The 57,527-nt window shown below is 34.2% G+C and carries 49 protein-coding genes, 1 tRNA gene and 3 pseudogenes (1 of these 53 only partly in view); 23 read left to right on the forward strand and 30 right to left on the reverse strand.

Annotation, left to right across the window (positions count from 1 at the left end):
* A protein-coding gene (locus CQ058_RS21205) for an O-antigen ligase family protein (protein ID WP_002143929.1) crosses the window boundary here: on the reverse strand, positions 1-118 show its beginning. It extends 1,334 nt beyond the left edge of the window; 118 of the gene's 1,452 nt are visible here — the first part of the coding sequence; its start codon is at positions 116-118; the stop codon falls past the left edge of the window.
* A gap of 495 nt (positions 119-613) precedes the next feature.
* On the opposite strand from CQ058_RS21205, the gene CQ058_RS21210 reads away from it, so the two are divergent.
* The 3 genes and pseudogenes from CQ058_RS21210 (at position 614) to CQ058_RS32895 (ending at position 2,668) form a co-directional block, all read left to right on the forward strand.
* On the forward strand, positions 614-1,246 hold the full coding sequence (locus CQ058_RS21210) for a trimeric intracellular cation channel family protein (protein WP_002034964.1): 633 nt from the start codon (positions 614-616) through the stop codon (positions 1,244-1,246).
* Between the two features lie 240 nt (positions 1,247-1,486).
* Positions 1,487-1,867 (forward strand): annotated as a pseudogene (locus tag CQ058_RS32890) (protoglobin family protein); the annotation flags it as partial.
* The gene (locus CQ058_RS32895) at positions 1,862-2,668 is read left to right on the forward strand and encodes a methyl-accepting chemotaxis protein (protein WP_370458378.1); all 807 of its coding nucleotides are present in this window, start codon (positions 1,862-1,864) and stop codon (positions 2,666-2,668) included. The pseudogene CQ058_RS32890 and the gene CQ058_RS32895, both read left to right, overlap by 6 nt.
* 91 nt (positions 2,669-2,759) lie before the next feature.
* On the opposite strand, the gene CQ058_RS21220 is transcribed toward CQ058_RS32895, so the two are convergent.
* The gene (locus CQ058_RS21220; RefSeq protein ID WP_105589959.1) at positions 2,760-4,073 is read right to left on the reverse strand and encodes an ArnT family glycosyltransferase; all 1,314 of its coding nucleotides are present in this window, start codon (positions 4,071-4,073) and stop codon (positions 2,760-2,762) included.
* A gap of 366 nt (positions 4,074-4,439) precedes the next feature.
* Between CQ058_RS21220 and CQ058_RS21225 the strand changes: the two genes are divergently transcribed.
* From CQ058_RS21225 to CQ058_RS21260, 8 genes are all read left to right on the forward strand, one after another.
* Positions 4,440-4,952: an acyl-CoA thioesterase gene (locus CQ058_RS21225; RefSeq protein WP_000412118.1), complete on the forward strand. Its 513-nt coding sequence runs from the start codon at positions 4,440-4,442 to the stop codon at positions 4,950-4,952.
* A gap of 218 nt (positions 4,953-5,170) precedes the next feature.
* Positions 5,171-5,899 carry a glycosyltransferase family 2 protein gene (locus CQ058_RS21230; RefSeq protein ID WP_000021472.1) on the forward strand — a complete coding sequence of 243 codons (729 nt, stop codon included), beginning with the start codon at positions 5,171-5,173 and terminating at the stop codon, positions 5,897-5,899.
* A gap of 6 nt (positions 5,900-5,905) precedes the next feature.
* Entirely contained in the window at positions 5,906-6,250 is a 345-nt protein-coding gene (locus CQ058_RS21235; protein ID WP_002191336.1) for a DUF2304 domain-containing protein, read from the forward strand.
* A gap of 231 nt (positions 6,251-6,481) precedes the next feature.
* Positions 6,482-7,462: a glycosyltransferase family 2 protein gene (locus CQ058_RS21240; protein WP_002191337.1), complete on the forward strand. Its 981-nt coding sequence runs from the start codon at positions 6,482-6,484 to the stop codon at positions 7,460-7,462.
* A 93-nt stretch (positions 7,463-7,555) separates the two neighbouring features.
* On the forward strand, positions 7,556-8,977 hold the full coding sequence (locus CQ058_RS21245) for an oligosaccharide flippase family protein (protein ID WP_002191338.1): 1,422 nt from the start codon (positions 7,556-7,558) through the stop codon (positions 8,975-8,977).
* Between the two features lie 282 nt (positions 8,978-9,259).
* Positions 9,260-10,813: an ABC-F family ATP-binding cassette domain-containing protein gene (locus CQ058_RS21250; RefSeq protein WP_002191340.1), complete on the forward strand. Its 1,554-nt coding sequence runs from the start codon at positions 9,260-9,262 to the stop codon at positions 10,811-10,813.
* 117 nt (positions 10,814-10,930) lie between these two features.
* Positions 10,931-12,415 carry an MBOAT family O-acyltransferase gene (locus tag CQ058_RS21255; RefSeq protein ID WP_002191341.1) on the forward strand — a complete coding sequence of 495 codons (1,485 nt, stop codon included), beginning with the start codon at positions 10,931-10,933 and terminating at the stop codon, positions 12,413-12,415.
* 18 nt (positions 12,416-12,433) lie between these two features.
* Positions 12,434-13,504: a hypothetical protein gene (locus CQ058_RS21260; RefSeq protein WP_002191342.1), complete on the forward strand. Its 1,071-nt coding sequence runs from the start codon at positions 12,434-12,436 to the stop codon at positions 13,502-13,504.
* 55 nt (positions 13,505-13,559) lie between these two features.
* Here the strand turns inward: CQ058_RS21260 and CQ058_RS21265 are convergent, their stop codons facing one another.
* Positions 13,560-14,432 carry a TetR/AcrR family transcriptional regulator gene (locus CQ058_RS21265; protein ID WP_105589960.1) on the reverse strand — a complete coding sequence of 291 codons (873 nt, stop codon included), beginning with the start codon at positions 14,430-14,432 and terminating at the stop codon, positions 13,560-13,562.
* Between the two features lie 299 nt (positions 14,433-14,731).
* Here CQ058_RS21265 and CQ058_RS21270 point away from each other — a divergent pair, with 299 nt between their 5' ends.
* The gene (locus CQ058_RS21270) at positions 14,732-17,848 is read left to right on the forward strand and encodes an efflux RND transporter permease subunit (protein WP_105589961.1); all 3,117 of its coding nucleotides are present in this window, start codon (positions 14,732-14,734) and stop codon (positions 17,846-17,848) included.
* A gap of 25 nt (positions 17,849-17,873) precedes the next feature.
* On the opposite strand, the gene msrB is transcribed toward CQ058_RS21270, so the two are convergent.
* The 7 genes and pseudogenes from msrB to lytS form a co-directional block, all read right to left on the reverse strand.
* Positions 17,874-18,326, reverse strand: coding sequence for a peptide-methionine (R)-S-oxide reductase MsrB (gene msrB / locus CQ058_RS32900; RefSeq protein ID WP_372421061.1), 453 nt, complete (start codon positions 18,324-18,326; stop codon positions 17,874-17,876).
* Positions 18,327-18,371: 45 nt separating this feature from the next.
* Positions 18,372-18,839: pseudogene (msrA, locus tag CQ058_RS32905) on the reverse strand (peptide-methionine (S)-S-oxide reductase MsrA); the annotation flags it as partial.
* Between the two features lie 101 nt (positions 18,840-18,940).
* Positions 18,941-19,975, reverse strand: coding sequence for an AI-2E family transporter (locus CQ058_RS21280; protein WP_002016425.1), 1,035 nt, complete (start codon positions 19,973-19,975; stop codon positions 18,941-18,943).
* Positions 19,976-20,309: 334 nt separating this feature from the next.
* Positions 20,310-21,002, reverse strand: coding sequence for an antiholin-like protein LrgB (gene lrgB / locus CQ058_RS21285; protein WP_002191346.1), 693 nt, complete (start codon positions 21,000-21,002; stop codon positions 20,310-20,312).
* Positions 21,003-21,036: 34 nt separating this feature from the next.
* Entirely contained in the window at positions 21,037-21,468 is a 432-nt protein-coding gene (gene lrgA / locus CQ058_RS21290) for an antiholin-like murein hydrolase modulator LrgA (protein WP_000104908.1), read from the reverse strand.
* A 133-nt stretch (positions 21,469-21,601) separates the two neighbouring features.
* Complete coding sequence (locus CQ058_RS21295) at positions 21,602-22,342, reverse strand: LytR/AlgR family response regulator transcription factor (protein WP_002130151.1); 741 nt, start codon at positions 22,340-22,342, stop codon at positions 21,602-21,604.
* Positions 22,320-24,089, reverse strand: coding sequence for a two-component system sensor histidine kinase LytS (lytS, locus tag CQ058_RS21300; protein WP_002191347.1), 1,770 nt, complete (start codon positions 24,087-24,089; stop codon positions 22,320-22,322). Before lytS ends, CQ058_RS21295 begins: the two co-directional genes overlap by 23 nt.
* Positions 24,090-24,417: 328 nt before the next feature.
* Here lytS and CQ058_RS21305 point away from each other — a divergent pair, with 328 nt between their 5' ends.
* Positions 24,418-25,716 carry an MFS transporter gene (locus tag CQ058_RS21305; RefSeq protein WP_002191348.1) on the forward strand — a complete coding sequence of 433 codons (1,299 nt, stop codon included), beginning with the start codon at positions 24,418-24,420 and terminating at the stop codon, positions 25,714-25,716.
* 119 nt (positions 25,717-25,835) lie between these two features.
* Here CQ058_RS21305 and CQ058_RS21310 read toward each other — a convergent pair whose 3' ends face one another.
* Together CQ058_RS21310 and CQ058_RS21315 are read right to left on the reverse strand one after the other, a co-directional pair.
* Positions 25,836-27,404 (reverse strand): BCCT family transporter, encoded by a 1,569-nt coding sequence (locus CQ058_RS21310; RefSeq protein WP_002089904.1) that lies wholly within the window; start codon positions 27,402-27,404, stop codon positions 25,836-25,838.
* Between the two features lie 363 nt (positions 27,405-27,767).
* Positions 27,768-28,838, reverse strand: a complete 1,071-nt coding sequence (locus tag CQ058_RS21315; RefSeq protein ID WP_002089906.1) for a nitric oxide synthase oxygenase — start codon at positions 28,836-28,838, stop codon at positions 27,768-27,770.
* A gap of 219 nt (positions 28,839-29,057) precedes the next feature.
* Here CQ058_RS21315 and sodA point away from each other — a divergent pair, with 219 nt between their 5' ends.
* Positions 29,058-29,684, forward strand: a complete 627-nt coding sequence (gene sodA / locus CQ058_RS21325; RefSeq protein WP_002068665.1) for a superoxide dismutase [Mn] — start codon at positions 29,058-29,060, stop codon at positions 29,682-29,684.
* A gap of 88 nt (positions 29,685-29,772) precedes the next feature.
* Here the strand turns inward: sodA and CQ058_RS21330 are convergent, their stop codons facing one another.
* Both CQ058_RS21330 and CQ058_RS21335 read right to left on the reverse strand, forming a co-directional pair.
* Positions 29,773-30,717, reverse strand: a complete 945-nt coding sequence (locus CQ058_RS21330) for an NAD-dependent epimerase/dehydratase family protein (RefSeq protein ID WP_181150774.1) — start codon at positions 30,715-30,717, stop codon at positions 29,773-29,775.
* A gap of 43 nt (positions 30,718-30,760) precedes the next feature.
* Positions 30,761-31,351, reverse strand: coding sequence for an AmiS/UreI family transporter (locus CQ058_RS21335; protein WP_002068662.1), 591 nt, complete (start codon positions 31,349-31,351; stop codon positions 30,761-30,763).
* 523 nt (positions 31,352-31,874) lie between these two features.
* Here CQ058_RS21335 and CQ058_RS21340 point away from each other — a divergent pair.
* Entirely contained in the window at positions 31,875-32,276 is a 402-nt protein-coding gene (locus CQ058_RS21340; protein ID WP_002191350.1) for a hypothetical protein, read from the forward strand.
* Positions 32,277-32,394: 118 nt separating this feature from the next.
* Here the strand turns inward: CQ058_RS21340 and CQ058_RS21345 are convergent, their stop codons facing one another.
* Complete coding sequence (locus CQ058_RS21345) at positions 32,395-33,213, reverse strand: glycoside hydrolase family 191 protein (protein WP_002191351.1); 819 nt, start codon at positions 33,211-33,213, stop codon at positions 32,395-32,397.
* Positions 33,214-33,510: 297 nt separating this feature from the next.
* Between CQ058_RS21345 and CQ058_RS21350 the strand changes: the two genes are divergently transcribed.
* The 5 genes and pseudogenes from CQ058_RS21350 (at position 33,511) to pelG (ending at position 40,340) form a co-directional block, all read left to right on the forward strand.
* Positions 33,511-34,734, forward strand: a complete 1,224-nt coding sequence (locus tag CQ058_RS21350) for a hypothetical protein (RefSeq protein ID WP_002191352.1) — start codon at positions 33,511-33,513, stop codon at positions 34,732-34,734.
* A complete protein-coding gene (locus tag CQ058_RS21355) occupies positions 34,734-35,654 on the forward strand; it encodes a tetratricopeptide repeat protein (protein WP_002191353.1) in 921 nt (306 codons plus the stop codon). The genes CQ058_RS21350 and CQ058_RS21355 overlap by 1 nt, the downstream gene beginning before the upstream one ends.
* Complete coding sequence (locus CQ058_RS21360) at positions 35,638-37,470, forward strand: DUF2194 domain-containing protein (protein ID WP_002191354.1); 1,833 nt, start codon at positions 35,638-35,640, stop codon at positions 37,468-37,470. Before CQ058_RS21355 ends, CQ058_RS21360 begins: the two co-directional genes overlap by 17 nt.
* Before the next feature lie 3 nt (positions 37,471-37,473).
* Positions 37,474-38,895 (forward strand): annotated as a pseudogene (pelF, locus tag CQ058_RS21365) (GT4 family glycosyltransferase PelF).
* The gene (gene pelG / locus CQ058_RS21370) at positions 38,883-40,340 is read left to right on the forward strand and encodes an exopolysaccharide Pel transporter PelG (protein WP_002167287.1); all 1,458 of its coding nucleotides are present in this window, start codon (positions 38,883-38,885) and stop codon (positions 40,338-40,340) included. Before pelF ends, pelG begins: the two are co-directional and overlap by 13 nt.
* Before the next feature lie 47 nt (positions 40,341-40,387).
* Here the strand turns inward: pelG and galE are convergent, their stop codons facing one another.
* Both galE and trhA read right to left on the reverse strand, forming a co-directional pair.
* Positions 40,388-41,404 (reverse strand): UDP-glucose 4-epimerase GalE, encoded by a 1,017-nt coding sequence (gene galE, locus CQ058_RS21375; RefSeq protein WP_002191357.1) that lies wholly within the window; start codon positions 41,402-41,404, stop codon positions 40,388-40,390.
* A 183-nt stretch (positions 41,405-41,587) separates the two neighbouring features.
* Positions 41,588-42,235: a PAQR family membrane homeostasis protein TrhA gene (gene trhA, locus CQ058_RS21380; protein ID WP_002016441.1), complete on the reverse strand. Its 648-nt coding sequence runs from the start codon at positions 42,233-42,235 to the stop codon at positions 41,588-41,590.
* 164 nt (positions 42,236-42,399) lie between these two features.
* Between trhA and CQ058_RS21385 the strand changes: the two genes are divergently transcribed.
* Positions 42,400-42,960, forward strand: a complete 561-nt coding sequence (locus tag CQ058_RS21385; RefSeq protein WP_002035007.1) for a DUF1836 domain-containing protein — start codon at positions 42,400-42,402, stop codon at positions 42,958-42,960.
* 42 nt (positions 42,961-43,002) lie between these two features.
* Here CQ058_RS21385 and CQ058_RS21390 read toward each other — a convergent pair whose 3' ends face one another.
* The 3 genes from CQ058_RS21390 to CQ058_RS32910 all read right to left on the reverse strand — a co-directional run bounded on the left by CQ058_RS21390 (position 43,003) and on the right by CQ058_RS32910 (position 45,265).
* Positions 43,003-44,448: a DEAD/DEAH box helicase gene (locus CQ058_RS21390; protein WP_002191358.1), complete on the reverse strand. Its 1,446-nt coding sequence runs from the start codon at positions 44,446-44,448 to the stop codon at positions 43,003-43,005.
* A gap of 189 nt (positions 44,449-44,637) precedes the next feature.
* Positions 44,638-45,054, reverse strand: coding sequence for a hypothetical protein (locus CQ058_RS32350; RefSeq protein WP_002191359.1), 417 nt, complete (start codon positions 45,052-45,054; stop codon positions 44,638-44,640).
* A 1-nt stretch (position 45,055) separates the two neighbouring features.
* The gene (locus CQ058_RS32910) at positions 45,056-45,265 is read right to left on the reverse strand and encodes a hypothetical protein (RefSeq protein WP_232301875.1); all 210 of its coding nucleotides are present in this window, start codon (positions 45,263-45,265) and stop codon (positions 45,056-45,058) included.
* A gap of 271 nt (positions 45,266-45,536) precedes the next feature.
* Between CQ058_RS32910 and guaC the strand changes: the two genes are divergently transcribed.
* Positions 45,537-46,520 carry a GMP reductase gene (gene guaC, locus CQ058_RS21405; RefSeq protein WP_002068771.1) on the forward strand — a complete coding sequence of 328 codons (984 nt, stop codon included), beginning with the start codon at positions 45,537-45,539 and terminating at the stop codon, positions 46,518-46,520.
* 138 nt (positions 46,521-46,658) lie between these two features.
* Positions 46,659-48,476, forward strand: coding sequence for an oligoendopeptidase F (gene pepF, locus CQ058_RS21410; RefSeq protein WP_002191363.1), 1,818 nt, complete (start codon positions 46,659-46,661; stop codon positions 48,474-48,476).
* 36 nt (positions 48,477-48,512) lie between these two features.
* On the opposite strand, the gene CQ058_RS21415 is transcribed toward pepF, so the two are convergent.
* The 10 genes from CQ058_RS21415 to CQ058_RS21460 form a co-directional block, all read right to left on the reverse strand.
* Complete coding sequence (locus CQ058_RS21415) at positions 48,513-49,391, reverse strand: radical SAM/SPASM domain-containing protein (RefSeq protein WP_002016446.1); 879 nt, start codon at positions 49,389-49,391, stop codon at positions 48,513-48,515.
* 180 nt (positions 49,392-49,571) lie between these two features.
* Positions 49,572-50,051, reverse strand: a complete 480-nt coding sequence (gene rlmH, locus CQ058_RS21420; RefSeq protein WP_002130178.1) for a 23S rRNA (pseudouridine(1915)-N(3))-methyltransferase RlmH — start codon at positions 50,049-50,051, stop codon at positions 49,572-49,574.
* A gap of 59 nt (positions 50,052-50,110) precedes the next feature.
* Entirely contained in the window at positions 50,111-50,296 is a 186-nt protein-coding gene (locus CQ058_RS21425) for a CxxH/CxxC protein (protein WP_001052825.1), read from the reverse strand.
* A gap of 53 nt (positions 50,297-50,349) precedes the next feature.
* On the reverse strand, positions 50,350-51,537 hold the full coding sequence (locus tag CQ058_RS21430) for a S1C family serine protease (RefSeq protein WP_002035000.1): 1,188 nt from the start codon (positions 51,535-51,537) through the stop codon (positions 50,350-50,352).
* Between the two features lie 63 nt (positions 51,538-51,600).
* Entirely contained in the window at positions 51,601-52,395 is a 795-nt protein-coding gene (locus CQ058_RS21435; RefSeq protein WP_105589962.1) for an MBL fold metallo-hydrolase, read from the reverse strand.
* The gene (locus CQ058_RS21440; RefSeq protein WP_002130182.1) at positions 52,379-53,215 is read right to left on the reverse strand and encodes a two-component system regulatory protein YycI; all 837 of its coding nucleotides are present in this window, start codon (positions 53,213-53,215) and stop codon (positions 52,379-52,381) included. Before CQ058_RS21440 ends, CQ058_RS21435 begins: the two co-directional genes overlap by 17 nt.
* The gene (locus tag CQ058_RS21445; protein ID WP_105589963.1) at positions 53,196-54,533 is read right to left on the reverse strand and encodes a YycH family regulatory protein; all 1,338 of its coding nucleotides are present in this window, start codon (positions 54,531-54,533) and stop codon (positions 53,196-53,198) included. Before CQ058_RS21445 ends, CQ058_RS21440 begins: the two co-directional genes overlap by 20 nt.
* Positions 54,530-56,365, reverse strand: coding sequence for a cell wall metabolism sensor histidine kinase WalK (gene walK / locus CQ058_RS21450; protein ID WP_002166370.1), 1,836 nt, complete (start codon positions 56,363-56,365; stop codon positions 54,530-54,532). The genes CQ058_RS21445 and walK overlap by 4 nt, the downstream gene beginning before the upstream one ends.
* 3 nt (positions 56,366-56,368) lie before the next feature.
* The gene (gene walR, locus CQ058_RS21455; RefSeq protein WP_000971867.1) at positions 56,369-57,076 is read right to left on the reverse strand and encodes a cell wall metabolism DNA-binding response regulator WalR; all 708 of its coding nucleotides are present in this window, start codon (positions 57,074-57,076) and stop codon (positions 56,369-56,371) included.
* A 282-nt stretch (positions 57,077-57,358) separates the two neighbouring features.
* Positions 57,359-57,431: transfer RNA gene (locus tag CQ058_RS21460), tRNA-Phe, on the reverse strand.
* Positions 57,432-57,527: the final 96 nt, after the last annotated feature.

Raw genomic sequence — 57,527 nt, forward strand, 5'->3', positions numbered from 1 at the left:
TGGCATTTGACTTTAATAAAACGATGCTAAGAGACGTTAATAAATCTAAAACAGGCTGTAAAATAATAAAAAAGAGCAAAAAATGCTCAAATCTAACCCTAGCTTGATTTGCTAACATTCCAAGACCTCCATACAAAATCTTCACATTATCTTTTAATCATAGTTTTCTACTGTTTAAACACACCTAGCAATTATAACATAACTCATATTTAAATTGAGAACTATTTTTCATGCCGAAACTAGTCAAGTCCAGCATTATTAGTAACCGAAAACATTGTCCTTTAGCTATCCTTCCCTATCCCTATAAAAACTATCTAACACATATGCACTTATTTTCGACCGTACAGAAATATTTTTTTATCATTTTATACAAATGTACAAAACGGACTTATCTTATTGTACCATCCCTCCAACTAAGCTACATCCAAAAACTATACTATTAATCTTTCCACACTTTTTCGCTTTACTTTATTGCTACTTATCAAGCATTTTCAAACGCTTTCTTTAGCTATTTCATCCATTTTTCTACATGTAGCGAAAAGTAATTGTTATTTCCAAAACTTTAGTGTATATTTTTTCTCTGGAACATCTTTAAGAGGAAGGAATTAAAGCCGTGTTATTAATCGATATATTTACGTTTCTTGGCATTATCGCCGCTGCCATTTCTGGTACATTAGTTGGTTTAAAAAAAGATCTAGATTTATTTGGTGTCCTTTGTTTAGCTGTAGCTACTGCGCTCGGCGGCGGTATTATTCGTGATATTATGATTGGTAACCTGCCTCCTGTCGCATTTGTAAAACCCATTTACTTTTTCGTAAGTGTACTATCAGCATTATTCACATGTATGTTTTTTGAGCGCATTAATAAACTTCAAGTCGTTATTATGCTTTCTGATGCTGTTGGTTTAGGGGTATTTACAGCTATTGGTGCAAATGCAGCAATGTCACATCACGTTGACGCCTCGTTTTTAGTCGTTTCAATGGGAGTTATTACAGGTATTGGGGGCGGTATTTTACGTGACATTTGCGCTCAAGATATCCCGTATGTATTCCGAAAAGAGATATATGCAATTGCTTCTATTCTAGGAGCAGTTAGTTTCTTAATTACACATGCAATGGGGGCACACATATTAGCTTTCTATGTCTGTTTATTAGTAACATTCGTTATTCGTGTAGTCACCGTAATATATAATGTACATTTCCCAGTTTTCTTTAAAACACATGCAAAAATTAATAAAGGCCATTAAGAGAATTCTACATAGAATTCTCTTAATTTATATACAATTCCATATACTATAGAGTAATTGTATATAAAAATATATAATTACATTAGAACAAAAAATGAAAACGTTTTATAAACAGGGGGAAGAATGATGCTTGGGGTTTTTAAAAAAAATAAAACAAACACCAGTATAATTGAATTAAGCAAAGGCCAACAAATCATATTTAACGTGCCTGCTAATTCTGAACTAAAAACTCAAATGGATATGCTACATATTTCAAAGGAAGATTTACAAATTGTTAAAGTATTACAGCCATTTATTTATGAGGAAATAGATTGGATAACAGAAAAATTCTACACCAACATCACAAAACAACCTAATTTAATTGCTGTTATTGAACGCTACAGCTCTATTCCCAAATTAAAACAAACTTTAAAGACACATATTAAAGAATTGTTCAGCGGGAATATGAATGAAGATTTTATTGAACAACGTGTTAGAATTGCAAAAAGGCACGTACAAATTGGTTTACATAGAAAATGGTATACCGCTGCTTATCAAGAATTATTCCGCTCCGTCATAAAGATTTTGCAAACGAAAATTTCAACGATAGACGATTTTTCTTATTCTATAAACGTAATAAATAAATTATTCACATTAGAACAAGAACTTGTTATTGCAGCTTATGAATCCGAATATGAAAGAATCCAAAAAGAACATGAAAAAGAAAAAGAACTGACAACTATGACGATTACACATATTGCAACAGAACTAGCGGCAGTATCTGAAAAAACAAGCTCTTCTATTCAACAGTTAACATCTAAATCAGAAAGTATCGTAGGAATTGCAAAAACAGGTACATCATTAGCTACGACATCAGAAGAAAAGGCCAATAAAGGAAAAGAACAATTAAATCTGCAGAACAAACGAATGGAAAGCATCCAAACGAATATGGAAACTATCATTACTGATACTCATGAACTTCTTGATATTTCTAACAAAATTAACGAAATCATTGATATTGTAAAATCAATCGCCGAGCAAACAAATTTACTAGCATTAAATGCTGCTATTGAATCTGCACGTGCTGGCGAATTTGGTAAAGGTTTTTCAGTCGTAGCGGGAGAAATCCGAAAGTTATCAGAGCAAACGAAAGAATCAATTTCCAACGTTACAAAACTCGTTGAAAAAACTAATGAACAAATTATACACGTCTCTTCTTCCGTGGAACAAATAAGCTCTCTCGTATCTGAAGGGACAGATAGTATGCATGCGACAGATCAATATTTTCAAGAAATCGTAAAAGATATGTCTAACTCTAAAGAACAAAATAAAAAAATTGAAAATGAATTAGAGACTATATCACAAGTAATGAAGAGTATTCAAGACGATTCCTCAACAATGGCCTTAACAGCGGATAATTTACAACTAGAACTAAACCGATAAGACGAATCGATACAAAGTGGAGATTCTTCATCTCCGCTTTGCATTCATCCTTATCATCCATCTACAAAAAAAGAATCCAAAATGGATTCTTTTATTTTCTGAAAAATATTTTTTGGCAATAAAAATAACTCATATAAACACCAAAGCTTTGTAAAATAAACAAAGCTGGCATAATAATATTATAATATGTCATATCTACTCGGAAGAGCCTTAACGACACGTATCCGGTAATTAATAATACAAACAACATATATCCTTCATTTTGCTGTTTCTTAATTAGAAAATGTAATAAAGCTATGGCCATAAATAATGTCACCACTATATATATAAGCTTTTCACATTTAAAAATAATAGAATTTATTCCCTCGTCTGAAAGCTGGTTAATAACTGGCTTTAACAGTTTAAATCTTTCTACTTCCATTTCTTTTAACTCTTGATCAATGTGCTCTTTTACACTTTTATTTTTGGATGTTTTTTCTTCATTTTGACTTTTTCCAATTAAAACAGATTGAACATAAGTCTGATTAGAAATCGTATACTGTGACATTCCCATCATCTTGATACCATAGCTCACACCAAAATGAGTACTATAAAACAGAATAAGTATTCCCATCATTTTTAATAGTAATTTTTGTTTCGTTGCTGATTGAAATAATTCAATTAACAGCACATATACAACTATAAAAATAGGTAAAAATAACCCCATTGGGAAAATCATATTGCTAAGCGCAAATAAAATGGCTGAAATTACCCACATATAAGGATGGTCTAATCCCTTATATAAAAATATGTAACAAGCACAATAAAATAAAAATATTGCGAGTGATTCCGCCGTTAATACAGAACTCATAAATATATTTGGAATATATAAAGCGTAAAACATTGATGCAATACGACCACACTCTTCTCCAAAGACCATTGACGCAATGCGATAAATGAAAAATGCAGTTCCTGTACAAAATAAAATATTAAATAATTGTAAAGCGAATACCGTATCACCAAATATACGAATGATGATCGATTCATAAATAATAAAAGGTAACTGTGCTATATTTTCTATATTATTGCCAATTGCAATCTGCTTTGCAGACTCATACATAGCTTTCATATCACCTATCATTGGAACATCTACAAATAGAACTGTGATAAGTCTTACAACTGTAGATATGCTTATAAGAAAAACAAGAAATTGTTTATCTGTAAAACGATATTGCAAAATTGATGCTACTAACAAAATAAGAATAACAAAAATCACTAATACAATTGTTATACTTGTTGTACTTCCTCCAAAAAATTGCTTACTTGTTTCAAAAGCCGACCAACAACTATAGGCAAAAAATGCGAGCATCGCACCAATCATTATTTTACTGAAGAAAGACGAAAAATTTGTTCTTATATGATTCATATGTCCATTGCACCTCTATTTCCATTCATAACAAAACGATTCTATCATGAATAAGCACAAGGTTAATAGGGAATTTCTATGACAAATACATAGTCATTACTTTTTCACTTGCAATGTAAGCGAATCCTCTTTTACACTACATTTTATATATGATAAATTTTCTTTCAGTTACATGAATACAAATACAGAAATTTCAATAAAGTGAAACTTTAATCCACGGGGGTTTTGTTCATCCCCCACTGACTATTAGCCCGCAAATAGTGGGATAATCCTCTTTTGGAACACTTTACTTCATTAAATATCTAATATGGGTACTCCACTTACACATGTCACTCTGATTGAAAACAGAAAATAGGGGATGAATATATGGAAAAGAAATTCATGCGAGAATCAAAAGCAATTAAAACAACACGTGTTTTTCCTAACGATTTAAATAATCACCAAACACTTTTCGGAGGGAAATTATTAGCAGAAATTGATAGTATAGCTTCAATTGCAGCTGCGAGACACAGCCGCAAACATTGCGTAACAGCATCTATCGATTCCGTTGATTTTTTAACTCCAATTCACCAAGCAGATTCTGTTTGTTATGAAGCATTCGTATGTTATACAGGAAAATCTTCAATGGAAGTTTTCGTAAAAGTAATTGCAGAGGATCTACTAGCAGGCGAGCGTAGAATGGCCGCAACGTGTTTCATTACATTTGTCGCATTAAAAGACGGAAAACCTTCATCTGTACCACAAGTAATTCCTGAAACAGAGGAAGAACATTGGCTACATACAACTGGTTCAGAGCGTGCAGAAAATAGAAAAAAAGGACGTTTAAAAAGTAAAGAAATGGCTGAAGTGTTAACTTTAAGTAAGCCTTGGAATATGTAACATTAGGATTTTATCTTATACATGCGCAGGTTTTTTCTTCCTTGCATGTATTTTTTATTATAATAAAGTGTTACGCCTTAGCATTTTTATTCGATGCCTGTTTCCTAAAATCACCCATCAGCTTTTCCTTTATTTTGTTATACTATTAATGGTATATTAAATAATGTTCGTTTAAAAATAACCATAATATGATTAAGTATATAAGGGATGGTGCGGTAATGTCTATTGAGGTACCAATTTCAATACCAAAAACGTTAATTATTATTCCAGCGTATAACGAGGAAGAAGCAATTGCAGATACATTAACAAGATTATTAGAACTAAAACAGCATTTTACAGCATTAAGCATTTGCGTTATTAATGATGGATCAAAAGATAAAACAGCTCAAATCGTAAAAGATTTCCCTGTTCATCTTGTTAATTTGCCATATAATCTAGGTATCGGTTCAGCTGTACAAACTGGATATAAATACGCTTATGAGAACGGATATGATATTGCGATTCAGTTCGATGCTGATGGACAACATAATCCTGATGATTTATACAAAATCATACAGCCTATTGCCGAGGATCAATGTGATATGGTGCTTGGTTCACGCTTTACAGAAAAAACAGCATATAAAGGTAGTATTTCCCGAAGAATCGGTATTTTTTATTTTACCGCTCTACTGAAAGTACTAACAAAACAAACATTTATGGATCCAACTTCTGGGTATCGTGCTATCAATCGAGAAGTAATTAAGATTTTTGCACACAATTATCCAAAAGATTATCCAGAACCAGAAGTCCTTATTCATTTAAAAAAGAAAAAACTTCGCATTAATGAAATATCTGTAAATATGCAAGAGCGACAAGGTGGACAATCTTCCATCACTCCCCTTAAATCTGCATATTACATGGTTAAGGTGAGTCTTGCTATATTGATGCAAAAAATCGTGAAAGGTTGATAATGAATGCATATAATTACCTTTTCATTCATCTTTATTTTATTACTATTCTTCTCAATTATTAATTCCATTCGTCGTGGGACTTTAGAAACAAAATATGCTATTTTATGGATTTTCGTTTGTATTGCAATGGCTATTTTAAGTTCTACGGATAAAATTATAAATTGGATTGGAAAACTATTAAACGTAGAATATCCTCCGTCCATTTTATTCTTATTCGGACTATTATTCTGTTTTATCTTAATTTTTGACCTGACGAGAAAAATCTCCAAATTACACCATCAACTTGTAACATTAACGCAAGATTATGCATTATTAAAACAAAAATTAAAGATAACAGATAAGGAATAACTTCCTAACTAAATACTAATATACTAAAGCTCCTGAATTTTGCTTGAAAAATTCAGGAGCTTTTATCATTTCAAATTATTTCTTTCTAATTATACGGGGTACCACAATAGAAAGTTGATTTACAAAGTTTATATGCGTTAAACTTATACAGATGTTCTTGTAGTCTTCTTCCTTTCAAAAGACTTGTATATATGGTACAAAACATAAAAAATTTGAGGAGATAAAAACTCTATGATGGAACAAAAACAACTCGTTTCCGTTGTCATACCTCTGTATAATACGGAAAAATATATTGAAGAAACGATGCAATCAATACTAGATCAAACATATAAAAACATTGAAATTGTAATTGTAGATGATGGAAGCAAAGATCAATCACCTTCCATCGTAAAAAAACTTGTACAAAAGTACCCCGGACAAATAAAATACGTCCCACAAGAAAATCAAGGCGTTTCAGTTGCTCGTAATACAGGAATTGAAAACGCTAGCGGAGAATATGTTGCTTTTCTTGATAGTGATGATTTATGGCATCCAACAAAAATCGAAAAACAAGTTGAAAGCATGCATACAAACAACATGAACGCTTGTTATTGTGGCTATATGAACTTTTACGAAGAGACTGGTGAAAAAGTTGAGCACACGACAAACTTTATTAAAGGTGATATGACAAAGGCTTTCTTAACGCATCAAGTTGTTGCGCAAACAAGTACTTGGATTTTCAAAAGATCTATCGTGATGGATCATAACATTCGTTTCACACCAGGGTGTAGCTGGGGAGAAGATTTAGAATTTCTATTTAAATTAATGAACGTTACAAGTGTATGCTATGTAGATGAATATTTAACATATTATCGAATCTTATCCGAAGGAAATCTTTCTTCAAAGTATAAAGATTATGAATTAAAAACAGCAAAAGAATTAGAAGTATTTAATCGAATGAAAGATTGGGTTCATAATAAATCAAAAGACTTGATCGTGAATGATTCTACAGAACTTATTGAAATCCTTGAAACTTATCTATTCCCATATACAGTCATTAACAATGCTTGTATATACATTAAAGGAAGCTCTAAGTTAGATAAATCACAAGTTCAATTAATCAAGGGCGATATAAATAAATATTGTCGCAAAATTTATTCAAAAAATGGAAAACGAAGCAAAAAGCTATACGCAATGCTTTGGTTTGTACGAATAAAGTTTATGTTTTCTTAAATAAAGAATACGCTTTTAAACATACTTTCCGTAAACAAATCAAATTTACAAATAGGACGAAGTGCGTCCTGAAAAATAGAAAGGTCTTGTTCCATGAAAACAAATAAAATCCTTAAAAACGCCTCCTACCTATTTGTAGGAAATATTACTGTTCGATTTGTACTTGCTATTGCGACCATTTTCTTTGCAAGATATGTTTCACCAAAGGAGTATGGGATGTTTACAACTGCTTTAGCAGTTTCCGCTGTTATTTGTTATTTTACAGATGCAGGTTTGACACATACATTTATGCGTGAAGGAACGAGAAGCAACGCTAACATTAGCGTACTAATTAGTAGTTATTTACGTATTCGTTTAGTATTAGCTATCGTAATTTCTGTGCTCTTCGCTATTTTCGCTCAGTTCTTCTATCCTGATGCTTACTTACGTGCGATGGTATATTGGGTTGTACTGCCGACAATGTTTGGAGCCACTTTACAAGGTGTTGGGATGGCTTACTTCCAAGTAACAGAACGTATGCAATTTACAGCGATTATTTCTGTAATACAAGGTGTAACAGCCGCAGCTGCTCTTCTACTAGGAATGTCCTTTAAATGGTCACTTATGATGGTTGCTGCCATGTACGGGATATCCAGTCTCGTAACAGGACTCATCGCCTTTATAATGGTAATTCGCCATACAACAGTTCATAAGGGCTGGGATAAAGGTATTTTAGATCAATTGCTCATTTTCACAATCAATGGCATTATCATTATGCTCTTACCACAGTTAGGGCCCATTATATTAGAAAAAGTTTCAACATATGAGCAAGTTGGATTCTTTGGAGCTGCTTCTAAAATACCTGCTGTCCTTTATCAAATACCTGGTGTAATTGCAGCGGCCTTTTATCCAAAGTTATTTGCTTTTGGAAATGAAAAGAATATTGATGAACATAGAAAACTATCTCAGTTCGAATTAAAACTTATGTCTTTCTTAGGAATGGGAATCTCGATTCCATTTATCGCCGACCCAAGTTTTTGGATTGTTACTTTATTAGGTGAAAAATATGCACCAGCCGGTGATGCTCTTGCAATCTTAGCCTTTATGGTCATTTTACAATCTATCAACTATCCACTTGCTGATAATTTAACAACTATTGGTCAACAGTGGAAGCGTGCGACAACGATGGGAATTGGATTAGCTGTCGCTATCGTAAGTTACATCGTATTAGGTAGCCAATTTGGAATGATGGGAGCTGCGGGAGCTGCTATCATTACTGAGGTTACTTTATTAATCGGATTTACTTTATTCGTTCGTAAAGGATTTACCTTACTATTCAAAGGGATTGTATTTAATACACTAGCATTTATAATCAGTTACGCCCTATACCGCACAGTATTAATTAACTTACCACCACTGGTAGCTCTAACACTTACTGGTATATTGTACGGTATTATTGGCCTTGCAATTGATCCACAAATACGCGGGTTGATTTTAGGATTTGTAAATAAAAAGCTAGGTAAGAAAATAGCATAAAAGCCAAGTTCTTTTTCACCTTTATGAAAAAGAACTTGGCTTTTTATTTATTACCCTCTACATATAAAATCGTTTCTTTTGTTCCTTCATAACACCAGCTCTTCTCGACGACATTTTTCATATCCCACAATGTAATTAAACATCTTTCAATTACACTCTATATTTTCCCAGAAACAATGCAATGTTAATCTTGCAAAAATATACATTTTGAAAGGATAGCATTATACTCAAGAATTTAGTATCATGATTCAAGGTACTATTTCAAGTTGGACGGAGGATACTATGAGCTTATTAACAGTAGAAAAACTAGGCCATACATTTGGCGATCGCACATTATTTAAAGATGTATCCATGCGTTTACTAGCAGGAGAACATGTCGGATTAGTCGGTGCAAACGGTGTTGGTAAATCAACATTTATGAATATTATTACTGGTCAACTTATCCATGATGAAGGCCGTGTAGAATGGACACCTGGTACAAATTACAGTTACTTAGACCAGCATACAATTTTAACACCTGGTCGCACAATTCGTGATGTATTAGCTGACGCGTTTTTACCTTTATTTGAAAAAGAAAAAGCTTTAAATGAAGTTGCAGAAAAAATGGGAACGGCAACACCGGAAGAATTAGAGGACCTTCTTGAGCAGATGGCAGAAATCCAAGATGCTCTCGAAGCAGGTGGTTTCTATTTACTAGATATGAAAATCGAAGAGGCAGCAAGAGGTCTTGGAATTGATGCAATCGGTTTAGATCGTGATGTTTCAGCACTAAGTGGTGGACAACGTACAAAAGTATTACTTGCAAAGCTATTACTTGAGCAACCAGAAGTGTTATTACTCGATGAGCCTACTAACTATTTAGACGTTGAACATATTCATTGGTTAACTAATTATTTAAAAGAATATCCACATGCATTCTTATTAATTTCTCATGATACGGAATTTATGAACAAATGCGTTGATGTTATTTTCCATCTAGAATTTACAAAAATGACGCGCTATACAGCGACATACGAAAAATTCCTAGAGTTAGCCGAAATTAATAAAAATCAACATATAAATGCTTATGAAAAACAGAAAGAGTTTATTAAAAAGCAGGAAGACTTTATTGCAAAGAACAAAGCTCGTTATTCAACGACAGGTCGTGCAAAAAGTCGTCAAAAACAACTTGATCGTATGGAGCGTATTGATCGTCCTGAAACAGCAATTAAGCCAGAGTTCTCATTTAAAGAGTGTCGTGCAAGTAGCCGTTTCGTCTTTGAAGGTGAAGATGTAGAAATCGGATATACACATCCATTATTACCAAAACTAACAATGACAATTGAACGCGGTGAAAAAATTGCTATCGTTGGATGTAATGGTGTCGGTAAATCAACATTACTAAAAACAATTTTAGGAAAAATTAAACCTTTAAGCGGTAAAACGAGTCTTGGTGACTTCTTAGAGCCTGCATACTTTGAGCAAGAAGTAAAAGCGGATAATATAACACCAATTGATGATGTTTGGAACACATTCCCTAGCATGGACCAACATCAAATTCGTGCAATGTTAGCGAAATGCGGATTAAAAAATGAGCATATCTCTCGCCCGCTAAATCAATTAAGTGGTGGCGAACAAGCAAAAGTTCGTTTATGTAAGTTAATGGGTGAAGAAAGTAACTGGATCCTATTCGATGAGCCAACAAACCATCTTGATGTTACAGCAAAGGAAGAACTTCAAAAAGCTCTGAAAGCATATAAAGGGACAATCCTTCTTGTATGTCACGAACCAGAATTTTATGAAGGCTGGATAACAAAAACTTGGAACATAGAAGAATGGGCACAAAACAAAAAATAATATACATGGGATAATTAACCATGATTTTATGATATACTATACTTTGCGTGACGGCATCTTATTCTGTTGTCACGCTTTTTTTAGAGACAAGATTTTATTTACGCTGGAGGCAATAATATGCTTTTTAATTCTTATGAATTCATGCTTTATTTCTTACCTGTAGCAGTAATTGGATATTTTATATTGCAAAAATTCAATCAAAACATTGCGAAAATTTTCTTAGTGGGCATGTCCCTCTACTTTTACGCATATTTTGAAGCGAAATATCTATTACTAATAGGAGTTTCATTATTTACAAACGCCTTTATAGGCCAACAAATTATACAAAAAACGAATAAAAAAACTCGAAAAATATTATTGACAGTTGGCTTAATATTTAACATTTCATTGCTAGGGTATTTCAAATATTCTGATTTCTTCTTAGACAATATAAATACTATATTTGGAACTGATATACCTTTATTAAAGCTGCTATTGCCTTTAGGAATTAGTTTTATCACCTTCCAAAAGATAGGTTTTTTAGTAGATTGTTATAAGAGAGAATTAACAAAGTTTAACTTTATTGATTTTTGCTTATTCGTAACGTTTTTCCCGCAACTTATTGCAGGACCAATTGTCCATCATAGTAAGGTTCTACCTCAATTCCAGGATGAATCCAAGAGAAAGTTGAACGTTGAGAATATTGCAAAAGGCCTTTATATATTCGGAATCGGTCTTACTAAAAAAGTAGTAATTGCTGACTCACTAGCACAATGGGCTGATTTTGGCTTTAGCAACGTAAATCAACTATCTACGACTGATGCATGGATTTCATCGCTTGCATATACATTACAACTGTATTTTGATTTTAGTGGATATTGTGATATGGCAATAGGTGCCGCGCTGTTATTCAATATTACATTACCAACTAACTTCTTCTCTCCTTATAAATCTTTAAGTATTCAAGATTTTTGGAGACGCTGGCATATGACATTAGGGCGATTTTTCACTCAATATGTATATATTCCACTAGGGGGCAGTCGTAAGGGACAAGTTCGAACTTATGTAAATTTATTTACAATCTTCCTTATTAGTGGTATTTGGCATGGCGCTGGATGGACATTTGTTATTTGGGGCGTTTTACACGGATTGGCTATTGTAATACACCGATTATTTAAAAACTTAGGTGGAAAAATGCCTAAAGTATTCGCATGGATCTTAACAATGGGATTTGTTCATGTAACGTGGGTATTTTTCAGAGCAACTTCAGTAGAAGATGCATTAACTATGTTAAATCGCATGTTCAATGTAAATTACTTGCACCTCCAAACAGCACTTATCCAATTCCGTCCAGAAACATTAACCGGTGTTTCTACATTGGATAATTTAATTTATTCAATCGCTAATTTATTCCCATTCCAAGTAACTGGTAGTCAATTTAACTTCCAAACTATCTTATACCTAGCAATTGGAATGGTTATTGTATTATTTACGAAAAATTCTATAGAAAAATTAGAATCTTTTCGTCCAAAACCGATTTATGCTCTTGCATTAGCTAGCATGTTTATACTGTCTTTAATGTATTTAAATCGTGTAAGTTCATTCTTATACTTTAATTTCTAATAACCGTAGGTGAAAAATATGTATAAGCGTTTTATATGTTGGTTTATTATATTCCTATTCATTTTATCTGGAATAGTTTGCTCTATTGTCTATAAGCTTGATCCATTGTACGTATATAAATTTAAGAAAAATGATTATTTTTATGCTACTGAACGCTATCAAATGCCTGGACTTGTTAAAAATATGGATTATGATACTTTATTTGTAGGAACTTCTATGGGTAGAAATTTCCTTGAACCTGATGTTGATAAATTACTTCATACTACAAGCTTTAACGGCTCTCTTCCAGGTTCAACAGCAAGGGAACAAAATATGACAGCTCAGTTAGCTACGCATTCAAAAATTGTTAAAAACATTATTTGGGAGCTTAATTTATATTCATTCTCTGGAAAACCTGAATGGGTATCAGAAGGAACTTCACCGTTCCCAACTTACATGTATGATACAAATAAATTGAATGATATCCAATATTTTCTTAGCCCATATTCTCGAAAAACGGCATTACAGAACATGAAATTAAATTTAGATCCAACAAAATCTCCACAGGATCCTCATTGGCTATATAAATTTGGAGATGACGAGCCAAAATTCTCAGTAGATATAGCCAAAAAGGTTGTCGATGGAACACCGCATCAACCAATCATTGAGGGTTGGTATCATGAACAAATGCTTAAATCTTTTGATTCTAATATTATTGAACTTGTAAAACAAAACCCGGAAGTACAGTTTACATTTTTCTATGCACCGTATCCAGTAACATATCACGTAGTTATGGATAAAAACGATCCAAAGCATACAGAAGAAAATATGTTATTTAAGAAAGAAGTATACAATAAATTAAAAGAACTAAAAAATGTAAAACTCTATGATTTCCAAGATCAAAAAGAAGTTACGTATAATCTTTCTAATTATATGTCCGATCAAACGCACTATTACAGATATATAAATGATTGGATTGTAAAACAATTAGCGACAATTGAGCCTATTACTAATAAAAATGATTATGACCAAAGGCTAACTGATTTCTCTAATGAAATAAAGAATTTCGATACTTCTAAACTAATAAATTCAGATGAAAGACCTAAATAATAAAAAGGGCCCATTACAAATGGTGCCCTTTTTATCTTGGTAATTTATTTCTGTTTTAATTTCGCGCATTGTAATACTCATTCAACCTTAACCTAAAATCTGTTAGTTCGTCGTAACTTTTTAAATTAGCTAACATCCCTCTAATGACTGGAATCCTTGGATTTGATAACCGTATTTCAGCCTCTAAAACATCTAGCGTAACAAGCAATTCATCATTTTCTAATTGATCAGCTAATGTTCGTTTAAATACAATAATTTCACTTAGAAAATGTTCCTTCAACTGTTCCTTAATAAACTCGGAACTACAAAGAAATTCTCCTAGTCTCTCTTCATGTAGGACAGGTTCCTCCGAAGATTCTAGAAGCCCCTCTACTAAATTATCTATCCTCTGTAAAATAAAGGTCGAAACATAGGATAAATCAATTTCCGGTGCATTTAAAATAATTAATTGTAAATAACCGTGGCATATTCCTTCTACCATAATTACCAAATCTAATAAATATGGACTGACTTTGTCACCATAAATGGACAGTAAGCTATTCCGATAAAATGTATGAGACTCTAATTTCATCCTCATCATAAACTCTTCTACTTCTTTATTAAACGGAATTGCATTTTCTCTTGCATGCATAATAATAAATTCTTTATGTTTTTGCACATCAGTAAACTGACAATATAATTGTTTGTCAAATTTTTCACGTGGTAATAAAGATTCTTTTTCAATGTCCAGCATTTTCTTCTGAATCTTGTCATAATAATATCGAAGTGTGGCCAATAATAACTCATCTTTTGATTTGAAATATAAATAAAAAGCTCCTTTTGATATACCACATGCGGTTACGATTTCTTGTACTGACGTTGCATTTACACCCTTAGTTGCAAATAACCTCATAGCCATCTCTATAATTAAGCGCTCTTTTTCTTTCATATTCTCTCTCCTAAATTTAATCTCGCATCTTATGTAAATTCAAACTTGATTTTATTCCACATTAACTGAAAATAAAACTCCCCATCTAAAATTTAATGGAGTAAATGGTTTATATAGAAGCCTTTCCATCTATAAAATCCGGTTAGTAAAAGCCAATGATCAGAAAAAGAATAGGAAACCGACTACTTACAGTTTGATTTTATTATACCATCTCTTTTCATTGACGACTGACCAATCGGTCAGTTATATTATGTATTAGACTGACCGATTGGTCAATATAATAAAAAGGGAGCGCAAACATGAACAAAATCATCAATTTCACGTTAAAAAATAAGTTCGCAGTTTGGCTACTAACCATTATTGTTACTATTGCGGGTATTTATTCTGGACTCAATATGAAGCTGGAGACAATTCCTGATATTACAACACCGATTGTAACAGTAACCACGGTTTATCCTGGTGCTACACCAGAAGAAGTAGCTGATAAAATTTCAAAACCAATGGAAGAGCAACTCCAAAATTTAAGCGGTGTAAACGTTGTTAGTTCATCATCTTATCAAAACGCATCTTCTATTCAGGTAGAATATGATTTTGATAAAAATATGGAAAAAGCCGAAACGGAAATTAAAGAATCGCTCGCAAACGTGAAACTGCCAGAAGGTGTGAAAGACCCGAAAGTCTCACGAGTAAACTTTAATGCCTTTCCTGTTATTTCATTAAGCGTAGCGAGTAAAAATGAATCTTTAGCTTCCTTAACAGAAAATGTAGAAAAAAATATTGTTCCTGGATTAAAAGGACTTGATGGTGTCGCATCTGTTCAAATCGCAGGTCAACAAGTAGACGAAGTACAGCTTGTCTTCAAAAAAGATAAGATAAAAGAATTAGGTTTAAGTGAAGATACTGTAAAAAATATGATTAAAGGTTCGGATGTATCGTTACCACTTGGCTTATATACATTTAAAGATACGGAAAAATCAGTTGTTGTCGATGGTAACATTACAACAATTAAAGCATTAAAAGAATTAAAAATTCCAGCTATCCCTTCATCACCGAATGGTCAAGGTAGCCAAAACGCTGGTGCTGGAATACAAGCACCACAGATGAATCCGGCCGCTATGAATGGCATACCAACGGTTACATTAGAAGAGATTGCTGATATTAAAGAAGTTGGAAAAGCAGAATCCATTTCTCGAACGAATGGAAAAGAAGCAATCGGTATTCAAATTGTGAAGGCTGCTGATGCGAATACAGTTGATGTTGTAAATGCAGTTAAAGATAAAGTAAAAGACCTTGAGAAAAAATATAAAGACTTAGAGATTATTTCAACATTCGATCAAGGTGCGCCTATTGAAAAATCAGTCGAAACAATGCTTAGCAAAGCTATTTTCGGTGCTATCTTTGCGATTGTTATTATTATGTTGTTCCTGCGAAACATTCGAACAACACTAATCTCTGTCGTTTCTATACCACTTTCTTTATTAATTGCAGTTTTAGTAATAAAACAAATGGATATTACCCTTAACATTATGACACTTGGAGCAATGACAGTTGCTATTGGACGCGTTGTTGATGACTCAATTGTTGTTATTGAAAATATTTACCGACGTATGTCTTTATCAGAAGAGAAATTACGTGGGAAAGATTTAATTCGTGAAGCTACGAAAGAAATGTTTATCCCGATTATGTCTTCTACAATTGTAACAATCGCTGTATTCTTACCTCTTGGGCTTGTAAAGGGTATGATTGGTGAAATGTTCTTACCATTTGCTTTAACAATTGTTTTTGCCCTACTTGCTTCCTTACTTGTGGCAGTTACAATTGTGCCGATGCTAGCACATTCCTTATTTAAGAAGGAAAGCATGAGAGAAAAAGAAGTACATCATGAGGAAAAACCAAGCAAATTAGCAAACGGCTATAAACGTATACTTGAATGGGCGTTAAACCATAAAATTATTACATCAAGTATCACAGTCCTCCTATTAGTAGGCAGCCTTGCACTTGTACCAATCATCGGTGTCAGCTTCTTACCATCTGAAGAAGAAAAAATGATTATCGCAACGTACAAACCTGAGCCAGGTCAAACGTTAGACGACGTTGAAAAAATTGCAACGAAAGCTGAAAAGCATTTCCAAGATAAAAAAGACGTCAAAACGATTCAATTCTCATTAGGCGGCGAAAACCCAATGAGCCCTGGTCAAACAAATCAAGCGATGTTCTTCGTTCAATATGATAACGATACGAAAAACTTTGAAAAAGAGAAAGAACAAGTCGTTAAAGATTTACAAAAGATGTCTGGAAAAGGTGAATGGAAAAACCAAGATTTCGGAGCAGGTGGCGGTAGTAACGAAATTAAGCTATACGTTTATGGAGATAGCTCTGAAGAAATTAAGCCTGTCGTGAAAGACATTCAAAATATCATGAAGAAAAATAAAGATTTAAAAGACATAGACTCTATTGTTGCAAAAACATATGCAGAATATACTTTAGTCGCTGATCAAGAAAAGTTAAGTAAAATGGGGCTAACTGCTGCTCAAATTGGAATGGGACTTTCTAATCAACATGACCGCCCTGTTCTTACAACAATTAAAAAAGATGATAAAGATATAAATGTATATGTAGAAACTGAAAAACAAAACTATGAAACGATCGATGACTTAACAAATCGTAAAATTACAACACCACTTGGTAATGAAGTTGCTGTTAAAGATGTTATGACTGTAAAAGAAGGTGAAACTTCTAACACAGTAACACATCGTGATGGCCGTGTTTATGCGGAAGTTAGTGCAAAACTAACATCTGATGACGTTTCAAAAGCATCTGCCGCTGTTCAAAAAGAAGTAGATAAAATGGATCTTCCTTCTGGTATAGATGTTTCTATGGGTGGTGTTACACAAGATATTCAAGAATCATTCAAACAACTTGGCTTAGCGATGTTAGCTGCGATTGCCATTGTATACTTCGTTCTTGTTGTTACATTTGGCGGTGCCCTTGCACCATTCGCAATTTTATTCTCGCTACCATTCACAATCATTGGTGCACTCGTTGCCTTATTAATCTCTGGCGAAACGTTAAGCGTATCTGCGATGATTGGGGCTCTTATGCTAATTGGTATCGTTGTAACGAACGCAATCGTGCTCATTGACCGTGTTATTCATAAAGAAAATGACGGCCTATCAACACGTGAAGCATTATTAGAAGCTGGTACAACACGCCTGCGTCCTATCTTAATGACTGCAATTGCAACAATCGGGGCTCTTATCCCGCTTGCATTAGGATTTGAGGGTAGCGGCTTAATTTCTAAAGGACTTGGCGTAACAGTAATTGGTGGATTAACAAGTTCAACGTTATTAACACTTCTTATTGTTCCAATCGTTTATGAAGCATTAAGCAAATTTAAAAAGAAAAAAGTAAAATAAAAAAATAACCTCGCTGACTGCGAGGTTATTTTTTATTCCCAAACAAGATTAGGAAATCACCATATCCTTCTTTTCCTAAATCTTCTTTTTGAATAAAGCGTAGCGCTGCCGAATTAATACAATAACGAAGGCCGTTTTGTCCTGGGCCGTCTGGAAATACATGCCCAAGATGTGAATCTCCTTCTTTACTTCTCACTTCCGTACGCGTCATATTATGGCTAACGTCCATTTTTTCTTTCACACTAGCTGACATAACTGGTTTCGTAAAACTCGGCCATCCACAGCCGCTATCGAACTTATCGAAAGAAGTAAATAATGGTTCCCCCGAAACAATATCTACATAAAGCCCTTCTTCTTTATGATTCCAATACTCATTTTGAAAAGGCGGTTCTGTCCCATTTTCCTGTGTTACATAAAACTGCATCTCGTTTAATCTTTCTTTTAAATGAGCATTATTCTTTGGCCAATGTTGTTTAATAAAAGCATCTCGACCTGAGCCTTTACGATATAACTCATAGCGAAATGTATTCTTCTTATAATATCCTTGGTGATATTCTTCAGCTGGATAAAACGTAGCAGCTGGCAATATTTTTGTCGCAATTGGCTTCGAAAAATGCCCACTTTTCTCGAGCTCTTCTTTTGAAGCCTCTGCCTTTTTATGTTGTTCTTCATTATGATAAAAAATCACCGTTTCATAAGACTGTCCACGGTCGTGGAATTGTCCCCCTATATCAGTCGGGTCAATTTGTCTCCAATATATATTTAACAACTCTTCATACGGCATTTTATTTGCATCAAATGTAATTTGTACTGCTTCATAATGCCCAGTTGTTTCCGAGCACACTTCTTTATACGTTGGATCCTCTTTATGGCCACCTGTATAGCCTGAAACAACCTGTATAATCCCTTCCATCTCTTCAAATGGCGAAACCATACACCAGAAACACCCTCCGGCAAACGTAGCTAACTCTATCTTTTCATTTACAGCCATTATTTCACCCCTATTCTATCTTCTCCTTACAGTATGGCATAAGGAACGTCATGTTATAAAAGAAAAAGCATCGAACATCGATGCTTTTTCTTTACTTCACTTTATTTTTTTCCAACGTCCTTCTCCATTTCATCACTTGTCACATCTAAGACATCTAATAAGAAAATGAAGATTGGAATACCGATAATAAGTCCCCACACACCTAAGAAATGCTCAGAGAAAATTAATATCATAAATGTGTAGAAGATTGGTAAGTTTGTTTTTTGAGACATAAACTTCGGATTTAATACATAGCTCTCAAGTGCATGAATTACTGTTACGATAACTACAATATAAACGACATACATAATACCGCCAATATTGTAAGCAATCATACAGAGTGGGAATAACGAGATAATAACACCCGCCACTGGAATTAAACCAAGCAAGAAAATCATTAACGCTAAACCTAGTAATTGCGGGAATCCTAATATCCATAATGCAATAACAGATAAAACACAGTTAACAATTGCAATTAAAAATTGTGCTTCGATTACTTTTCCGAATGAACGTGCAAATTTCTTTCCGAAATACTCTATTTCGTTATAGAAAATTGCAAGTCGGCTTTCTTTAAATTTCGAAGTAAAAGCAACGATACGTGCTTTTTCAAGTAAGAAAAATAAGCTTAAAATTACAGAAAGTAAAACTTGAAGGCCAAATTTCCCAACATTCGTAATAGATTTATACAAAATGTCTACGCCTTGCCCCACATATTTAGAAAGCTCCATATGATTAACAGCATTAACTGCATACTTAATTAATTCACTATCAGGTGGATTTCTTAAAAATACATTAAATTGATAAATCAATTGTGAAATTTGTATTGTTAATACCGGTAAATATTTAAATAGCGTAATGGCAATTCCTGCCACCAACATTACATATAAAAGCGCTATAATAATTTTTCGATTAATTGGCATGAAATGATCTAATTTACGAGAAATAAACTTTTGGAATCGATCCATTAAATACGTCAACATAAACGTAATTAAAATTAAATTTAACATACTTTGCATCCCATACAATATGAGAGCAAGTAATACTAATACGATTAACCTCTGAAATCCTTTGCTTTGAAACAGGTTTTTTATTTGCATAATCGACGAGTACTCTCTCCTGTCCTATAAAGTAAAACGTTAACAAGTAGATCTCTCTCTATCCTCTACTTATAATTATCCTTTAATATTAAAGCCATTGCGAGCAATTTATATTCAACCCTAACCACCCGTTAATTGTGCTATATATTATGTTACTTCTTATTTTACAATACAATGACCTATTTCAGAACGCATTATACGTAGTATTAATGAAGATTTAAGGAAACTTTTATCCTTCAATAGGTCTTACCACTACTGTAACATAAAAAGCAAGCTATCAGTAGAAATCCGTCCTACAAATAACTTGCTTTTATATTTTTTTTAGTAAGTTTTATCATCCAATAAACGGCATGAACATTGGAATAACCACCACTGTTACGACACCAACCACTGTCACAGCGATACTGGCCATAGCTGCTTCTACTTCACCCATTTCGATACCTACTGCAACCCCTAACGCATGTCCTGCTGTTCCAAGCGCTAAACCTTTAGCAATCGGATGTTTAACTCTAAATGTTTTTAAGAATAAAGCTCCTAATGCGTATACGATAACAGCATTAAAGATAACTGCAAATGATGTAATTGCTGGAATACCACCGATACTTTCAGAGATTGGTAATGCAATTGCTGTTGTTGCTGCCTGCGGTAACATTGAGTTCATTACAGCTGTGTCTAGACCAATTGCTTTTGCGACAATGTACACAACAACCACTGAACAAATAGATCCAACCACAATAGCCGATAAAATTTGCCACCAATATTTTTTTAACTTATCAACTTGTTTATATAATGGAATTGCAAACGCGATTGTTGCTGGTTCTAAGAAGAAGCTAATCATTTTTCCGCCAGTATTATATTCTTCAAAAGTAAAGTTACCTACTTTTAGAAAGACAATCCCTAATACCATCGCTACGAATAATGGTGTGAATAAGAAGAATCCTTTTGAATGCTTAAATAATAATGTTCCGATTCCGTATGCGATTAATGAAACGACGATTCCGAAATATGGAGTCATTGTGCTTGCCATGTTCATTCCCTCCTAACAATATATACTAAATTGGTTACGCAACTTTTCCGTGCTTGCGTCCTTTATTTACTACTTTCAATTCTTTCGTATCTTCTATTTCTTTATCGTCTTTTCCTAAAATAAATTGTGCAAATAATCCTGTTACAGCGAGTAAAATAATTGTTGCGACAACAATTACAGTTAAAATTTGTACAAAATATTGTCCCATTACACCGAGAGAATTAATAACCGAAATACCTGATGGAACGAAAAGGAATCCGATAATACCTGTTAAAGCCGTTCCGAGTGATTCAACTTGTTCCAATTTAATAACTTTTAAACATAATAGGCTAAATAAAATAACTAATCCGATCACCGATGAAGGCATCGGAATTGGTAAATGCGTTGCAATAATATTAGAAACTAACATAATAGCTGAAAATATGAATGCTTGTGATAAGAAACTATATACTTTTTTCGTACTCATTTTGGCCACCTCTTTCGATTTGGTACCTTTATTGTATAAGATAAAAATAAAACTGTAAGCGTTTACATAACGGAACGTCAAATATACAAAATTAGTTACAAAAATAGGCAGACGAAATACAAAAAGCTGCTTCTTAAATACGAAGCAGCTTTTTAAGTTCTTTTGCATATGTACGGCTAACCGGGACTTTGGATCCCTCTTTCATAATTAAGTTATAAGTCGAATTAAACCACGGCTGTATCTCAGAAATATGATTAATATTAGCAACGAAACTACGATGAACACGCATAAAAATTGTTTGTGGTAATTTCTTTTCCAAAATGACAAGCGTATCATGTGTTACATATGTTTCTTTCATTGTTTTTACAGTTACTTTCCCATCTACAAGCCCTACATAAATAATATCTTCAATGTTAACAAGTACAATTGATTCCTCAATTGGTAATGCTAATTTATGCATCTCGGCCGTTACATCTACACTCTTTACATCTTGCTTTGTTTCTAACTTTATTTGCTTTTGTTTTTTATATTTCTTTAATGTCTGTACGATACGTTCTTCATCAAATGGCTTTAAAATGTAGTCTAACGCATCTACTTCAAATGCTTGCAATGCATATTGATCATAGGCAGTAGCAAACACAATTGAAGGTGGATTTTTCATTTTCTTTAATATATTTGCGATTTCAAATCCATTATCATCAGATAACTGAATATCTAGAAAAACAATATCTGGTTTGTTTTTCATTAATTCTTCTAATGCATCCTCTACACAATCCGCCTCACCAATTATCTCTACTTCTTTTGTTTTCTCTAATAAATATTTCAATTCATCCCGTGCTAACATTTCATCATCAACTACTAATACTTTTAACACTCCGTTTTTCCTCCTCTACTTTTTTCGGAATCACAAAGAGGATCTTTGTCCCTTGCTCTAATTCACTTTCAATTTGAAGCATTGTCTCTTTCCCAAATAACCCGATAAGTCGTTCATTAATATTATATAAGGCTGTTCCCGTCCCTTTCTTTGATGGAACTACCATTTTTCCTAATTCCTCTAGACGTTCACTCTCAATCCCTTGTCCATTATCCTTTACTTCAAAGTGAACCATCCCTTCTTTTTCAAACACATGTACCTCGACTTGGCACACTGGCTGCTTTTTCGGAAAAGCATGGCGCAATGCATTTTCAACTAATAGCTGAAGCACAAATGGTGGAACTAAAGTCACCTTTAGTGCCTCTTCAATGTACATCTTCACTTCATACTTATTCGGAAACCTCGCTTGCTCTAACGATAAATATGCATGTACATGATTCAACTCTTGTTCTAATGGAATAAGTAATTGTCGTGCCCCTTGCAAATTACAACGAAAATAAACGCTAAGCTGCAATAATAATTTTCTCGCTTTCTCTACATCTGTTCGGCATAAAGCTGATACTGTATTAATTGCATTAAATAAAAAATGCGGATTGATTTGTGCTTGCAACGCTTTTATTTCGGCATCTTGCAATAACTTACTTTGTAACTCAGCTTCACCTAACTCAAGCTGTGTGGAGAATATTTTCGCTAGCCCTTCCGCTAACTCTTCTTCAACACGACTTAATTGATTAGGGTTTTTAAAATAAAGTTTTAATGTTCCTATCGTATTTCCATGTGAAGTTAATGGAATAACAACTGCCGCTTGTAATGGACACCCTTCATGTTGACAATTAATAATCTCACGTGATTTTGCCTTCATTATTTTCCCTGTTTTTAATACTTCTTTTGATAAACCTGTTATTAAACTGTGTGAAGGAATATGATGATCTGATGCTAATCCAACGTGAGCTAAGATTTCCTCTGTATCTGTTAAGGATACCGCATCTGTTCCCGTAAAGCGGTGAATAATTTGTGCCACATGTTTACAAGACTCTTCTGTTAACCCTTGGCGGAAATATGGTAACGTCTTATCAGCAATTCGTAATACTTTATGCGTTTGCAAAGCTTTTGCGTTTTCTTCTTGTCGTAAAATAGCTAGTATCATCGAAAGTAAAATGAAACTGCCAAAACTATTTACAAGAATCATCGGTAGCGCAATTGTTTTTACAACACTAAGTCCATCTTCTATAATTAATAGAATCATAAGCATTTCTAAAGTAACGATAAAAACACTTAAAATCGCAGAAAATTTAGGCGTAATTACACGATTATATTTTTTGAAAATGTATCCAATATACCCCGTTATAACACCTGCTAAAATTGATGAGATTGCACAACTGAGCGCTGTCGTCCCGCCAAGCATATAACGGTGAATACCCGCAATCGATCCCACTCCAATACCGACGATAGGACCACCAAGCAATCCACTAATTCCAACACCCATAATACGTGTATTCGCAATTGTACTAGATGACGAAACACCTTGTAGCCAATTTTCTTTCATAATTGTATTCCCGGCAATTTCAATTCCTGTGTAATTGCTGACAATTGTAAACACTGAAAAAATACAAATAAGCTTAAGCTTATCTACATACCCATCTTGTCTATGAAGAAGGCGCCTGAACGTTTTAATATGAGAAAGTAAAAATCCTAAAATAACAATAAGTCCGACACGTTCAATCATCATAAGTACTAAATTTAGCATCTGTGATTCATTCCTTTTTATATGAGTTAGTTTTATTATGGGAAAATAATGAAGTGGGCGTCAAGAAGAATGCAATATCTTTTGAAATATTTCACACATAACTATCCCCTCTTTATTTGACAATCTAACAGAAGAGTGCTAAAAATAAAGTAATATAATACAGTCCTTTAACCCAACCCCGTGAGGTTGAGAAGGAAGTCGGAATATACTATACGTATGGTCTTTTTTAGGGATACGTATGCTTTTTTGGCCTTCTCATCATATCAGGTGAGAAGGCCTTTTGTTATTCTTCCATAGCGACTGTAGAAGAAAATAAGGAGGAGTAATGATGAACGTCACTACTGATGTACAATCAACAACAGAGGAAACGAAGGAGAAAAGATATAAAACATTGTTTGGTTCTGCGCTAGGATATGCAGCAGAAGGTTTAGATATGTTGCTCTTATCTTTCGTACTCGTCTACATTTTAAAAGAATTTCATTTAAGCCCTGTTGAAGGTGGAAACTTAACATTAGCTACCACAATAGGAATGCTAACCGGGTCTTATTTATTTGGATTTATTGCTGATTTATTTGGGCGTATCCGTACGATGGCCTTCACAATCTTACTATTCTCACTAGCAACAGCACTTATTTATTTTGCAACAGATTATTGGCAATTATTAATTCTTCGCTTTTTAGTTGGAATGGGGGTTGGTGGTGAATTCGGAATTGGAATGGCCATCGTAACTGAAACATGGTCTAAAGAAATGCGCGCTAAGGCGACATCCGTTGTTGCACTTGGATGGCAATTTGGCGTACTAGTCGCTTCACTCCTTCCGGCATTTATCGTCCCGCATTTTGGATGGAGAGCTGTTTTCTTATTTGGACTCATTCCCGCTCTATTAGCTGTTTACGTTCGCAAAAGTTTAAGTGAACCGAAAATATGGGAACAAAAACAACGATACAAAAAAGAATTGTTACAAAAAGAAGCTGAAGGTAATTTAACAACCACTGAAGCAGAACAACTAAAGCAAATAAAAAAGTTCCCACTTCGAAAGTTATTTGCCAATAAAAAAGTAACGATAACAACCATTGGTCTTATTATTATGTCATTTATCCAGAACTTCGGATATTATGGAATTTTCACTTGGATGCCAACTATTTTAGCAAATAAATATAATTACACGTTAGCAAAAGCGAGCGGTTGGATGTTCATCTCTACAATCGGCATGCTAATTGGAATTGCAACTTTTGGTATTCTAGCCGATAAAATTGGTCGACGTAAAACTTTTACAATCTATTATGTCGGTGGTACTATATACTGTCTCATTTACTTCTTCTTATTCACAGACTCAACATCATTGTTATGGGGAAGTGCATTGCTTGGATTCTTTGCCAATGGCATGATGGGGGGATTCGGAGCAATTTTAGCTGAAAACTATCCTGCTGAAGCTCGCTCGACAGCAGAGAACTTTATTTTCGGTACAGGACGTGGGTTAGCTGGATTTGGACCTGTTATTATCGGCTTACTTGCTGCAGGTGGTAATTTAATGGGAGCATTATCTCTCATCTTCATTATCTATCCAATCGGTTTAGTTACAATGCTATTATGTGTCCCAGAGACGAAAGATAAAGTATTAGAATAGATTGAAACTATACGAAATGTTTATCCGAATACTGTCCCCTCAGGAAAAGTATTTGGATAAATAGCAAAGAGGAAGCATCTCAAATGAAATGCTTCCTCTTCTTATATAAATACAATTATTTATTTTGATTTACTAGCTTTTTGGAACAAGAAGCTAGTTTTATCTTCTTCTTTTACAATACCTTGTTTTAACGCTAATTCCCCTGCGACTTTAGGCGCTAGCCATAGCATTGGGAATAACAGAATAGATACCGGAACAGCCGTCACTACAATGAAGGATTGTAAGGCGTTAATACTTCCCTCACCCATATATAAAAGAATCGCCGCAACTGCGCCCATAATAAGCGACCAAAAAACTCGCAAACTAATTCTAGGATCTCCATCTCCAGTCACTGCCATTGAAATCGAATAAGCCATTGAATCTCCTGTTGTCACTACAAATAAAATTGTTAATAAAAGAAATGCAGGTCCAATAATATTAGATAGTGGCAGTTGCTCTGTAATTGCAATCATAGCCGCTGGCATACCAGATTCACTTAATGCGGTCGAGATAGAACCAGGATTCATTAACTCATAAAACACACCTGATCCCCCTAGTATAGTAAACCAAAACGTTGTAATAATAGGTGCAATAATTCCAATTGCAACGATGATTTCTCGGATTGTTCTTCCTCTTGAAATTCGGCTCACTAAAATTGCCATCATCGGTCCATATCCAATAAACCATCCCCAGAAAAAGATTGTCCACGATCCTAACCAAGCTGTATCACCACGATATGTGCTCATTGGAATAAATTCATTTATATAAAACCCAAACGAAGAAACAAATGAATCGATAATAAATCCACCTGGTCCAAATAGTAATACAAATACCATTAATAGAACTGCTAACCTAACATTTAAATTACTTATAATTTGAATCCCTTTATCAATTCCTGTTACCGCAGATATAGTAGAAACAGCTACTACACAAACAATAATGGCTAATTGAGTAGTAAACACATCAGGAATGTTAAACAATGCTTGTAACCCATAACTTGCTTGTAGTCCTAAAAATCCAATTGGACCAATCGTCCCTGCAGCTACCGCAATAATGGCAAATACATCGATCATTGTTCCAAGCCAACTCTTTCGCAATTTCTCTCCAAAAATAGGATATAAAAGCGTTCGAGGTTTTAAAGGCATATCTTTATGATAATGCCCGTACATCATAACTACCGCACTAATTGTACCTAAAATCGTCCAAGCGAGGAAACCCCAGTGCATATAACTTTGTGCTAAAGCCGGCATTACCGCTTCTTTCGTTCCAGCAGTTATACCTTCATGTATTGGTGGCACCGTCATCAAATGGTACATCGGCTCTGCGGCTGCCCAAAAAACGCCACCTCCGGCAAGTAATGTAGACATAATAATAGCGAGCCATTTTGTCGTACTAATCTCAGGTTTTTCTAGTCCCCCAAGTTTAACTCTCCCATATTTTGAAAACGCCATACACATTGCAACAACAAATGTACCAATTAATAAAACCTGCCAAAAGGCACCAAAATATTTAATTGAAGCTGCAAAACTGCTATTAATGGCTCCCTCTACGTAACTTTTATTTAAAATAACTGCAATTACAAATAATAAAAGTGAGCCACCACTAATAAGAAATACAGGCCAATCCGTTTTTCGACTCTTCATCCTCATTTACACTTCCTCCTTCCTCAGCAATCTAAAAAAACAACTTTATTATGTTTTCTTGTTTACACCCAAAACACAATGATTATATAAGCATAATAATTCATCAATTTCCTACACACTTATGTTGTCCCTAAAAATATGCTAAATCCCTTATTTAAAAGAAAATTTCTATTCCTATTACATAAAAAAGCAAAACAAAAGACCTTATATTTCTATAAGGTCTTCGAAACAGAAATTTGATTATAACATAAGGAACTCCTTGGTTCAAAAAGTCCTTTCCAAAAATAACCGATAGTAAAGGCTTCCATTTGCTACGTAACAGTAATTTAAAAAAATTATATTTTGCAGAAAAAAAAACTATACTAGCTATTATTTATGAAAGAAATTCGGCTTCAAAATTTCATTTGGATACGGTTTATGATAAATATGAGTGGTAGCTGGCGACAACGGTGGAATGAGCCACACCCAATTACCTGTTACAACCCGTCCACATGCCGCTTCCTGCTTCTCAAATTGTTGAAATTGTTGTGCAGCTGTATGGTGATCCACAATACTAACTCCTTGTTTTTTAAAAGAATGTAAAACAGCCACGTTTAATTCAATTAGCGCCTTGTCTTTCCATAACGTACCGTTTCTCGATGTATCGAGCTTCATCATCTCCGCAACAGCCGGAAGTAAATTATAGCGATCATGATCCGCTAAGTTACGAGCCCCAATCTCCGTTCCCATATACCATCCATTGAACGGGGCTGCCGTATAAGAAATACCGCCAATTTCTAAGCACATATCTGAAATCATTGGAACCCCATACCATTTTGCTCCAAGTGACGAAATCGGGTATTCTGGGTGTTCAATTGGCACTTCTTTTACTTCTTCTCTCGGAATTTCTTTATATATAGGTGCCTTCCCGTTTATAGAAAACACAAGTGGCAATACATCGAAATTCGTACCTTCTCCTTGCCAGCCAAGTTCCTGACAAAAATCTGTAAACGCAGTGGAATGAGAGTCACCAATCACTCCCATTTCTGTTTTATATCCTGCATATCGAATCAATTGGTGATTATAAATTCGTATATTATTTTCTTCACCTTGATATTGCTTAAAAATTGTAATTGTCGGTTTAACTTTCCCATCGTTCGTTGCATATTTAATATGATGAATTAATGCATTGTATACACCTTCCTCATCATTTACTTCACGTGCATCTAATATGTGCATCTTACTCCAAAATAGTCTTCCGATACATCGATTACTATTGCGCCATGCCATTCGTGATCCATGAACAAGTTCTTCAAATGTATGCTCATACGTCCCCGTCTTCTCTATCTCAACTTGAATTTCTTTTATTCTCTCTTCTATGAATTGTTCTTTATTAAGCTCTTTATAGCAAACCGTAATAAAATGACTCGCTTCCTCTATTAATTGTTTCGTTTTACTCATAAACGATCTCCTTCTATTTCAACAAAACGTTACTACTTTACAGTATAAGCAAAAAGAATAAGAGTCACAAATGAAAGTCGAAGTGTTACTTTTATTGTAATATTTTTCAGAAAATTAAAGAGATTACTATTGACTTGTATAAAAAATAGGTGTATTTTTGACTCAGGTAAACTATTTTTACCTAGACCAACTTTTTTTAATAAGAAAGGAGGGAATGTTATGTCTTCATTTCAATTGCCAAAGCTTTCATATGACTATGATGAACTAGAGCCATATATCGATAGCAACACGCTTTCTATTCATCATGGAAAGCACCATGCGACATACGTAAATAACTTGAATGCCGCTTTAGAAAACTATACGGAATTACATAATAAATCTTTAGAAGAGTTACTATGTAATTTAGAAACTTTACCAAAAGAAATTGTTACAGCTGTCAGAAATAACGGTGGTGGACATTATTGTCATAGTCTTTTTTGGGAATTAATGAGCCCGCGAGGTGGCGGTGAGCCTAATGGAGACGTTGCAAAAGTAATTGATTATTATTTCAATACCTTTGACAACTTAAAAGATCAACTTTCCAAAGCAGCTATTAGTCGTTTTGGAAGTGGCTATGGATGGCTTGTTCTGGACGGTGAGGAACTTTCCGTTATGAGTACACCCAATCAAGATACACCTTTGCAAGAAGGTAAAATTCCATTACTCGTCATCGATGTATGGGAACACGCCTATTATTTAAAGTATCAAAATCGGCGTCCAGAATTTGTTACCAACTGGTGGCATACGGTGAACTGGGACCGGGTAAATGAAAAGTATTTACAAGCAATTCAATCACAAACACATTAGTCGTGCGTATAAGGTAAATTTGGTAATGTAAAATTAGTATTGTCGAAATCCTCCAGAATCCCCCGGATTGCCACCGGGGGATTTATGATTATTTCATTGTATTTATGTAATAACGTAAAACTTTTTCCGTCTCTAATTTCAACTCTCGGAACGGGAACCCTAATTCACGAGCCTTTCCATTATGTAACGTACAATTAATCACTCCATTATAAGGAGCAATATTATCTCCTACTTCTGGAATGAGCGCTTTTATCCCGGTATTCTCTTCTATGAAACGAATAACTTCTCTGGTAGAAACCACCCCGTTACTACAAGCATTAATTGGCCCTTCTATGTTTTCCATCCCGCACCAAGCTAAAAACTGTCCTGCTTCCTTTTCATGTATAAATGACAACTCTCCATCTACATGATCCACAACGATAGACTCTTGTTTCACAACATGTTCAACGTAAAATTGTAATCTTTTCGTATAATCGTTTTCTCCAATAACGACGGGAAATCTTACCGCAACGACTGGGAATGTTGCATGTTGAAATAAAACTGCTTCAGCTAATCGCTTGCCTTCACTATAATTGAAATCATTCCTACCTCCATACGTAATTGTATACTCGTACGGATTGAAGTTTTCTTCTAATAGGCCTAACGCAGGCTCATAGACAGCCATTGAAGATGTCATAATGTATTTCTTCGTTTTTCCTTTTAGCACTTCACATATTATCTTCGCTGCATTCGAGCTATAGCATAAATTATCGTATACGATATCATAACTTTTACCTTCAAAATGCTCTTCTAGTAGCCTCTCATCTTCTCTATCTACAATCAGTCTTTTTACTGCACTTCCAAAGGAATCTTCAGTAACTCCCCTCGTCGCAATCGTTACATCATGTCCAGCTTGCAACAGTACTTCTACTAAATGTTTACCAAAAAATCTTGTTCCCCCTAGCACCAATACTTTTTTCACCTTCATCATCCCCGTTTTCACAAATTGTAAAATACTACCTCTATTATTATAAACGCTAAAATAAAAAAACATGGAATCAGTTTAACGATTCCATGTTTTTTCTACACACGATACATTAACGTACTCGATATTTAAAAATACAATAGCAGCAATATAAAATAGAAATTACTGATACATAAACCCATAGTTCATATATGAATCCCTCGCCCCATACTCCCATAAAATAAAAGAGTGAAGGCAACGTCAATGTTACCCATGATTGTACAAAGGCAATTCTGCCAAGATATTGATTGATATTCTTTTTTTGTGCATTTAATACAAAGAATAAATACCAAAGTAATGCCCACATAAACCATGTTAACGCATTAACAACATCGTGGAATTGAACAAATGAAACAATCATATAGAATAAAGCAATAATTGCTACCCAAATACAGAACCAGCCTAGTCCACTACTATCCATTCCTTTAATAAAAGTAACGCCTACATATAAATAAGTTAAACCAAATAAAAAAGTAGCTGCATATGAATATACCGTCCAATTACTTTGATCAGAAATCATAATTAAATAAAACGGTATAATAATTTGTAACGCTCCTACAAATAAATTAAAAACACCTGCACTTTTCATCTCTACTTTGCCTAATATGACAAGACTATTTAAAAATAAAGCTGCACCTGAAAGTAATAATCCTACGTAACCCATATATATTCGTGTGAAAATCTTTCCCTTTCACACTTTTAACCTCCCCACAATATAAAGTGATACTTTATCCTGCATTAACGAGCAGTAAAACCCCCACCTCAAAATTCAGCTAGAGCAAAGAAGTTAAGTGGGAGATCAACTGCCCGTAAAGCCCGATTGGTGAAGGCTAATAATCAGTGGGGATGAACAACCCCCACCCACTGATTAAAGTTTCACTTTATTATTTTTCTTCCTATTTAAAACTACATACATAATTTTTAATCTGAATAAGTTAGACTTCCTACCTTAAAAAACAACAAATTTAAAACGCTTTCAATAATAAATAACCCTATCAAAACATGAAATAGGATTCCTTGATTATAAACGTACTCTAACAATGATACAAGTGTTGGAATACTTTTCAATACTACGTTTTGAATTTCTATAAAAAATTAGTAGAATGATACATTTTCCCTATCTCATTCTATTAATTTTTTGCATAGAATATCGTACACTCATATTAATTTAGAAAGGTTTGATATTTATGCCTCTTCATTATCCAAATCATTTTGTTTTTCACTCCACAGGTGTATTAACAAGAGAGCCCGCAACTGTTTCAGCAGTAGTAAACATTGTAAATTTAGATGCATATTACACACACCATGTAACTATAGAGGTTTGGGATTGGTCTAACTATTCTAATCCTGTAAAATTACCTGTACTACTTGGTGAAAATACGGAAGTAGCATTCCCATATATTTTACAAGGCAACCACTTAGCAGTTTTTTATGCTGATTTAGATGACTCTATTGATTTGTATGAAATTCGTATTTCTTATCCTGGCCACTCCAATATTGTTGCAAATTGTTTTGGGCGAAGTATCCCGCCATATACAAGCCAAAAAGGTAATACAGTATACCATAAACAACTCGTTCGAATTCATTAAATCTCCCCCTATTATGTGAAAGGGGCTGGTCAGTAATACATTTATCTTTATAAGATAATCTTATTACTGACCTAAAGCGTGATAGTCAATCTTGATAGTTTCTCATTTTGAACACTTGCTATTTATCATAAATATCATTCGGATTTATTGTAGGAACAAATCCATTTGTAGAACTATATTTTTTAGATACATTATCTGGGGTCACGGTAAACGTTACAATTTTATTGCTTTGTTGTTTAAAATAACGCATCCAATTTTGACTCCATTCATCTTTCGCAATAACTTGTTTATTGAAGTCTTCCCACAATACACCATGTATAAAATTCAAGGATGTATTTTTGATTGTGTCAAATCCCCAATTCTGTATAAGAAGCAGGTTGGAATCAACACTTTTAATTTCTTTTAATAAATTTACATATGCTTCTCGAAATTTCCCTTGTGTAGACGGCTGATCATAAAAATAGTCATCAATATCACCAGCTGTATCTAAAAACACCCCATCTATTCCTTTTCCAATAACTTGCTGTTTCACCTTATTCACAACAATCCCACGGTAGTGTTCATCAGCTAAATTCATAATATATGTATCCCACTGCTCAATCTTCATTTTCTTACCATCTCTATAATAATAGTCTGATTCAACTACTTGCGATTTATGCCACGATTCTAATTCTAAAACACTAACATAGCCAAGAACTACCGTTCCTGATTTTTTTAATTGCTGAACCTGTTCTTTCGTAAATGCATATGGCTCTATAATAACCATTTCATACTTTGAAAGTCTCTCAATTACTTGCTCATTTGCTTCACCATAATAAATTTTATAACTTCGTACATTTTTTAAAACTGGTTCCACAACATTTGCTTGTGCGGATGTACTTGAGGAAAAAATAAAAGAAAATATAGCTAAAAAGCATACGGAACGTTTCCACTCCATAATAATATTACCCCCTATACAACTGTAATTTTCTATTGTTTTAAATGTTAATACAAATATAGTAATACCATAACATTCTACATTTTTTCAAACTCGATTTTTTATAAAAAATCCCAATAAATGCAATAAATTAACAGAAATTAGAATTTATTTCACTTGAATTTACTACATCTCTGTTGATAAAATGATTTGGGCTTTATATATTATATATCTTAAAATAATTCTTTTAAATTATGTATTTTATTTCAGTGTACTATTCCTCATAATTAAATTTGCAAACGAAAGAAGGGATTTTTTATGCACTATAGACAATCTAATATATTCCAAAAGATGATTGAACCTACGATTCTCTTTATTGCACTATTTTTTCTATCAATACTAACTGATTTTCTTACACCAACGTATGAATACTTCCTACTCTTATTTATTACATTAATTATTTCTAGCCGGTATGGCATATCTATTGCCCTTTTCGCCTTTCTGGAAGCAATGATTTATATTTTTATAAGCGGTATATATAAAGAAAATGATGTATTACTGTACTTTTATTCATCAGATTACTGGATAAGTTGGATTTTCTTACTTGTTATTAGTTTATGCTGTGGACTGATGAGTACTGCACAAAAAGAACGTTATGAAGATGTACATATGATAAATAATGAGTTGAAAGCTGAAAATAAAGAATTAAAATATGTCGTGAAACAATTGGATGAAACACGTATTACACTACGTTCTCGTGTACTTGAATCAAATAACCACTTATCTAAAATGTATCATATGTTTAAAGCTTTAAATCATACACATCCTGAAATTGTACTCGATGAAGGAATGAATGTATTAAAAATGTATTTTGGAGCAAAAAAAATTGGTATCTATCACGTTGATAACAATAAACAATCGCTTCGTATTAAATTAAGAGCTGAATCTGGTAAAAATACATTATCTCAATCTATTTTCGTTAAAAACGCTTCCTTAGTCATCAAAAATGCGCTAGCGCATAATCGACCTTTTTTCCGTACAGATGAGGATTTTCAAGACGCTCCACTTTTAGTTGGTCCCGTCCTATTCCAAGATGATGTACAATACGTCATTATATTAGACGAAATCGAGTTTTCAAAAGTAACTTCTGAGCAATTCGAACTTTTCACATGGTATTTACGCTGGATGGGTGATCGTTTACAAAACGCTTCTAACCTTTGGCTATCCAGTCAAGAGGATCGCACATTCCCTAAAACAAGCATTTATTATGAAGATGAATTTGAACATTTACTAAAAATAGAAAAGAAACGTTACGAAACACTATCTTATCCATATTCCTATTTTGAGTTCAATGCTCCACAAGATTATTTAGGAATGATAAATTCTATTTTAAAAGACCATTTGCGAGATATCGATATATTCGGTTATAGTACGACCGAGCAGAAAATCATGATTTTATTACCTGGCACTGAAGAACAGTTTTGTATACAAGTTCAAACTCGTATACAAAACGCTCTTTCTTCTAAAGGAGTGATAGTCTAATGATTTTACTCCTTCTTTATTTTATTTATGTTATTTTGGTTTTTCTTTTATTTCGATTTACGAAAAGTTTGATTACTAAAGATAAAAAAGGAATTATTGAATTTTGCTTGATTCTATCTCTTCTTTTCCCGCTTATCGGACTTATTGTATCAGCAATCATATTATTACTTAATATAAGACGTTCCAAAACCGAGTGGTTACAGCAATACTCTGATTATGTTGCCTTTCACGTTGATAATTACGAAGATATTTTGGAATCAGCAAAACAAGATATGGACTTAATTTCATTTTCTTCTGGATTAGAACTAGATAAGCCTGAATTACATAAACAACTCATTGTACAGTTAAGCTCCTCCTCTATTGCTAATGAAGGAGGCTTATTGAAAGAAGCCATTCACCATAAAGATCCTGAAACTGTGCATTACGCAGCAACTACTATTAATTTACTAAATGAACGGTACGAAAAACAAATCGAATACTTAAATAAGCAATTTCTACAAAATCCACAAAATGAAATTGCAAAAGAATTGGTTTCTAACTATTTAAGATATATAAACAGTGGTCTTCTTTCTAATCAGCAAAAAGAAAAAATAATCGCTGAATTTATGAATTTTATTACACAAGGTGTAGAACTATTCCCTAACGAACCTCTTTACCCTTTCCATCTTGGAAATCTGTTTCTACACACAAAACAATATGCAAAGTCTGAAGAACAATTTTTAAATCTTATTCATTTCTATCCTGAATCATATTACGGTTACGTTGGTTTACTTGAAATATATTATGAACAACAGTTATGGGACGAGCTCTATAACTTAATCAATAATCTAACAGATGCAAAAAGAGTTCATATACTACCGCGTAAATATCAATTATTTGTAAGGCAGTTTGGAGGCGCACACATTGAAAAAGGGGATTAATATATATATCGGGATTATTAGTATCATTTTATTTCTCTTAATTTTATCCATCCTTATATATCGAACAGAAAATTTTTATCAAAAGTTTTCTGTTCCTAAAACTAAAGAAACAGATACTGTTAAAACACTCAAAGCAAAAGATGTAGCTCAAAATGGACAAAAAATGCAATTATACGTTTTAAAAACGGATAATACATTAGGGCAACAAGTCGAATTTAATACGAAGAAGGCAATGGATTACGCACACCTACACTATAAAGATATTACAGCTAATGAAATTAAGGGACTTACTCCCTCTCCCTATACAGGGATTATTATTACAGGTGAAATAATGGAGCAACTTCCACAAGCTGATATTCAAAATTTTGTACAAATGGGCGGAAGAATTATTATCGCAAACCGACTTGATTCAGATCCTTCCTGGAACACATTATTTGGTATTACCCAAAAAGAAGGTTTCAAAGATGCGAAAGGATTAACCTTTGAAGAAGTTTTATTCCCTGGTTATCCAGATCTCTCAAGTTCTTCTCCATTGTTTACTCATAGCTCAATGAATATTACGCTAGATGAGAATACAACTAATACTTGGATTACAGCGGAAGATACTCCCATCCTTTGGACCAATGACTACGGTGAAGGAAAAGTCTTATATTGGAATACAACAGCATTGAACGATAAATTAGGTAGAGGTATGTTCGTTCAATCCCTGGGTACTATTTTCCCGACTTTCGCTTCAGCACAACTTGGAGCGGAGATTATGTATATCGATGACTTCCCATCTCCGATTCCAAGTGGAGAACTAAAAAACTTAACGAAAGAAAAAATTTCTGTTGAAGAATTTTATAAAAAACATTGGTGGAAAAATATGAAGGATATCTCTGAAGATCTTGATATTAAATATACGGGTGTTGCCATTGGGACGTACCAAAATAAAGTAACGCCACCCTTTGAAGATTTCACAGGTAAAAATAGAAATACCTATTTATTATTTGGGAGAGAATTACTAAGTCACGGCGGGGAAATAGGCATTCATGGCTATAACCATCAACCTTTATTATTACCACCAGATCCAGTAGATAAAGCACTTGAATATGTTCCCTGGAATTCAAAAGAGGATATGGAGAGCTCCTTAGATGCTCTGCAAAAACTCGTGTATAACTTCTTTCCAAACGAAAAATTAAAAACCTATGTACCACCATCCAATATTATAAATACAGCTGGATTAAGTGCATTAAACGACGCGGTTCCAACTATGGAAACAGTTGCTTCTCTATATGTGGGAAGTAAAAGTAACGGTAGTTTAATTCAAGAATTTGGACCAGATGAACATAATAAAAATATTTATCACTTCCCGCGCATTACGAGCGGCTATGCTATCACAGATGAAGAGCAATTTATCTTAACTGATGTTACCGCAAATTTAGGGGTTATCTCACATTTCGTCCATCCAGATGATATCCTTGATGAAAAACGCTCAGGTAATTTAACATGGGAAGAATTATTTAAAGCTTATAAAAAGACAATTAAAGAAATACGAGAAAGATATCCTTATATAAAAAGTATGACCCAAAGTGAAGCAACTGCTTCTATGAAAATTTATCAAACTGGTGACCTAGATGTTTCTTATGAAGATGATGCTGTTCACATTGCATATAAAGGGTTACCAAACCATACTTCAACAATTATACGTGTAGAAGAAGGTAAGAAAATACAACCTGGCTCATTCTCTTACGGTACAGTTAAAAAGCTTGATTCCCAAATTTATAGCGTTACGTTAACGAAAGCCAGCGCTACGATTCCAATTAAAGGAGCATAACAGATGAGAATAGGTTTGGTCGTTGAAGGCAGCTATCCCTTTGTAAGTGGAGGGGTAGCAAGCTGGGTTTAAATGATTATCCAGCAGTTTAAAGAACATGAATTTACGATTTTCGCGATAGTCCCTCAAGTAAAAACAGAAGATGAATATCAATATGAAATTCCAAGCAATGTAAAAGACATCATTCTGATTCCTTTGCAATCAGAAAATGAAGCAAAACATATAAAAACTAATTTAACTAAACAAGAAGTACAGACACTTCAAAAATGGTTTACATTTCAAGCTAACGATACAACAGCATTACAAATATTAGGAAATAAACAAAAGCTAGGAACACTCCATTCCTTCTTCGAAAGCCGTGAGTTTTATGCAATTGTTAAAGAAAGCTATTTATATGAAGAAAGTAGTGGATCCTTCTTAAATTACTTTTGGATGTGGAGATCTATGTTCACACCGATCATTCAAATTTTACAAATTGATTTTCCTGAATTAGATCTTATTCATTCTGTATCGACAGGGTATGGTGGATTGCTTGGTGCTGCAATTAGTGCCAAGTCCGATATACCATTTATTCTAACTGAACACGGTATTTATTCTCGGGAGCGTGAAGAAGAAATACTACAATCTACTTGGATACCAATTGAATATAAAAAAAGATGGGTTTCTTTCTTTCATCACTTGTCTCATCAAGCATATGAACAAGCCGCTGATGTAATTACGTTGTTCGGCCGAAATAGTGCATATCAAAAAGAATTAGGTGCTCCGGCCCATAAACTAAAAATCGTTCCAAATGGCGTTACTTTATCTGACTATAAAGGGTTACGTAAACCAAAATACAATTCGGATAAACTCATCATTTCTGCTATTATACGAGTTGTGCCAATTAAAGATGTAAAAACAATGATTTATGCAGCTAAATTATTATTAGAAAAAGATATTCCATTTATATTTTACTTACTAGGTCCTGATACAGAAGAAGCAGAATATGCTCAGGAATGTCGTGATTTAATTCAACAATTAGGATTAGAAGAGCATGTAATAATGACCGGCAAAGTAAATATTAAAGATTACTTAAAACAAACAGATATTCTCGTATTAACAAGTATATCTGAAGGACAACCATTAGCTATGTTAGAAGGAATGGCAGCAGGATTACCATGGGTTGTTACAGATGTCGGCTCTTGTAAGGAATTAATTTACGGACAAGATGAAGATCCTTACGGACAATGTGGATTTGTTGTACCACCTGTATCTCCTGAACAAGTTGCCATTCATTTAGAGTGGTATTATCGTCACCCTGAATCCATTCAACAATTTGGGGATAACGGGCGCAATCGTATTGAAGCGCACTATCAATTATCAGGTGTCGTTGATAGTTATCTTAAGCTTTACTTAGAAAGAGGTAAAAAAACATGGCAGGGATAGGATTTCGTTTACAAAAATTATTCCAAGAAGACTACTATTCTTCCAGAATAAAAGCGTACGGATTTTCATTATTTGTTACAGCTGGTCCTTGGTTAGTCGTTATTTTAGCAGTAACAGCTATTCGATACATTTTAAGTTTGTTCCATTCTATTTCAATTGAGGAACAGCGCCTTTTTACAATTTCAATTTCATACTGCTTCATTTTTTCTCAAATCATATATGGTGCCTTGCAGCTCATCGTAACTAGATATGTGGCCGACCTTTTATACGAGCAAAAAGCTGATAAAGTATTTTCTTCCTTTTTAGGAATGACGAAAATCACACTTTTTTTAGCTATTATCTTATGGCTTTTGTTTGCAATTTTTACGCCATTAGCCTTGTATTATAAAATCGTGATGCTATTTTTATTTTTAGCTTTAAACATCATTTGGATTCAATCCATTTATTTAACAGCAGCTAAAGATTATCAGTCCATCGCTCTTGCATTTTTAATTGGTTCCATTTTCTCCTTATCTGGAATTGCGCTTATCGCTTACTGGCATCCAACACTTGGAATAGAACACGGATTGGCCCTATTACTTTTAATTTCTTTTACAATCGGGACTTTCATTACATTAGTGTGGTTAAGTATAGTTATTGTACGAATGTTTCCAAATAGTGATGCTACTGAACAATTTACCTTTCTTTCTTATTTAGATAAATATCCAGAACTATTTTGGTCAAGCTTACTTTACAATATTGGCATTTGGGTATGTAACTTTGTTATTTGGTTCGGAGAAGGGCGAGGAAATATTGAAAACACGTTTATTTATCATCAAATTTATGATACATCTGTTTTCTGGGCTTATTTAAGCATTATCCCAACCTATATTTTCTTCGTAGTATCCATTGAAACAAGATTTTATGAACGGTATAAGAAGTTCTTCGGTTCAGTTAACAACGGGGCGACATTAAATACAATTTTACAATTAAAAGAATCAATGAACTTTGTCCTAAAGCAAGAAATGGAACGAATACTTCGTAATCAAGGTATTTTTTCTTTACTTATTATTTTTATAATATGGATGTTTAGTTCACAATCTGGAAACGTAACACTTGAATACTCTATTTTGCAGCTGACTATAATTGGTGCTTATGCAAACGGGATGGTCCTTGTTATCACGTTACTACTCTTATATTTTGAAGATCGTAAAGGGGCATTTCGAACATCAGCCCTGTTCTTTTCTGCAAATTTGTTATTAAGTCTTCTTCTACTTCCATTTGGGTTCAATGGTTACGGTATTAGTTTTGCACTTGGATCTTCTATTACATTCTTATATGCTATTTCTAGACTCTTTACTTACATTAAAGATATTGATTACTATACGTTTTGTCAGTCAAATACTCCTATAAAACGGCGAACTTTCTTTACTAAATTTGCTAATAAACTTAATGGAAATAAATAAATAAAAATGACCTTTTGCTCCCGCAAAAGGTCATTTTTATTTATTTATTAAACTTCTAGATAGCCATTTTTGTTATTTGATTGCCATCTCCAAGAGTCTGCACACATCTCTTCTAATCCGCGTTTTGCTTCCCATCCTAATTCACGCTTCGCTTTCGATGCATCTGCAAAACATACTGCCACATCACCAGGTCGACGCTCCGTAATTTTATAAGGAACTTCTTTGCCCGAAACCTTTTCAAATGCTTCAACCATTTCCAACACACTATAACCAGTACCTGTACCGAGATTGTATGCATCTATCCCAGTAGTGCCAAGTACCTTTTCAAGCGCCTTTACATGGCCATTTGCTAAGTCTACAACATGAATATAATCACGGACACCCGTGCCATCTTTTGTTGGATAGTCATTTCCAAATACACTTAATTCCTTTAGCTTACCTACCGCTACTTGTGTTACATATGGCATTAAATTATTTGGAATTCCGTTTGGATCTTCTCCAATACGTCCACTTTCATGCGCACCAAATGGGTTGAAATAACGAAGTAATGCGATACTCCATTCTGCATCCGCAAATGCTACGTCACGCATAATTTGTTCAATCATTAATTTCGTTTGGCCATATGGATTCGTTGCACTTAATGGAAACTCCTCCGTAATTGGTGATGTTTCTGGGATACCATACACTGTTGCAGATGAACTGAAGATCATCTTCTTCACATTATGCTTCTGCATCACTTCACATAGCACTAATGTGCTTGTAATGTTGTTATGATAATACGTTAACGGAATTTCTACTGATTCCCCTACAGCCTTAAAGCCTGCAAAGTGAATAACAGCTTCAATTGTATTTTCTTCAAAAATCGTATCAAGTGCTTCTCGATTTAAAATATCTTCTTTATAAAATTTAAACTGTTTTCCTGTTATCTCTGTCACTCGATTTATAGACTCTACTGAGCTATTCGAAAGATTATCTACTACTATAATTTCGTAACCGTTTTTTAGTAATTCTACGCATGTATGACTACCAATATATCCTGCTCCACCTGTTACAAGTATTGCCATAATTATAGTCCTCCATATTTCATTCATTATAAACTTCTCAAAGTATATCACATATTTCTTATCATATGTTTATTATGCGAACACAGAAACTTACATTTTATCCCATGATTTTTTGTACAATACACGATTCAAATCAGGTAATAAAAAAACGCCACATAACAGACATCGCGTGGCGTTTTTTGATCAAATTACGTAACAATATACACTTAGAAAATGCGCAAGACTACCTAACAATACAAAAACATGAAAAATTTCATGGTGTCCCATATATTTAAACTCCAACCATTTTGGCTTCGCACCGTAAATAAACCCACCAATTGTATAAAAAATGCCTCCAAGTACTAAGAAAATAATACCTCCTGTACTTAGATTCTCAGCTAGCGGTGCAAAGAATAGAACAATTAACCAACCCATCAGAAGATAAATTGCTGTCGATAACCATCTTGGACAATTAAACCAAAACATTTTAAAAGCAATACCACAAATTGCCGTTGCATAAACTAAACAAAATAATAGTAAACCATTTGCCGAATTTAATGTAATTAAGCAAAAGGGTGCATATGTACCTGCAATTAATATGAAAATCATAGAATGATCTAGCTTCCTAAAGAAATAAATAACACGTTCACTGGCTACGACACTATGATACACAGCTGATGCCATATAAAGGACCATCATCCCGATACCGAATAAAATAACAGCTGTAATTGCAGCAACAGATGGCATCTTAACAGAAACTTTCACAAGCATAGCTAATAATGCAATAAATGATAATACAGCTCCTCCTAAGTGAGTAAATGCATTAACCGGTTCTCTTACATAAACATTCATATAAACACCCCTCATATAATTACATGTAGTTTTCATAACTACATGTAATTATATACATATTATCCTTGCGGGTCAACATTTACAATTCATTTGTTTCGTAATACCATATTTAAAGATATACTAAACATTAAGTTCCACTAAGTTATAAAAGTGAGGGGTTCTACGTGGAAAATATAAATAAATTACTTGAATCATTACATTTAGAAAAAAGTATTAAACTTGAGGATATCCCAAATGTCGACTTATATGTAGACCAAGTTGTCCAACTATTTGAGAATACTTATGCGGATACAACAAGAACTGATGATGAAAAAGTATTAACAAAAACAATGATTAACAATTACGCAAAAGGGAAATTATTCATCCCTATCAAAAATAAAAAGTATTCAAAAGAACATATGATTTTAATCAGCTTAATTTATCAATTAAAAGGAGCTCTTTCCATTAATGATATAAAAAGCTCCTTAGAAAATATAAATGCACCGTTAATAAACGACGATACATTCGAATTAAATACTCTATATAAAGATTACCTTTCTCTTACTGACACCAATGTGGAAAGCTTTAAGCAAGACGTGAATAACCGTGTTAAGGAAGTAAACGAGGTTTCTTCCTTAGAAGATCCAAAGCTAGAAAAGTTTTTATTACTAACATCCTTCGTGACTATGAGTAATATGTATAGACGTTTAGCAGAGAAACTAGTTGATGACCTCAAAGAAACTTAAACAAAAAAACTATCCACCTGTTAGAGGTGGATAGTTTTTTGTTTACTTAATTGCTTCATGAACCTTTAATTGTTTCCCTTTAATCGTTGTGTTTTTCATATTTTTTAAAACAAGTGGTCCTTTTCCATTTAATATTTCAACGTAAGAAACATTGTCTTGTATTGTAATAATTCCTATATCTTCTGCTGTAACACCTTTAATTTTAGCAATTGTACCGACGAAATCTACCGCCCTAATTTTCTTTTTCTTCCCGCCATTAAAGTACAATTTCATAATTCCTTTGTTTAGGTCTGCATTTTTATCTTTCTTTATAATTGGTTTAGCATGTATCTTTTCCTCAAATACTGCTTTCCCTTTCATAACTTCTTCTTTTGAAGGTGCAAGTGCCTTTGGAATTTCAAAGCCAATGTACTCCTCAATCTCTTCTAAAAATCTATTTTCATACGGCGTCATGAATGTAATAGCTTTCCCGTTATTACCAGCTCGTCCCGTTCTTCCCGTACGATGTACATAACTTTCTTTTTCTAATGGAATATCATAGTTAATAACATGTGTAATATTATCAATATCAATTCCTCTAGCAGCTACGTCTGTCGCTACTAAATAACGGAACTTTCCTTTTCTAAAATCGTCCATAACTTCAAAACGATCTTCTTGTACCATACCACCATGTATTTTGTCACAAGGATAGTTAACCCGCTTTAACTGCTGAAATACGTGATCTACATTTTCTTGCGTACGGCAAAAAATAATACAACTATCTGGATTCTCAATCGTTGTTACATCTTTAAGAAGTGAAAGCTTCTCCTCTTCTCTCATCTCAAAAAGTGTATGTTCAATTTTATCTGTTGTAATCCCGGTAGCCTTAATTTCAATATGCGTTGGCGAATCCATATACGTACGAGATAACTTTTCAACATCTTTTGGAAGTGTTGCTGAAAATAGCATTGTCATTCGTTTTTTAGGTAATTCGTCAATAATTGCCTCTACTTGATCGATAAAACCCATATTCAGCATTTCATCCGCTTCATCAATAACTAAATACTTCAAACACTCTAAAGAAAGGGTACCTTTTTCAATATGATCTAACACACGGCCAGGAGTCCCAACTACAATATGTGTTTTTTGCTTTAACTCTAATTTTTGACGTGCAAATGGAGATTTACCATAAACTGCAGCGGCCTTAATTCTTTTGAAACGACCTATATTCGTAATATCTTCTTTTACTTGCACCGCAAGCTCTCTCGTCGGTGTTAAAACTAAAGCTTGTGGCTTATTCTCTTCCCACTCCACCATTTCACAAAGTGGTATGCCAAATGAAGCGGTTTTTCCACTTCCAGTCTGTGATTTCACGACAAGGTCTTTCTTTTGCAAGGCAACTGGAATAACCTCTCCTTGCACTTCCGTTGGATGTTCATATCCTAAACCAGTAAGTGCTCTTACAATTTCTTTACTTAATGCATAATCGGTAAAACTTTTTTTACTCATATATTAACCTCTTTTTATTCTGTATTATTTTCTTTTTTCGCTTTTTCTATCAATGAATCATCATATACCTTATTATCACCTTATTCATTATACTTGAAAGCTCACATAAAAAGGCGAATCATTCGTGATTCGCCTGACTAAACAAAAGGATCTTCTATTTTAAAAACTTTTTAAAAATATTATTCCATATTATTCTGCCTTCTGACCGGTAATAACACTTTCTTTCTTCGGCTTCTCTTCTATTACTTTTTCTTCCTTACGGTTCTCATCTTTTGTTTTATCTACATCTACTGCCCTCGGCACACTCTGTATAATTTGTTCATTCGCATTTTGATAATATATTTTAAACTGTTCTTTCCCTTTCGTTTCCCTAATAATTACGTTAAGTTGCTCTTTTACATCCGCAAACTTCTGCTCGTTTTTCAACTCCTCTACTTTAACTAGCATTTGCTTATATTTTTCTTCCTCATCTTTTTGATTAGCTAAAACTTCTCGTTTTTCTTTTGCTTGTTTGGCTAATATAACTGAACTAGCAGAATCATTTTCAATTTCCCTCAATAACGAAATTGCTCGGTCTATATTACTTTCCTGTAATGCTTCAATCATTTTATTTATTTGTTTGATTCACCTTCAGCCTTATTTCCCGATCATCCTTCTTTTCTTTTAACGCTAATTCAAAAGATACGACTGCTCTATCGTATTCTTTATTTTCCAATGCTAAATCTCCTTGTTTCTCTGCCTTATCAAATGCATCATTATTGCTACATCCGGCAGTAACCAACAAAGTTATTCCTATTATTAGTATTAACTTTTTCATAGTATTTCCCCAGCTCCCTCGCTCAAAATAAGAAGCATACATACAATCTTATGCAATTATCGCAACTTTCCTTACTTTTTTATAAACGAACATTATGCATAATAAATCTATTTAAATTCGTTTTTAACGTTATTTTTAAAATGTATTGGCTTCTTTTCAAAAAAACGTTAAGAAAATCTTTGACTTCTTACTGAAAATGATGTAAATTACCCTATGGACGAACATTTTCAATCAATAAAAATAAAATATTCGTATTTTAGGGGTGTAAATGATGGAAAACGTATTTGACTATGAAGATATTCAATTAATTCCTGCAAAATGCATTGTAAATAGCCGATCTGAATGTGATACAACTGTCACTTTAGGAAAACATAAATTTAAATTACCTGTCGTACCTGCAAATATGCAAACGATTATTGATGAAAGAATCGCAACTTATTTAGCTGAAAATAATTACTTCTATATCATGCATCGTTTCCAACCAGAGAAACGAATTTCATTCATTAGAGATATGCAATCACGTGGATTAATTGCTTCAATCAGCGTTGGTGTTAAAGAAGACGAGTACGAATTCGTACAACAATTAGCTGCTGAGCAACTTTCACCTGAATACATTACAATCGATATCGCACATGGTCACTCTAACGCTGTGATCAACATGATTCAACATATTAAAAAACATTTACCAGAAAGCTTCGTTATCGCTGGAAACGTTGGAACTCCAGAAGCGGTAAGAGAATTAGAAAACGCTGGCGCTGATGCAACAAAAGTTGGCATTGGACCTGGTAAAGTTTGTATTACTAAAATTAAAACAGGCTTTGGAACTGGCGGTTGGCAGCTAGCTGCACTTCGCTGGTGTGCAAAAGCTGCAAGTAAGCCAATTATCGCTGACGGTGGTATTCGTACACATGGCGACGTAGCTAAATCAATTCGATTTGGAGCAACTATGGTTATGGTCGGTTCTCTATTCGCAGGTCATGAAGAGTCTCCAGGGGAAACAATCGAAAAAGATGGCAAACTTTATAAAGAGTACTTCGGTTCAGCTTCTGAATTCCAAAAAGGTGAGAAGAAAAACGTTGAAGGTAAGAAAATGTTCGTTGAGCATAAAGGTTCTTTAGAAGACACTTTAATCGAAATGGAACAAGATCTTCAATCTTCTATCTCTTACGCTGGTGGAACAAAATTAGACGCAATTCGTACTGTAGATTATGTAGTCGTGAAAAACTCTATTTTCAACGGTGACAAAGTATATTAATTTATAAATTTAACTAGAAGGACAAGCATTTTTTATGCTTGTCCTTCTTTTTCATGTATAAAAATGTAAAATATTTTCATTTCACTGAATTTTCTAGTATCATGTTTTTAGATACTTATAATAAGGGGGATATAACAAATGAAAAATGTAATTGAGAAACGCCTTATTCGCGCGGAAGTCTCTACTGAATTGACATGGGACCTTTCTGATTTATACGAATCTGATAAAGAGTGGGAAACTGCATTACGTGTATTAACAGACGATATAAAAAAACTTGATGCATTTAAAGGACAATTACACACTAGCCCCGCTACCTTATTAAATTGCCTACTTTTAGAAGAAGAGCTTTTAATGAAGCTAACAAAACTCGGCGCATATGCAAATTTAAAAGAATCCGCTGATCGTACAGATTCAGTTATTCAAGCGAACTCTTCCAAAATTTCCGCTCTAGGAACGAATGTACATACCGCACTATCCTTTATTCATAACGAAATTCTCTCATTTGAGGAGGGAACAATTGAAAAATATTTAACTGAGGAAATAAAACTTGAACCTTTCCGTAAATCATTACTAGAGATACTCAAAAAGAGGCAGCACACACTCTCTCCTGAAACAGAAGAAGCTCTTGCTGCACTCGGCGAAGTTCATAGTTCACCCTACAAAATTTACGGCATGACTAAATTAGCCGATATGGATTTCCCTTCTATACAAGATGAACAGGGAAATGATTTGCCTGTATCGTTTGCATTATTCGAAAGCAAATATGAGTTTTCTCCAAGCGCATATATACGTAAAAAAGCATATTCATCATTTGTTTCCACATTGAAACGATATAAAAATACAGTTGCAACAACATATGCTACTGAAGTAAAAAAACAAGTGGCGCTTTCTCGTTTGCGCAAGTACGAGTCCGTTACCCATATGCTTTTAGAACCTCAAAAAGTTCCACTTGAAATGTATAACAACCAACTAGATATTATTTATAACGAATTAGCGCCTCATATGCGCCGTTTTGCAGATTTAAAAAAGAATGTATTAGGGCTTGATCAAATGCTTTTCTGTGACTTACATGCACCGTTAGATCCTGAATTTAATCCAACAATCACTTACGAAGAAGCTGGCAAACTCATTCAAGATTCTTTAAAAGTATTAGGAAATGAATATAGTTCCATTATCGAAAAGGGCTTCAAAGAAAGATGGGTAGACCTTGCAGATAACGTAGGAAAATCAACAGGTGCCTTCTGTTCTAGCCCATACGGTTCTCACCCTTATATTTTAATTACATGGCAGGGTACGATGCGCGGGTGTTTCACATTAGCTCATGAATTTGGACATGCTGGTCATTTTTATTTAGCAAATAAAAATCAGCGTATTATGAATGTGCGTCCATCTATGTACTTCGTTGAAGCTCCATCAACAATGAATGAATTACTATTAGCCCAGCATTTACTTGCGACTACTGAAGATAAGAGAATGCGCAGATGGGTTATTCTGCAACTACTCGGCACATATTACCACAACTTCGTTACCCATCTACTTGAGGGAGAATATCAAAGAAGAGTATACGCTCTAGCAGAAGAAGGGCAAGCACTCACAGCTACAACTTTAACTGAAATAAAAACGAAGGTCCTTTCGACATTCTGGGGAGATTCCGTAGAAATTGATGAAGGCGCCGGTTTAACATGGATGCGTCAACCTCACTATTATATGGGCTTATATTCTTACACATATTCTGCGGGACTAACTGCTTCTACCGCTGTAGCTCAAATGATTAAAGAAGAGGGACAACCTGCTGTTGATCGCTGGCTTGATGTACTCCGTGCAGGCGGTACAATGAAACCACTTGAATTAATGAAACACGCTGGAGTAGACATGTCAAAACCAGATGCAATCCGTAAAGCCGTTTCTTACGTCGGTTCCTTAATTGATGAATTAGAACGTTCTTATCAAGAATAAAAATAAGCCCTCGCTTTATGAGGGCTTATTCTATATTTACTTTCCAAATCTTTTGCGGTATCCGCACTTTCTACATAGTTCTTCTACTGCAACCCTTTTTGAAAATCCATCTACAATATTGTTCGCTCTTTCGCCTTCAATAATATTAGAGAATGAATCATTATTAATATTTCCAAGATTAATAATTCCCTCACCATCTAGACAACAAGGAATAACCGTTCCGTTCGCTAAGATTCCAGCCTGATTTCGAAGACCATGACAGAATCCTTTTCCATCATCCTCTTCTTCATGCAATGCCGGCCACTGGAATTCATAGTCCTGATTAATAAAGACACGTTCCGCAATTTTTATACCTTTTCCCGGTGTAAGCTTCTCTTCAATTTGATAAGATAGATCAAACTCATTTTCAATTATAGATAATAAATCCCTATTTTTTTGGATTTCAGCATTTGTTTTATTATCCTGAGTTAAATTCCATAATCTTAGTGAAACGATTAAGTCCGATTGACTTGTTGCCTCTCTAATGAAAGAAAGTATACTCCTTACATAGCCCTCTTTATCTTGCGAACCTGGGTGTCCATCAAAACTGTGCAGTGAAAAATTCATTTGTCTTAACGCAGGCTTATTTAACAGTCTATGCCTTCTCTTATTAATTAACGTTCCGTTCGTTGTAATATTAACTTTAAACCCTTTTTCATGGCTTAAATCTAATAGTTGATCTATTTTCGGATGGAGCAACGGCTCACCCTTCACGTGCAAATAAATGTAGTCTGTGTGAGGTTTAATTTGGTCTAATCTTTTAGCAAAATCCTCTACAGAAATGAATTGCTTCTGCCTTTCCGTCGGCGGACAAAAGCTGCACGCAAGATTACATACACTCGTAATCTCCAAGTAAAACTTCTTAAACTTCTTCACCTTTAATTCCTCACTTCTATGACTACTTATACTTTTTCCCTCTTCATATTACAGCATATTTTTTTAGAAATAGAAACATACTTATTTTAGGAAATCTACATACCATCTATTAATGTTTAAAAGACCATCGGTGATTTTTGTCCAATGGTCTTTTTTACTCTTTATATACAAATGAAAAATTTATTTATGATACGGTTCACCACGATTAATCCGAAACGCTCTATACACCTGCTCAAGCAATACTAATCGCATTAATTGATGTGGTAATGTCATCTTCGAAAAAGAAAGAGATTCGTTTGAACGCTTCATTACTTCAGAACTAAGCCCCAGTGATCCACCAATTACAAATGTGATCTTGCTCTTTCCATATGTAGCAAGGCGATCTATACTTACCGCAAATTCTTCTGATGATTTTTGTTTTCCTTCTATAGCTAACGCAATGACATGCGTATCATCAGAAATTTTATCCAGTATACGAATACCTTCTTTTTCTTTTACAATTAACATTTCTGCTGCACTTAAATTTTCTGGTGCCTTTTCATCTGGCAATTCAATTACTTCTACTTTTGCGTAAGAAGATAATCGTTTTAAGTATTCTGCTATACCTTGTTTTAAGTATTTTTCTTTTAATTTTCCGATTGAAATAATCGAGATATTCACATTTATTCCCCACCTTACAAACACGTTATCCACAGGACTTATCCACATATCCACAAATGTTACCCACATATTGTGTGAGAATCTGTGTTCGATACAACATATGTCGCCTCATTTTGACAAAATTCACATGTTTTTTTCTCTTCTTCAGAGTTATCCACATTGTTAATAACCGGTGCGACTTCACACTCATCCACAATGATATCTAATGCTAATTCAACATGTTCTAAACAACAAGGTAAATTCATATCCCTCACCTCACTTTTCTACAATAGAAAACAGGAGGTAGGCCCTCCTGTTTTTAATACTTTTGAATGCCTAATTTCACCGTTGTTGTCGCTCGTTTTGTACCACGATAAAACGTAAGAGTCATTTTATCATTAATTTTTTTATTATATAAGGCCGTGCGGAACCCAATAATATCGTGCACCGCTTTTCCATCTACCGCCACAATAACATCATGTTCTCTAAGACCCGCATCCGTACCTGGCGAAGGACTTTTCACATCTAAAATGCAGACTCCTTCTGTTACGTTACCTGGTAAGTGTAATGTTTTTGACCAATAGTAACTCGGAATCTCATTTAATGATCTTAGTTCAATCCCAACGTAAGGTCTTCTTACTTTACCGTACTTTTCTAGTTCATTCATAATAGGAACAGCTCTCGTAACTGGAATAGCTAATCCAATTCCTTCTACTTCTTTTGCTGCAATTTTCATTGAGTTAATACCTATTAATTGTCCCGCTACATTTACAAGCGCTCCACCACTATTACCTGGATTAATTGCCGCATCTGTTTGCAATACTTCTACTTGCCAATCGTAATGTCCATCTTGATCTAAATCTACAGGAACAATACGCTCATTAGCCGAAATAATACCTTGTGTGACAGTTCCGGAAAATTGTAACCCCAGTGGATTTCCAATCGCAATAACTGGTTCTCCTCTACGAACGGTATTAGAGTCGCCAATTTCAATCACTTTCTTCACATGCTTCGCATCTATTTCTAGTACAGCTAAGTCAGTGACTACATCGGTTCCTAATACTTTACCTGGAATTTTCTTACCGTCACTTAAGCTCACTTCAATACGATTCGCCCCAGCAACAACGTGGTTATTCGTTACAATATACGCATGTCCATCTGTTCTCTTATAAATCACACCAGAGCCTGTACCAGCTTCCGAATCAGCCTCCGAAAAATTGTCTCGTTGAATATTAATAACACCAACAACAGCCTCTGAAGCACGATCCACAGCGTCTACAAAGCTAATCTGTTTAACAGGAACATTTCCACTTTGAGCTTCAGCCATATTTTTTTCACTTGCTTCAGCTTGCGGAAGCTTACCTGCATGATTTGAAAATAAAGGAGCTCCAAATGCAAATAATGAAGCCCCTACAATTGTCCCCGCTATGCTAGAAATGACAATACCTTTATGTTTCTTTTTGCCTGCACGTTTAATACGATATTTTTCTTCATCAATAAAGGACATATTTGTTCACCTATCTTCCTGAAAACAACTATATTCACCTTTATTGTTTACTAAAATGAAGAATTATACGTATTGAATTTTCGTAGGCACTTTTTGATCTGTATCATGTATTTCAAAGGATTCTCCAACCCCAAAACCTTTTTCTTCTAATACTTGTGATACAGACATACGCGCTAATTCTTTCATGTTATTATCTAAGCTTAAATGTGCTAAATAAATGTGTTTTGTCTCATCTGTAATAACATCAGCCATCGCTAATGCAGCGTCCTCATTACAAACGTGGCCAACGTCGCTTAAAATACGTCGCTTAATGCTCCATGGATAGCGTCCCATACGAAGCATTTCCACATCATGATTGCTTTCAAACACGAAAGCATTTGCTCCCTTAATAACACCTTTCATACGGTCACTTACGTAGCCCGTATCTGTAATAAGAGCTAACTTTCTATTATTGTTATGAAAAGCGTAAAACATCGGTTCCGCCGCATCATGAGAAACACCAAATGATTCAACTTCAATATCCCCAAATGTTTTCACGTCTCCTATTGAGAAAATGAATTTTTGATCAGTTGGGATATTACCTATTAAATGTTCCATTGCATTCCATGTTTTCTCGTTCGCATAAACAGGTAAATCATATTTACGCGCCAATACACCTAATCCTTTAATGTGATCACTATGCTCATGTGTTACAAGAATACCTGATATGTCATTTATATTCAGTTCAGCTTGTTTAAATAAAGCCTCTGTCGCTTTACCACTTAAACCTGCATCGACAAGCAGTTTTTTTTCATCTGTTCCTACATATAGCATATTCCCTGTACTTCCACTTGCAAGTACACTAAAATGCATGCTCATTCTTTCTCACTCCATTATGTTCTTCCGGCACTTGAGTTTCCCCTAATTCCATAACTTGTCCTTCAATTGCATTCACAAAAAAATCCTTTTTTTGTTCTGTCTTTAAGTTCCATGTTGGAGCAAGCACTTGTATATTAGAAGAAGACTCCGCAAGAGTCGCATATCCAATCTGCGCCTCTTTCACGTGCGTATTTTCTGCAATTTTATTTTTCAAATATATATTTTCTAAAGCTGTTTGAGCAGTAATAATTTCTTGTTCTTTCGTCTTTTCGCTTTCGCCCATTTCCTTCAAATCCGTTAACATTGTTTGTGTATACGAAATAAGCTCATTTTTTTCATTTAAATCTACAACAATCATCGCACGATTATTGTAGAAGATTGGTTTATCTTTATACTTTTGAAAGAAGTAAATTTTTGAGTCCTTTATTGCTCCAAACTCATATTTTTGTCCATCCAGCACATAATTTTTCAAAAACTCATTATACTTATCTTTTGACAATGATTTTGTATTTAAAAAAGGCTCTTTTAATTTACCCTCTATTTGATATTCGTCTTGCACATGCGCTGTCTGATTTTTTAAAGATTCCACATCTTCTTCTTTGAAACCCTTATTTTTCGCCATTATAAATGACTCTTTTTTCGGTTCTTTAGGAAAATTTCCCATAGTAATTTTTTCAGCTTTTAATTGTTGATCGATTTTCGTTTCCGTCACAAGTTCTAATTGATTACTATCTTGCTTTTGAATGAACTGAAAGATAAGAAAGAGGTCTAAAACAAAAAAGGTCACAATAAATATGGTCTTAATTCGATCCCAATCCATTTAGTCCCCCCTCACTCCACTCATATATTTGTTGCTTACCATCTTCTTCACATTTTACATACCATATCGGCTGTAAGACAGCGATTCTCACATCACTGATGGACGGTTCCAATGACATTTTATAACCAATACCAACATCCTGAATTGATTTTTTATCAATTTCTGGATTATTCTCTAGTGATGTCATCACTGTACGACCTGATGCGAGAGAAGTTGTTTGTTGTTTACTAGGCAAAGTAATACTGAACTCAAAAAAGGGTCTTTCATACTGCATAATTTCACCTGAACCCCATACTTGTTTTAATTCCGCTATTCCATTTGCATTAAATACAGGCAAACCATCCTCATATAAACGGAATGAAGTTTTCCTCCCATTAATATAATCAAAACGATAGGACTTCAAGGACCCACTATGCCCACTTACAAAGTCAAAACTTTTTTGTAAAATTACCGCATTATCCGTAGATTTATCACCATGTACAGCGGAATTTTTATATTTCAACATTGCATCTGACTTATCAATTTCCATAGAACGGATGCCATCTGTAAATGTTTCCTTTGTTTTCTCAGAAATAGGACTTAAATAACGTGGATCACTAAATAAAGCATTTTTAAATGGATCCACTTCTAGTTTAGCTGTAATATACTCTGCCTTACTTAAGGCCGTAATTCCCTCTGGTAAAAAAAGTTTTTTTGTATCATTTATTTGATACTCAAAATATGGTCTTGCTACTGTTATAAGTTGATTTTGAGCATTTATAATATCCTTTATATAAGCACCACTTAATGTTGCTTGATATATTTTATGAGGAGTATCATAGGAAACAAAGCTAACTTTAATTTCTTGATCCTTACTTCTAGAAGGATCAATTATAATACGATTAAAACTTCTGTTACTTTCTATGTTTTTATCTTTAATATTAAACATATTTTTAATCGTATCTAACGGGATATTTGTAGGAAAAACAAATTCAATTTTTTCTTCTCCGTGTACATAAGACAGAAAATCACCTTTAGGGACTGTCCCCGTTATTTCCTCGAAATTATGTAATTCTCCGTTTTCAAGAATTTTATAAATCGAATCCATATTTTCCTTCTTTTCGCTTACATAATGATTTTTCTCTTTATGAATAACGACAGAGGATGGGCGAACAACCTCCGAAATCTTTATCGTATTTATCTCTTCGTTACCTTGAACGAACTTTGTATTTTGCATAGAAGTAGAATCAGGAACATATGTCCACAAGTTAAAAGTAAGAAATAGACTAATGACAACCAAATTAATTAGAACTATCGTTTTAAAGTTTTCCATACTCATTCCCAATCGTCCTCTTCATCTGTCGCCATTGGCAATGTGAAATAAATAGTTGTCCCTTTTCCTTCCTCACTTTTCGCCCAAACCGAGCCGCCATGTGCCTCAATCATTTCTTTCGCAATGGCTAACCCAAGACCTGTACCACCCATTTGTCTCGAACGCGCTTTATCTACACGATAAAAACGTTCAAATATTTTATCTACATTTTCTTTCGGAATTCCCATTCCTTGATCACTCACACTAATCTCTAATAACTCCCCGCGGTCACGTAGGCGATATGTTACTGTACCACCTTCTGGCGAATATTTTAGTGCATTGGAAATAATGTTATATAAAACTTGTGTAATTTTGTCTGTATCCATATCAATAAATCGAGATTTTTTAGAGAAAGATCGTTTGAAGCTTACATTTTGCTCTTTAGACATTTCAAAACGATCGATAACGTTATTAAAGAAATCAGTAAAGTCAACCCATTCCTTCATTAAGCGATGTTCTGTACTATCTAGTTTAGATAGTTGTAACAATGCATTTACAAGCCTGATCATTCTTTCCGTTTCTTCTTGTGTAACTGTTAAAAATTGCGGTGCAATATTGGGATCTTGCCATGCTCCATCAGTAAGTGCTTCTAAGTAACTGCGCATCGTTGTTAACGGCGTTCTTAACTCATGAGATACGTTCGCAACAAACTCACGGCGCTCTTGTTCTATCCGCTCCTGCTCTGTTACATCATATAATACAGCAATTAAACCATTTGCCTTCCCTGTTTCTTTTTGAATAACAGAGAAACTAGCACGTAAAATATATGGTTCATTTCTCGTACTAAAATCTAATAAAACTGAATCCGGCTCTTCATATAAATGATCCAGTGTAAATTCTTCTTGTATTCCTAGCACTTCTAACACTGATTGATCTAGCGCCGTTTCACGCGAAACATTTAACATCTTTTCCGCAGGATCATTTAATAAAATGATATCCCCTTTTCGATCAGTAGCAATTACTCCATCTGTCATATGTGATAAAACGGATGATAATTTTCGTCTTTCACTTTCTGTGGAGGAACGAGCTTGTTGTAATTTTTTAGATAAATTGTTAAAAGATAATGCTAATTGTCCAATCTCATCGTGACTATGCACCTTTACTTTTCGCGAATAATTTCCTTTCGCCATTTCAATTGCTTGTCTTCGCATATCTGAAATTGGTCTCGTAATTGTTTGAGCCAATAAAATTCCAAGTACAGCTGTTACTAATAAAGCAATTACTGTCCCCGTTGCGAAAATTTGGTTGATGTCCTTCATTTGTTTATACACATCTTCCATAGATGCAACGATATGAATGACACCAAGTACCTCTCCGCCTGGCTCTTTTAGAATAGGGGTAATCATAACTTGAACTCGATGACCTGTATTTCCATCTTTCTCAATCTTTGACTCTGGTTTCTTTTGTACCATTACCCGTTGTACAGCTGTATCTGCTGACGTTCTTCCTACCTTATTTTGCTTAGACCCGTCTGAAATTGCCATTAATTTTTTAGTAGAATCAATTACACTTACTTCTTGAATATCTTTCTTACGATCTGATGCGAATTTTTGAATCGAATCATTAATAGCTTTATCTACTGATTCTGTTTTAGGACGTTCTTTTACAAACTCTTGCTTCAGGTTATAAGAAAGTAGATTTGTTTGCTGCGTTAAGGAATCTTGAAAGCCTTTTACAAGGCTTTTTTCTAATTCCCTGACGAAATATACACCAATTACTTGCATTGCTATTAATATTAACAGCATATATATGAGCACAAATTTTAAATGAATAGATTGAAAAAAACCAACTTTCTTCATAAACTATTCCTGTTCTGGGTCACGCAAGTAATACCCTACCCCACGTCTAGTTACAATTAAAGTAGGATGACTTGGATTATCTTCAATTTTTTCGCGTAAACGACGTACTGTTACGTCTACTGTACGTACATCTCCAAAATAATCATAACCCCAAACTGTTTGTAATAAATGTTCACGAGTCATAACTTGACCTAAATGCTTCGCTAAATAATGTAGTAATTCAAATTCACGATGTGTAAGCTCAATGCTTTCTTCACGCTTTGTTACACTATAAGCGTTCGAATTGATAACGATTGGTCCAATAACCATTTCGGTATTTTCTTCTTTCTCTGCAGCACCACCCTGCTGATGGCGACGTAAATTCGCTTTCACACGAGCAAGTAACTCCCTCGTACTAAATGGCTTCGTTACATAATCATCTGCCCCAAGCTCAAGCCCTAATACTTTATCAATTTCAGAGTCTTTTGCTGTAAGCATAATAATTGGCATTTCTGAGCTTTTACGTATTTCACGACATACCTCTAAACCGTCTTTTCCCGGTAACATAATATCTAATAAAACCATATCTGGCTGTTCTTCATTTGCTTTTTCAATCGCCTCATCACCATCATGCGCCATTACAATTTCAAAACCTTCTTTTTCTAGGTTGAACTTCAAAATATCCGCAATTGGTTTTTCATCATCAACTACTAAAATTTTCTTTCCCATCATCGTCTATTTCCTCCTTATAAAAATATGATCAATAATCCTCAAACATATTGGTGTTTCTATAGTATGTTCCTATATGACAACAATCTTAGCCTAAGTATTTCTCCTCTATTCTCATAGACTCATGTATCATCCACTTTTACACGGAATCCTATACGATCTATAGAAAAACCTCTAGCTTCAACTGCTAGAGGCTCCTCATTCTATTGTAAAATAACTACCCACATTTGTAAAACTGGACAAAATAAAAAGGATATTAAGTGGGCCCACTTAATATCCTGAGAGTGGCTCGGGACGGAATCGAACCGCCGACACGAGGATTTTCAGTCCTCTGCTCTACCGACTGAGCTACCGAGCCAAAACTATATATAAAACCACTAATGGTGGTATAAACAAAAGTGGCGGTCCCGACCGGGGTCGAACCGGCGATCTCCTGCGTGACAGGCAGGCATGT

Origin of the sequence: Bacillus sp. MYb56 (assembly GCF_002976445.1) — a bacterium.
In the GTDB taxonomy this organism is placed as follows: domain Bacteria; phylum Bacillota; class Bacilli; order Bacillales; family Bacillaceae_G; genus Bacillus_A; species Bacillus_A mycoides.

Excerpts from the sequence above, each read along its gene's own strand:
- walR (WP_000971867.1), bottom strand. The coding sequence starts at position 57,076 with ATGATGGGAAAGAAAATTTTAGTAGTTGATGATGAAAAACCAATTGCG.
- CQ058_RS32910 (WP_232301875.1), bottom strand. The coding sequence starts at position 45,265 with ATGAAAAAGTTAATACTAATAATAGGAATAACTTTGTTGGTTACTGCC.
- sodA (WP_002068665.1), top strand. The coding sequence starts at position 29,058 with ATGTCTTCATTTCAATTGCCAAAGCTTTCATATGACTATGATGAACTA.
- CQ058_RS21440 (WP_002130182.1), bottom strand. The coding sequence starts at position 53,215 with ATGGATTGGGATCGAATTAAGACCATATTTATTGTGACCTTTTTTGTT.
- CQ058_RS21330 (WP_181150774.1), bottom strand. The coding sequence starts at position 30,717 with ATGTTTTTTTATTTTAGCGTTTATAATAATAGAGGTAGTATTTTACAA.
- walK (WP_002166370.1), bottom strand. The coding sequence starts at position 56,365 with ATGAAGAAAGTTGGTTTTTTTCAATCTATTCATTTAAAATTTGTGCTC.
- CQ058_RS21345 (WP_002191351.1), bottom strand. The coding sequence starts at position 33,213 with ATGGAGTGGAAACGTTCCGTATGCTTTTTAGCTATATTTTCTTTTATT.
- lytS (WP_002191347.1), bottom strand. The coding sequence starts at position 24,089 with ATGCTAAATTTAGTACTTATGATGATTGAACGTGTCGGACTTATTGTT.
- CQ058_RS21350 (WP_002191352.1), top strand. The coding sequence starts at position 33,511 with ATGCACTATAGACAATCTAATATATTCCAAAAGATGATTGAACCTACG.
- CQ058_RS21445 (WP_105589963.1), bottom strand. The coding sequence starts at position 54,533 with ATGAGTATGGAAAACTTTAAAACGATAGTTCTAATTAATTTGGTTGTC.
- pelG (WP_002167287.1), top strand. The coding sequence starts at position 38,883 with ATGGCAGGGATAGGATTTCGTTTACAAAAATTATTCCAAGAAGACTAC.
- CQ058_RS21340 (WP_002191350.1), top strand. The coding sequence starts at position 31,875 with ATGCCTCTTCATTATCCAAATCATTTTGTTTTTCACTCCACAGGTGTA.
- CQ058_RS21270 (WP_105589961.1), top strand. The coding sequence starts at position 14,732 with ATGAACAAAATCATCAATTTCACGTTAAAAAATAAGTTCGCAGTTTGG.
- pepF (WP_002191363.1), top strand. The coding sequence starts at position 46,659 with ATGAAAAATGTAATTGAGAAACGCCTTATTCGCGCGGAAGTCTCTACT.
- CQ058_RS21315 (WP_002089906.1), bottom strand. The coding sequence starts at position 28,838 with ATGAGTAAAACGAAACAATTAATAGAGGAAGCGAGTCATTTTATTACG.
- CQ058_RS21430 (WP_002035000.1), bottom strand. The coding sequence starts at position 51,537 with ATGTCCTTTATTGATGAAGAAAAATATCGTATTAAACGTGCAGGCAAA.
- CQ058_RS21235 (WP_002191336.1), top strand. The coding sequence starts at position 5,906 with ATGCATATAATTACCTTTTCATTCATCTTTATTTTATTACTATTCTTC.
- CQ058_RS21230 (WP_000021472.1), top strand. The coding sequence starts at position 5,171 with ATGTCTATTGAGGTACCAATTTCAATACCAAAAACGTTAATTATTATT.
- CQ058_RS21255 (WP_002191341.1), top strand. The coding sequence starts at position 10,931 with ATGCTTTTTAATTCTTATGAATTCATGCTTTATTTCTTACCTGTAGCA.
- CQ058_RS21240 (WP_002191337.1), top strand. The coding sequence starts at position 6,482 with ATGATGGAACAAAAACAACTCGTTTCCGTTGTCATACCTCTGTATAAT.
- CQ058_RS21310 (WP_002089904.1), bottom strand. The coding sequence starts at position 27,404 with ATGAGGATGAAGAGTCGAAAAACGGATTGGCCTGTATTTCTTATTAGT.
- CQ058_RS21250 (WP_002191340.1), top strand. The coding sequence starts at position 9,260 with ATGAGCTTATTAACAGTAGAAAAACTAGGCCATACATTTGGCGATCGC.
- CQ058_RS32350 (WP_002191359.1), bottom strand. The coding sequence starts at position 45,054 with ATGATTGAAGCATTACAGGAAAGTAATATAGACCGAGCAATTTCGTTA.
- lrgB (WP_002191346.1), bottom strand. The coding sequence starts at position 21,002 with ATGGCAAGCACAATGACTCCATATTTCGGAATCGTCGTTTCATTAATC.
- CQ058_RS21355 (WP_002191353.1), top strand. The coding sequence starts at position 34,734 with ATGATTTTACTCCTTCTTTATTTTATTTATGTTATTTTGGTTTTTCTT.
- CQ058_RS21245 (WP_002191338.1), top strand. The coding sequence starts at position 7,556 with ATGAAAACAAATAAAATCCTTAAAAACGCCTCCTACCTATTTGTAGGA.
- CQ058_RS21305 (WP_002191348.1), top strand. The coding sequence starts at position 24,418 with ATGAACGTCACTACTGATGTACAATCAACAACAGAGGAAACGAAGGAG.
- galE (WP_002191357.1), bottom strand. The coding sequence starts at position 41,404 with ATGGCAATACTTGTAACAGGTGGAGCAGGATATATTGGTAGTCATACA.
- CQ058_RS21280 (WP_002016425.1), bottom strand. The coding sequence starts at position 19,975 with ATGCAAATAAAAAACCTGTTTCAAAGCAAAGGATTTCAGAGGTTAATC.
- lrgA (WP_000104908.1), bottom strand. The coding sequence starts at position 21,468 with ATGAGTACGAAAAAAGTATATAGTTTCTTATCACAAGCATTCATATTT.
- CQ058_RS21435 (WP_105589962.1), bottom strand. The coding sequence starts at position 52,395 with ATGAGCATGCATTTTAGTGTACTTGCAAGTGGAAGTACAGGGAATATG.
- CQ058_RS21425 (WP_001052825.1), bottom strand. The coding sequence starts at position 50,296 with ATGAATTTACCTTGTTGTTTAGAACATGTTGAATTAGCATTAGATATC.
- CQ058_RS21335 (WP_002068662.1), bottom strand. The coding sequence starts at position 31,351 with ATGGGTTACGTAGGATTATTACTTTCAGGTGCAGCTTTATTTTTAAAT.
- CQ058_RS21225 (WP_000412118.1), top strand. The coding sequence starts at position 4,440 with ATGGAAAAGAAATTCATGCGAGAATCAAAAGCAATTAAAACAACACGT.
- CQ058_RS21220 (WP_105589959.1), bottom strand. The coding sequence starts at position 4,073 with ATGAATCATATAAGAACAAATTTTTCGTCTTTCTTCAGTAAAATAATG.
- trhA (WP_002016441.1), bottom strand. The coding sequence starts at position 42,235 with ATGAATGTTTATGTAAGAGAACCGGTTAATGCATTTACTCACTTAGGA.
- CQ058_RS21265 (WP_105589960.1), bottom strand. The coding sequence starts at position 14,432 with ATGAAAGAAAAAGAGCGCTTAATTATAGAGATGGCTATGAGGTTATTT.
- CQ058_RS21260 (WP_002191342.1), top strand. The coding sequence starts at position 12,434 with ATGTATAAGCGTTTTATATGTTGGTTTATTATATTCCTATTCATTTTA.
- guaC (WP_002068771.1), top strand. The coding sequence starts at position 45,537 with ATGGAAAACGTATTTGACTATGAAGATATTCAATTAATTCCTGCAAAA.
- CQ058_RS21390 (WP_002191358.1), bottom strand. The coding sequence starts at position 44,448 with ATGAGTAAAAAAAGTTTTACCGATTATGCATTAAGTAAAGAAATTGTA.